50 protein-coding genes, 1 tRNA gene and 1 other RNA gene are annotated in these 57,067 nt (G+C 42.3%); 21 read left to right on the top strand and 31 right to left on the bottom strand.

What is annotated here, in order from left to right:
• Window positions 1–526: 526 nt before the first annotated feature.
• The 8 genes from NRIC_RS18135 to dnaE form a co-directional block, all read right to left on the bottom strand.
• A complete protein-coding gene (locus tag NRIC_RS18135; protein ID WP_146624131.1) occupies window positions 527–2,032 on the bottom strand; it encodes a HAMP domain-containing sensor histidine kinase in 1,506 nt (501 codons plus the stop codon).
• Window positions 2,029–2,715 carry a response regulator transcription factor gene (locus NRIC_RS18130; RefSeq protein ID WP_146624130.1) on the bottom strand — a complete coding sequence of 229 codons (687 nt, stop codon included), beginning with the start codon at window positions 2,713–2,715 and terminating at the stop codon, window positions 2,029–2,031. The genes NRIC_RS18135 and NRIC_RS18130 overlap by 4 nt, the downstream gene beginning before the upstream one ends.
• Before the next feature lie 154 nt (window positions 2,716–2,869).
• Entirely contained in the window at window positions 2,870–4,291 is a 1,422-nt protein-coding gene (gene gnd / locus NRIC_RS18125) for an NADP-dependent phosphogluconate dehydrogenase (RefSeq protein WP_146624129.1), read from the bottom strand.
• Window positions 4,292–4,435: 144 nt separating this feature from the next.
• Window positions 4,436–4,615, bottom strand: a complete 180-nt coding sequence (rpmF, locus tag NRIC_RS18120; protein ID WP_146624128.1) for a 50S ribosomal protein L32 — start codon at window positions 4,613–4,615, stop codon at window positions 4,436–4,438.
• A 59-nt stretch (window positions 4,616–4,674) separates the two neighbouring features.
• Window positions 4,675–5,226 carry a YceD family protein gene (locus NRIC_RS18115; RefSeq protein ID WP_146624132.1) on the bottom strand — a complete coding sequence of 184 codons (552 nt, stop codon included), beginning with the start codon at window positions 5,224–5,226 and terminating at the stop codon, window positions 4,675–4,677.
• Window positions 5,227–5,437: 211 nt separating this feature from the next.
• A complete protein-coding gene (gene pyk, locus NRIC_RS18110; protein WP_146624127.1) occupies window positions 5,438–7,222 on the bottom strand; it encodes a pyruvate kinase in 1,785 nt (594 codons plus the stop codon).
• A 47-nt stretch (window positions 7,223–7,269) separates the two neighbouring features.
• The gene (pfkA, locus tag NRIC_RS18105) at window positions 7,270–8,232 is read right to left on the bottom strand and encodes a 6-phosphofructokinase (protein WP_146624126.1); all 963 of its coding nucleotides are present in this window, start codon (window positions 8,230–8,232) and stop codon (window positions 7,270–7,272) included.
• A 139-nt stretch (window positions 8,233–8,371) separates the two neighbouring features.
• Window positions 8,372–11,656 (bottom strand): DNA polymerase III subunit alpha, encoded by a 3,285-nt coding sequence (gene dnaE / locus NRIC_RS18100; RefSeq protein ID WP_146624125.1) that lies wholly within the window; start codon window positions 11,654–11,656, stop codon window positions 8,372–8,374.
• 105 nt (window positions 11,657–11,761) lie between these two features.
• Between dnaE and NRIC_RS18095 the strand changes: the two genes are divergently transcribed.
• Entirely contained in the window at window positions 11,762–11,956 is a 195-nt protein-coding gene (locus NRIC_RS18095) for a YjzD family protein (protein WP_146624124.1), read from the top strand.
• A gap of 50 nt (window positions 11,957–12,006) precedes the next feature.
• Here NRIC_RS18095 and NRIC_RS18090 read toward each other — a convergent pair whose 3' ends face one another.
• Window positions 12,007–13,209, bottom strand: coding sequence for a multidrug efflux MFS transporter (locus NRIC_RS18090; RefSeq protein WP_146624123.1), 1,203 nt, complete (start codon window positions 13,207–13,209; stop codon window positions 12,007–12,009).
• Between the two features lie 183 nt (window positions 13,210–13,392).
• Here NRIC_RS18090 and NRIC_RS18085 point away from each other — a divergent pair, with 183 nt between their 5' ends.
• Window positions 13,393–14,196 (top strand): Cof-type HAD-IIB family hydrolase, encoded by an 804-nt coding sequence (locus NRIC_RS18085; protein ID WP_146624122.1) that lies wholly within the window; start codon window positions 13,393–13,395, stop codon window positions 14,194–14,196.
• A gap of 147 nt (window positions 14,197–14,343) precedes the next feature.
• Here NRIC_RS18085 and NRIC_RS18080 read toward each other — a convergent pair.
• Together NRIC_RS18080 and NRIC_RS18075 are read right to left on the bottom strand one after the other, a co-directional pair.
• Window positions 14,344–14,431 (bottom strand) — tRNA-Ser (locus tag NRIC_RS18080).
• Window positions 14,432–14,472: 41 nt separating this feature from the next.
• Entirely contained in the window at window positions 14,473–15,045 is a 573-nt protein-coding gene (locus NRIC_RS18075; protein WP_146624121.1) for a TetR/AcrR family transcriptional regulator, read from the bottom strand.
• 385 nt (window positions 15,046–15,430) lie between these two features.
• Here NRIC_RS18075 and NRIC_RS18070 point away from each other — a divergent pair, with 385 nt between their 5' ends.
• Both NRIC_RS18070 and NRIC_RS18065 read left to right on the top strand, forming a co-directional pair.
• The gene (locus NRIC_RS18070) at window positions 15,431–16,183 is read left to right on the top strand and encodes a threonine/serine exporter family protein (RefSeq protein WP_146624120.1); all 753 of its coding nucleotides are present in this window, start codon (window positions 15,431–15,433) and stop codon (window positions 16,181–16,183) included.
• Between the two features lie 13 nt (window positions 16,184–16,196).
• Entirely contained in the window at window positions 16,197–16,643 is a 447-nt protein-coding gene (locus NRIC_RS18065; RefSeq protein WP_146624119.1) for a threonine/serine exporter family protein, read from the top strand.
• Between the two features lie 64 nt (window positions 16,644–16,707).
• On the opposite strand, the gene NRIC_RS18060 is transcribed toward NRIC_RS18065, so the two are convergent.
• Entirely contained in the window at window positions 16,708–18,054 is a 1,347-nt protein-coding gene (locus NRIC_RS18060) for an Nramp family divalent metal transporter (RefSeq protein WP_146624118.1), read from the bottom strand.
• A gap of 178 nt (window positions 18,055–18,232) precedes the next feature.
• On the opposite strand from NRIC_RS18060, the gene NRIC_RS18055 reads away from it, so the two are divergent.
• Window positions 18,233–18,832 carry a TVP38/TMEM64 family protein gene (locus tag NRIC_RS18055; protein WP_146624117.1) on the top strand — a complete coding sequence of 200 codons (600 nt, stop codon included), beginning with the start codon at window positions 18,233–18,235 and terminating at the stop codon, window positions 18,830–18,832.
• A 49-nt stretch (window positions 18,833–18,881) separates the two neighbouring features.
• On the opposite strand, the gene NRIC_RS18050 is transcribed toward NRIC_RS18055, so the two are convergent.
• Window positions 18,882–19,100 (bottom strand): hypothetical protein, encoded by a 219-nt coding sequence (locus NRIC_RS18050; protein WP_146624116.1) that lies wholly within the window; start codon window positions 19,098–19,100, stop codon window positions 18,882–18,884.
• Window positions 19,101–19,444: 344 nt separating this feature from the next.
• Here NRIC_RS18050 and NRIC_RS19380 point away from each other — a divergent pair, with 344 nt between their 5' ends.
• Complete coding sequence (locus NRIC_RS19380; protein ID WP_175580158.1) at window positions 19,445–19,591, top strand: hypothetical protein; 147 nt, start codon at window positions 19,445–19,447, stop codon at window positions 19,589–19,591.
• A 223-nt stretch (window positions 19,592–19,814) separates the two neighbouring features.
• Here the strand turns inward: NRIC_RS19380 and NRIC_RS18045 are convergent, their stop codons facing one another.
• Together NRIC_RS18045 and gdhA are read right to left on the bottom strand one after the other, a co-directional pair.
• Entirely contained in the window at window positions 19,815–21,161 is a 1,347-nt protein-coding gene (locus tag NRIC_RS18045) for a glucose-6-phosphate isomerase (protein ID WP_146624115.1), read from the bottom strand.
• A 177-nt stretch (window positions 21,162–21,338) separates the two neighbouring features.
• The gene (gdhA, locus tag NRIC_RS18040; protein WP_146624114.1) at window positions 21,339–22,682 is read right to left on the bottom strand and encodes an NADP-specific glutamate dehydrogenase; all 1,344 of its coding nucleotides are present in this window, start codon (window positions 22,680–22,682) and stop codon (window positions 21,339–21,341) included.
• 96 nt (window positions 22,683–22,778) lie between these two features.
• Between gdhA and NRIC_RS18035 the strand changes: the two genes are divergently transcribed.
• The gene (locus tag NRIC_RS18035; RefSeq protein ID WP_146624113.1) at window positions 22,779–24,035 is read left to right on the top strand and encodes a BaiN/RdsA family NAD(P)/FAD-dependent oxidoreductase; all 1,257 of its coding nucleotides are present in this window, start codon (window positions 22,779–22,781) and stop codon (window positions 24,033–24,035) included.
• On the opposite strand, the gene ybaK is transcribed toward NRIC_RS18035, so the two are convergent.
• Genes ybaK through NRIC_RS18020 form a run of 3 tightly spaced genes read right to left on the bottom strand, consistent with a single transcriptional unit; the run spans window position 24,020 to window position 26,502 of the window.
• A complete protein-coding gene (gene ybaK / locus NRIC_RS18030) occupies window positions 24,020–24,520 on the bottom strand; it encodes a Cys-tRNA(Pro) deacylase (RefSeq protein ID WP_146624112.1) in 501 nt (166 codons plus the stop codon). The two genes, NRIC_RS18035 and ybaK, sit on opposite strands and share 16 nt — an antisense overlap.
• A gap of 42 nt (window positions 24,521–24,562) precedes the next feature.
• Window positions 24,563–25,312, bottom strand: coding sequence for a type I 3-dehydroquinate dehydratase (gene aroD / locus NRIC_RS18025; protein WP_146624111.1), 750 nt, complete (start codon window positions 25,310–25,312; stop codon window positions 24,563–24,565).
• 2 nt (window positions 25,313–25,314) lie between these two features.
• A complete protein-coding gene (locus tag NRIC_RS18020) occupies window positions 25,315–26,502 on the bottom strand; it encodes a class I SAM-dependent rRNA methyltransferase (protein WP_146624110.1) in 1,188 nt (395 codons plus the stop codon).
• Window positions 26,503–26,693: 191 nt separating this feature from the next.
• Between NRIC_RS18020 and NRIC_RS18015 the strand changes: the two genes are divergently transcribed.
• From NRIC_RS18015 to NRIC_RS18005, 3 genes are all read left to right on the top strand, one after another.
• Complete coding sequence (locus NRIC_RS18015; RefSeq protein WP_146624109.1) at window positions 26,694–28,826, top strand: LTA synthase family protein; 2,133 nt, start codon at window positions 26,694–26,696, stop codon at window positions 28,824–28,826.
• Window positions 28,827–28,948: 122 nt separating this feature from the next.
• Entirely contained in the window at window positions 28,949–29,596 is a 648-nt protein-coding gene (locus tag NRIC_RS18010) for a hypothetical protein (protein ID WP_146624108.1), read from the top strand.
• Window positions 29,597–29,736: 140 nt separating this feature from the next.
• Entirely contained in the window at window positions 29,737–31,179 is a 1,443-nt protein-coding gene (locus NRIC_RS18005; RefSeq protein WP_146624107.1) for an NCS2 family permease, read from the top strand.
• Between the two features lie 27 nt (window positions 31,180–31,206).
• Here the strand turns inward: NRIC_RS18005 and NRIC_RS18000 are convergent, their stop codons facing one another.
• Window positions 31,207–32,661 (bottom strand): ATP-binding protein, encoded by a 1,455-nt coding sequence (locus tag NRIC_RS18000; RefSeq protein ID WP_146624106.1) that lies wholly within the window; start codon window positions 32,659–32,661, stop codon window positions 31,207–31,209.
• Entirely contained in the window at window positions 32,658–33,377 is a 720-nt protein-coding gene (locus NRIC_RS17995; RefSeq protein WP_146624105.1) for a winged helix-turn-helix domain-containing protein, read from the bottom strand. Before NRIC_RS17995 ends, NRIC_RS18000 begins: the two co-directional genes overlap by 4 nt.
• Before the next feature lie 146 nt (window positions 33,378–33,523).
• On the opposite strand from NRIC_RS17995, the gene NRIC_RS17990 reads away from it, so the two are divergent.
• A complete protein-coding gene (locus tag NRIC_RS17990; RefSeq protein ID WP_146624104.1) occupies window positions 33,524–34,291 on the top strand; it encodes a Cof-type HAD-IIB family hydrolase in 768 nt (255 codons plus the stop codon).
• Between the two features lie 70 nt (window positions 34,292–34,361).
• Window positions 34,362–34,729, top strand: a transfer-messenger RNA (tmRNA) gene (gene ssrA, locus NRIC_RS17985).
• Window positions 34,730–34,830: 101 nt separating this feature from the next.
• Here the strand turns inward: ssrA and NRIC_RS17980 are convergent.
• Window positions 34,831–35,022 carry a hypothetical protein gene (locus tag NRIC_RS17980; protein ID WP_146624103.1) on the bottom strand — a complete coding sequence of 64 codons (192 nt, stop codon included), beginning with the start codon at window positions 35,020–35,022 and terminating at the stop codon, window positions 34,831–34,833.
• Window positions 35,023–35,697: 675 nt separating this feature from the next.
• Here NRIC_RS17980 and nox point away from each other — a divergent pair.
• Window positions 35,698–37,032: a H2O-forming NADH oxidase gene (gene nox / locus NRIC_RS17975; protein ID WP_146624102.1), complete on the top strand. Its 1,335-nt coding sequence runs from the start codon at window positions 35,698–35,700 to the stop codon at window positions 37,030–37,032.
• A gap of 72 nt (window positions 37,033–37,104) precedes the next feature.
• On the opposite strand, the gene NRIC_RS17970 is transcribed toward nox, so the two are convergent.
• On the bottom strand, window positions 37,105–38,451 hold the full coding sequence (locus NRIC_RS17970) for a citrate/2-methylcitrate synthase (protein ID WP_146624101.1): 1,347 nt from the start codon (window positions 38,449–38,451) through the stop codon (window positions 37,105–37,107).
• 171 nt (window positions 38,452–38,622) lie between these two features.
• Here NRIC_RS17970 and acnA point away from each other — a divergent pair, with 171 nt between their 5' ends.
• The 4 genes from acnA (at window position 38,623) to NRIC_RS17950 (ending at window position 43,381) form a co-directional block, all read left to right on the top strand.
• Window positions 38,623–41,283: an aconitate hydratase AcnA gene (acnA, locus tag NRIC_RS17965; protein ID WP_146624100.1), complete on the top strand. Its 2,661-nt coding sequence runs from the start codon at window positions 38,623–38,625 to the stop codon at window positions 41,281–41,283.
• Between the two features lie 2 nt (window positions 41,284–41,285).
• Entirely contained in the window at window positions 41,286–42,515 is a 1,230-nt protein-coding gene (gene icd, locus NRIC_RS17960) for an NADP-dependent isocitrate dehydrogenase (RefSeq protein WP_146624099.1), read from the top strand.
• 94 nt (window positions 42,516–42,609) lie between these two features.
• The gene (locus tag NRIC_RS17955; RefSeq protein ID WP_175580157.1) at window positions 42,610–43,179 is read left to right on the top strand and encodes a GNAT family N-acetyltransferase; all 570 of its coding nucleotides are present in this window, start codon (window positions 42,610–42,612) and stop codon (window positions 43,177–43,179) included.
• The gene (locus NRIC_RS17950) at window positions 43,166–43,381 is read left to right on the top strand and encodes a hypothetical protein (RefSeq protein WP_146624097.1); all 216 of its coding nucleotides are present in this window, start codon (window positions 43,166–43,168) and stop codon (window positions 43,379–43,381) included. Before NRIC_RS17955 ends, NRIC_RS17950 begins: the two co-directional genes overlap by 14 nt.
• 25 nt (window positions 43,382–43,406) lie before the next feature.
• Here NRIC_RS17950 and NRIC_RS17945 read toward each other — a convergent pair whose 3' ends face one another.
• Together NRIC_RS17945 and msrC are read right to left on the bottom strand one after the other, a co-directional pair.
• Complete coding sequence (locus NRIC_RS17945; RefSeq protein WP_146624096.1) at window positions 43,407–43,634, bottom strand: hypothetical protein; 228 nt, start codon at window positions 43,632–43,634, stop codon at window positions 43,407–43,409.
• A gap of 112 nt (window positions 43,635–43,746) precedes the next feature.
• Entirely contained in the window at window positions 43,747–44,220 is a 474-nt protein-coding gene (msrC, locus tag NRIC_RS17940; RefSeq protein WP_146624095.1) for a free L-methionine (R)-S-oxide reductase MsrC, read from the bottom strand.
• 275 nt (window positions 44,221–44,495) lie between these two features.
• Here msrC and NRIC_RS17935 point away from each other — a divergent pair, with 275 nt between their 5' ends.
• On the top strand, window positions 44,496–45,890 hold the full coding sequence (locus NRIC_RS17935; RefSeq protein WP_146624094.1) for a peptidoglycan DD-metalloendopeptidase family protein: 1,395 nt from the start codon (window positions 44,496–44,498) through the stop codon (window positions 45,888–45,890).
• A gap of 39 nt (window positions 45,891–45,929) precedes the next feature.
• On the opposite strand, the gene NRIC_RS17930 is transcribed toward NRIC_RS17935, so the two are convergent.
• Together NRIC_RS17930 and NRIC_RS17925 are read right to left on the bottom strand one after the other, a co-directional pair.
• Window positions 45,930–46,403: an SAM-dependent methyltransferase gene (locus NRIC_RS17930; RefSeq protein ID WP_146624093.1), complete on the bottom strand. Its 474-nt coding sequence runs from the start codon at window positions 46,401–46,403 to the stop codon at window positions 45,930–45,932.
• 15 nt (window positions 46,404–46,418) lie between these two features.
• On the bottom strand, window positions 46,419–47,264 hold the full coding sequence (locus NRIC_RS17925) for a MerR family transcriptional regulator (RefSeq protein ID WP_175580156.1): 846 nt from the start codon (window positions 47,262–47,264) through the stop codon (window positions 46,419–46,421).
• 103 nt (window positions 47,265–47,367) lie between these two features.
• On the opposite strand from NRIC_RS17925, the gene NRIC_RS17920 reads away from it, so the two are divergent.
• Both NRIC_RS17920 and NRIC_RS17915 read left to right on the top strand, forming a co-directional pair.
• Entirely contained in the window at window positions 47,368–48,231 is an 864-nt protein-coding gene (locus NRIC_RS17920; RefSeq protein WP_146624092.1) for an SPL family radical SAM protein, read from the top strand.
• A 74-nt stretch (window positions 48,232–48,305) separates the two neighbouring features.
• Window positions 48,306–49,190, top strand: coding sequence for a LysR family transcriptional regulator (locus tag NRIC_RS17915; RefSeq protein WP_146624091.1), 885 nt, complete (start codon window positions 48,306–48,308; stop codon window positions 49,188–49,190).
• 68 nt (window positions 49,191–49,258) lie between these two features.
• Here the strand turns inward: NRIC_RS17915 and NRIC_RS17910 are convergent, their stop codons facing one another.
• Window positions 49,259–50,944: a glycerophosphodiester phosphodiesterase family protein gene (locus tag NRIC_RS17910; RefSeq protein ID WP_175580155.1), complete on the bottom strand. Its 1,686-nt coding sequence runs from the start codon at window positions 50,942–50,944 to the stop codon at window positions 49,259–49,261.
• Window positions 50,945–51,310: 366 nt separating this feature from the next.
• Between NRIC_RS17910 and NRIC_RS17905 the strand changes: the two genes are divergently transcribed.
• The gene (locus tag NRIC_RS17905; protein ID WP_146624089.1) at window positions 51,311–52,411 is read left to right on the top strand and encodes a glycerol dehydrogenase; all 1,101 of its coding nucleotides are present in this window, start codon (window positions 51,311–51,313) and stop codon (window positions 52,409–52,411) included.
• 86 nt (window positions 52,412–52,497) lie between these two features.
• Here NRIC_RS17905 and NRIC_RS17900 read toward each other — a convergent pair whose 3' ends face one another.
• From NRIC_RS17900 to NRIC_RS19375, 4 genes are all read right to left on the bottom strand, one after another.
• Window positions 52,498–53,847 carry a peptidoglycan DD-metalloendopeptidase family protein gene (locus tag NRIC_RS17900; protein ID WP_146624088.1) on the bottom strand — a complete coding sequence of 450 codons (1,350 nt, stop codon included), beginning with the start codon at window positions 53,845–53,847 and terminating at the stop codon, window positions 52,498–52,500.
• A 468-nt stretch (window positions 53,848–54,315) separates the two neighbouring features.
• Complete coding sequence (locus tag NRIC_RS17895; protein ID WP_146624087.1) at window positions 54,316–55,212, bottom strand: diacylglycerol/lipid kinase family protein; 897 nt, start codon at window positions 55,210–55,212, stop codon at window positions 54,316–54,318.
• Window positions 55,213–55,315: 103 nt separating this feature from the next.
• Window positions 55,316–56,518 (bottom strand): M20 family metallopeptidase, encoded by a 1,203-nt coding sequence (locus tag NRIC_RS17890; RefSeq protein WP_146624086.1) that lies wholly within the window; start codon window positions 56,516–56,518, stop codon window positions 55,316–55,318.
• Between the two features lie 259 nt (window positions 56,519–56,777).
• The gene (locus NRIC_RS19375; protein WP_175580154.1) at window positions 56,778–56,918 is read right to left on the bottom strand and encodes a hypothetical protein; all 141 of its coding nucleotides are present in this window, start codon (window positions 56,916–56,918) and stop codon (window positions 56,778–56,780) included.
• Window positions 56,919–57,067: the final 149 nt, after the last annotated feature.

The following is a 57,067-nucleotide window of genomic DNA, read 5'->3' as shown; positions in this document are numbered from 1 at the left end:
TTTGAAACAGTCTTAGACTGTTCAGCTCAATTTAAAAATTGATTCGCTAGCATAGTTGCTTGCTGTATTGTTTGCTTCTATTATTATAGAAGCGCCCTACACATTTGGTTTGTTTTATTCGTTCAGTTTTCAAAGGTCTACGTGGCGTTGCTTTGTTTCAGCAACTCTTAAATCTTATCACTTAGCCGTTTTAATGTCAACAACTTTTTTTCAAGTTTTTTCGGTTTAAAAAAACATGATCATCACTGTTGCTCATCAGCGACTTTATAAAAATACCACAAGTGAAATCATCCGTCAACAATAAAATCAAATTATTTTTCTGAAGGATTGCATCTCGTTGGAACAAATAATAATATAGCAATCTTCCCGCCTTATTGCAACAAAAAAATGCTTATTTTGTCGAATTATTTTTTTAGACGAACAAAACAGATTGTTCAATAAGGAACGTTCGATTTTTTTGGCAAAAATAACACTTTCAATCAAAAGCGCCTATTGGAATCTTCGCATAAAAAGACGACTGACTTTTTTAATCAGTCGTCTTTTTATCGACCATTGGAATGACGATTCTGAAAATCGTCCCTTTCCCAATGGAGCTTTCTACACTAATATGCCCTTTGTAGCTTTCTAACAGCTTATGAGCGATTGATAGCCCGAGCCCATTCCCGCCTTTGGTTCGGGCACGTGCTTTGTCCACTCGATAAAATCGATTGAAGATTTTATCAATATCTTCATCGGGTATTCCTTCTCCAAAATCTTGAATAGCAATTTCAAACTCATTCAATGTTGAGGAGATCGAGACATGAACTTCTTTGCGCTCTGTCGAATACTTCACAGCGTTATCCATGATAATAATCAAGATCTGCTCCAAATGGTTGCGATAAATTTTTAACGCACGTTCTTTTTCTAAATCGTCATCAAGAGTGAACGTAAATTCTGGATACAACAATTTGAAATTATTAAAGACTTGGTACGTCACTTCTTTGGCATTCGATGTTTCATTCCCATAATAAACATCAACCTGTTCAGCACGAGAAAGATCCAGCATTTCCTGTACCAAGCTTTTCATTCTTGTAATTTCCTGTAAACTCGCTTGAATCGATTCTTCTAATATTTCGGGATCATCTTTTCCCCAACGGTTTAATAAACTCAAATGACCCTCGATCACAGCCACAGGTGTACGTAGTTCATGAGAAACATCCTCAACAAACTGTTCCTGTTGTTTGATATACATTCGAATCCGATCGATCACATCATTGAAGATGGCTGCTAAATCGGCCAACTCATCATTTGTAGGAATATCCGGAACATGAACATCGACTTGAGGATCCTGACGAATGATTTCCATTGTATCCCGCAAAATCTTGACCGGTTTCAGGAAGTAAGAAGACAAAAGAAAACCTAAGAAACTGCTTAAAAGCAGTGAGACAATTTCTAAAACAACTAAAGTCAACAATAGCTTGCTGCGCATTTCGTAAAAATTGGATAGTTCATAAAAAACTTGCGCATAGCCAATCTTTTCTCTGGTATCTTTTGAATAGATTGGTTCAACAGCCAAAAATCCACTCTGGTCATCAATCCCGACGATCGTAGGATTTTTGCGTTCACTTTGCACTAATGGCTGGTATTCCTCTTGTGTTTTAAAAATCAATTTCTTATCAAGGTCATAAATACCTAGCGATAACTGCGGTTGTCCCAAATCAGCAATAAAGCTGTCCGTTCGCAGCATATTGCCTTCTAAGGTCATATTCTCATCATAGAGAGTATTTTCGGCATCATCGGACTCTGTCAAGGCGCGATAAACATTCACCAGGGTAAGCTCTTGATTGGCGTTAGATAATCTTGTAGAAACCTCGCCAATGGTCCGTTCTACGTTTGTTCTTTCTTTGGCAACAATCAAATTGATCGATGATTTGTACGTGATCACCGCAAAAATTGTAAAAACAACGAATATAAAGAAAGAACTTGTGAAGGCCCACTTGATTGTAAGAGAGGGCCCCTTCAGTTCTTGTTGTTTGTTGATTAATTTTCTCATGACCGCATAACGTAGCCCGTTCCGCGAACCGTTTGGATATAGCTGTCTTCACCAGGTACATCGATTTTATTACGCAGATAACGGATATACACATCGACTACATTGGTTTCAACTTCTGTCTCATAGCCCCAAACTTTGTTTAAAAGGACGTCACGAGCTAATACGACATTCACATTTTCCATTAATGTCAGTAATAATTCGTATTCACGCTTTGTTAATTCAATAATCTCACTTCCGCGACGAACTACCCGATTTTCCTTTTCAATCGTCAAATCACGGTAAGTGATCGTCGTTTGTTTTGCTACATTTTTATCTCCTTCAATATCGATTCGGCGAAGCAAAGCACGCAAACGCGCTAACAACTCTTCGATAGCAAAAGGTTTTACAATATAATCATCTGCTCCATGATCAAGTCCCGATACACGGTCGATCACAGAGTCTCTAGCAGTCATCATAATGATCGGCGTGTTCTTCACTTGTCTGACACGTCTGCACACTTCCAAACCGTTAAGCTCAGGCAGCATCAAATCAAGCAAAATGGCATCCCAGTCATTTTCTAATGCAGCTTCCAAACCTGTACGTCCATTATAATGAACTTCTGTCTCATAACCTTCGTGTTTTAACTCTAACTCAACAAACCGAGCTAGATTTTTCTCATCTTCAATGATCAGAATATTACTCATTCTCAAATTTCCTTTCCGGATTGGTCTTGATTAAGGCACTATCATCATAGGTCTAAACCTTTTAAAAGGCTATAGCCATTTTATCACGAATCTTCAAATAAAAAAACTAGGGAACCTTAATCTAATGAGAATTCCCTAGTTTTTTAATGACTTTTTATTCTTCGTAATACCAACTGTAATGATAAATGCCTTCTTTATCTAAGCGTTGATACGTATGTGCTCCAAAATAGTCTCGTTGCGCCTGAATCAAATTGGCTGGTAAACGCTCAGCACGATACGAATCGTAATACGTAATAGCAGAAGAAAAGGTTGGCACAGGAATTCCTGCTTGTACAGCAATTGCCACTACTTCACGGACGGCTTGCTGATACTTTTTAGTGATTCCTTGAAAATACTCATCCAGCATTAAGTTCGCTAAGTCTTCATCCTTTTCATAAGCATCTGTGATCTTTTGTAAAAATTGTGCTCGAATGATACACCCTGCTCGCCAAATCTTAGCAATATCGCCAAATGGCAGATTCCAATCGTGTTCCTTAGAAGCAGCACGCAATTGAGCAAAGCCTTGTGCGTAGCTCATAATTTTGCTGAAATAAAGCGCCTCACGAATTTTTTCGATCAATTCTTTTTTATCGCCTTCATAAGAAAACTCTTTAGGTTTTGCCAATACTTTACTTGCCGCTAAACGTTCATCTTTATACGCCGAAATGAAACGAGCAAAAACAGATTCAGTGATCAACGGTAATGGTACTCCTAAATCAAGAGAGCTTTGCGAAGTCCATTTGCCAGTTCCTTTGTTTCCTGCAGCATCCAAAATGACGTCGACGATTGGTTTATCTGTTCCCTCGTCATCTTTTCTGGTCAAAATATCAGCTGTAATCTCAATCAGATAGCTGTCTAGTTCTCCTTTGTTCCATTCAGCAAACACATCAGCCATTTCTTCAACCGACAATCCTAGTAATTGCTTCATCAAGTCATAGGATTCTGCAATCAGCTGCATGTCACCATATTCGATCCCATTATGGACCATTTTCACATAATGACCTGCCCCGTTTGGTCCGATGTAAGTAACACAGGGTTCCCCGTCTTTCGCTTTGGCTGCAATTTGTTCAAAAATAGGTGCTACTAAGTCGTATGCTTCTTTTTGTCCCCCCGGCATCATGGAAGGACCTTCTAAAGCACCCTTTTCTCCGCCAGAAACACCTGTACCAATAAAATTGATTCCTGAATTGGCTAATTCTTCGTTACGACGAATGGTATCTTCAAAAAATGTATTCCCGCCATCAATCAAAACATCACCCTTGTCTAAGTGCGGCAATAATTCCTGAATGGTTGCGTCAGTTGCTGGCCCAGCTTTCACCATTAACATAATACGACGAGGCTTTTCAATTGCAGTAACGAACTCTTCAATCGTAAAAGTAGGTTGGAAATTACGTGTCGGATGTTCATCAACCACTGCTTGTGTTTTTGACCCAGTACGGTTGAATAAAGCAACCTTATATCCTCTACTTTCGATATTCATGGCTAGGTTTTTCCCCATTACTGCCATTCCTACTACACCAAATTGTGCTTTTGACATAATATACCTCCTATAATATTGCGCTATCTTACTCATTATAGCCCAAGGTTGAAAAAATGAAAAAGAAATTGTGCGATTTACAGAAAAAAACCCCAAGACTCCATGGTTAGTCTTGAGGTTTTACTTTTCTATCAATAAAAGTAATTATGCTTCTTTAGACATAACGTCTTTTCCATCGTAATGGCCACAGTTGGCACACACGTGGTGGCTCTTCTTCATTTCGCCACAGTTAGGACATTCGTTCAATCCTTTGATGGTTAATTTGTAATGAGTGCGACGTTTCGCTTTTTTTGCTTTTGATGTTTTTCTAGCTGGTACTGCCATCGGTTCTTACACCTCCTTGTAAAATGAAGTATCTGCTTGAGATACATTTTATTCCAATCTTACTGGTCATCTTCTTCGCTGCTCAGCAGTTCCGATAATTTAGCAAGACGAGGATCAATTGTTTCTGCTTTTTCCCTTTGTGCAAGGTAGTCCTCTTCAGAGACGACTTGCCAATCATTGCCCTTCGGCAGCTCACTGGCTTCCTTCTCCTGCTCGCTTAACACTTGCATTGGAATAGCTAATAGAATGTTGTCTTCTACAGAATCAGTCAAGTCGATCGTGTCATTTTCCAACACTAAGATCTCATCATCGCGTTCTTCTTCCAATGAAGACCATTGCTCTTTTGTCATGAATATTTCATCGACTGAAAGATCAAGAGGGATTTCCACCGGTTCAAGTGAACGAGAAGAAGGGACAGTTAGCGTCGTCTTCAACTGATAGTGCAAAATGTATTCATTTTTTCCGACCGACAGAATCCCTGAAACAGTGACTGGTGCGACTGCCAAAACGTTTGAATCTCGTTTTGTCAATGCGTCATTCAAATCAAACGTCTCAGAAAAATTCAAGGGTTCCTCTTTATACCGACGTAATTCGCCGATTGACCATTTCATCATTCATCACCTCTAAGCAACAAAAGCTATTATACAGGTGGGGAAATTCTTTGTCAATGAAATTTTCTTGACACCTTATAGAAAACCCGATAATTCGAGCTTTCTATAAGCCAGATCAATGAAAAATCCAATTCGACCCGTCTGATCTCTCACCTTTTGGCGATCCATATAAAAAGACGAGTCGCCAGACGACGACCCGTCTATTTTTTCTTTAGATAGCTGTGGTTTCTCCGCGGTATACAATTCCACGACGAGGGTCAACAGTGATCAATTCACCATCTACCACAACGGAACTTGCATCCTTCGCACCAACGATTACTGGAATGTCTTGAGCGATACCGACAACTGCTGCATGAGAAGTTAATCCGCCTTCTTCCACGATCAAGGCAGCAGCTTTCTCGATAGCTGGCATGTATTCTTTGTCAGTTGTTGGCACAACTAATACCATGCCGTCCTTCGCTTTCTTCACAGCTTCTTCTGCAGATGATGCAATCACCGCATTAGCAACAACTGCTTTTTCACCAACACCTTGAGCACTCAAAAGTTTCGAACCAATCAATTGAATTTTCATTACATTGGTCGTTCCGCGTTCTCCAACCGGCACACCTGCAGTGATTAGGATTAGATCGCCTTCTTTGGCGAACCCAAGTTCAACGGCTTTTTTCGTTGCTAAGTCAAACATTTCATCCGTTGTAGTTGGTTTTTCAGCAACTGTTGGATATACACCCCAGTTAAGCATCAACCCGCGTTTGGTTTGTTCATCAAACGTAACTGCTAAAATATCAGCATCTGGACGGTATTTAGAAATCATTTTAGCCGTATACCCAGACTCGGTTGCTGCTACGATTGTTTTCACACCTAAGTTATGAGCTGCACGGGCAACAGATAGACCAATCGTTTCAGTCACATCTGTTTTATCGAATTCATTGATTTGGAAAGTGCCGCCTTCAGCCAAAGCTTTTTCAGCCTCTTGATCGATACGAGCCATCGTTGCTACAGCCTCTACTGGGTAGTCTCCGTTTGCAGATTCACCAGAAAGCATTGTTGCATCTGTTCCGTCAAACACTGCATTGGCAACGTCAGAAGCTTCCGCCCGTGTTGGACGAGGATTGCTTTGCATTGATTCCAACATTTGGGTTGCAGTAATTACAGCTTTCCCAGCGGCGTTACATTTTCTGATGATCGATTTTTGGACCATTGGAACTTCTTCAGCAGGTATTTCCACACCCATGTCTCCACGAGCAACCATGATGCCGTCAGAAACTTTTAGGATTTCATCGATATTGTCAATTCCTTCTTGTGATTCGATCTTAGAAAAGATTTGTACATGGGTCATTTCTTTTTCTTCTAAGATTTCACGAATGTCCAATACGTCTTGTGCTTTACGAACAAAACTTGCTGCAATAAAGTCAATATCATTGTCTAAACCAAAGCGAATATCCTCTGCATCTTTTTCAGTAATACCAGGCAAGCTGATAGAAACACCTGGTGCATTGACACCTTTACGAGAGCCAAGCATACCAGCATTTTTAACGACAACAACTAGTTCACGTGCTGCTTCGTCTTTATCAACGATTTCCATGTCGATCAGTCCATCATCAAAAAGAATGTGGCCGCCTACATGTACGTCATCAAACAATCCAGGGTAGGTTACTGCAATTTTTTCTTTAGAGCCTTTGTATTCAGGGTCCATCGAGATACGAGTTTGGTCTCCAACGTTAAATTGGATGTAGCCTGCACGACCAAAATCAGCATCAGTAGTATCTTGTACTGTTGTACGGATCTCCGCACCTTTTGTATCTAAAAGAATACCGACGTCTTTACCAGTTTTCTTCACAGCTTCACGAACCATCGTCATACGACCTAATTGTTCTTCATGATCCCCGTGAGAGAAGTTAAAACGAAAGACATTCGCACCAGACTCAATCAATTGAGAAATAATTTCCAATGTATTACTTGCTGGTCCTAATGTACTAACGATTTTTGTTTTTTTCATTACAAAACGCTCCTATTCTTTGCTTTTATTATTTTAATGCACTGATACTAAAATGAAATGGTTTGATTCAGTTTGTACAAGGATAGATCTGGTTTGTGTTTGTTGTTTTCTAAGGTATCAATGATGTCCGCAGCCACAACCTTATTATCTAACATACCAATACACAATCCGCCTTTTTCTTCTTGCAATAAATCAACCGCATATGACCCAAATTTGCTTGCCAGCACACGATCGCGCGCACTTGGAGACCCGCCGCGCACAACGTGTCCTAAAACAGAAACACGTGTGTGGAAATCACCGTATTCAGAAAGTTTTTCAGCAAATTCGTTTCCGCCCATAACGCCTTCAGCTAATACGATCAAGCAATGCTTCTTGCCACGGTCACGGCCAGCTTTGATTTTATCAGCGATTTTTGCAATATCAAAGTTGTGCTCAGGAATAACAATTTCATCCGCTCCACCAGCGACTCCGGACCACAAGGCAATATCTCCAGCCCCGCGTCCCATTACTTCGATTACGAACGTACGCACGTGTGAAGTAGCAGTATCACGAATTCTATCGATGGATTCTAAAACGGTATTGATCGCCGTATCAAATCCGATCGTAAAGTCTGTTCCCGGAATATCGTTGTCGATCGTACCCGGAATCCCTACTGCCGGAAAGCCATGTTTCGTCAAGGCCATCGCTCCGTGGTAAGAACCGTCTCCACCGATCACGACTAATCCTTCAATACCGAATTTTTTCAATTGTTCGATCCCTTTTAGCTGACCCTCTTCGGTCGCAAATTCAGGATAGCGAGCAGAATATAAGAAAGTCCCGCCTCGTTGGATTTTATCCCCAACGTCAGCAACATCTAAGCGACGAATATCTCCAGCGACTAACCCGGCAAAACCATAATTGATACCATACACTTCAAGTCCTTCATAAATACCTTTACGAACGACTGCTCGTACAGCAGCATTCATGCCGGGAGCGTCTCCTCCACTTGTTAAAATTCCAATGCGTTTCATTTTCTCACCTCAAAAAATTATTTCAATCAAGCATTGTTCTCAATTCATGGTACATTCTACCATCAAAAAAACGAAAAGTCTTAGAAAAACTATAGGAAATCAACAATCACTTGAAAAAAGTTTTGAAAGTTGCAAGAAATCATCGTATTACGAGGTTTGTATCACCTATTATGTCACGTAAATCCGCTAACAATTCCTCATTAATCCCTATCCAAAGGTCCTTATCCAACACAATTTTTCGACGGTCCTTTTCAAAATAAATCACCACAGGCACATTCCCTGGAGATCTTCGCAGACGTTCTGCGATCTGCATGTGCAATTCCTTGCTGTCAAGCTGCGTGCTGACTCTTAAATACAGTGTTTCTTTTTCCGATGCCAATGCTTCTTCAGCTGCATCTGCTGATTCGATTTCTTCTACTAATAACTGAAGCGTTTGATCATAGCGGCTTCGTTCGACCTTTCCTTTCACCAAATAGACCTTGTCCAAGATCAACTCGTCTCGTTTACGGCGATACAATTGAGGGAACACCGTCAATGATATCTCGCCGCTTTGATCATTGCCCGTCAAAAAGGCCATTTGCTCCCCTTTTTTTGTGCGAATCTCTCGCAGCTCCTTTAAGTAAAAAAGGATTTGGACATTCTCGCCGACAACAACTTCACTAATGGCACGAACACCTTTAGTTTTTAACAGTGCTGGAAAGCTCTCAGTCGGATGTCCCGACACATACAAACCCAGATAACGTTCTTCATGATCCAAGCGTTCTGCCAACGTATAGTCTGTGATCTCTTGTTCCTTCAAACTCATCACATCTAGTAAGGATATGCTTCCACCACTGTACAGCACATTTTGGATTTTCCCCTCCAAACCGTCCTGCAATTTATGTCTATTGGCGTCCAAGTGGTCGAAAGCCCCCACTAGAATCAATGGTTCTACATATTCCTCTTTTAGCCAGCGAGGTTCTATTCGCAGTAAAAAGTTGTCAAGCGATGTATAAGGGCCTTCAACAGATCGCTGGGAAAGAATCTCCGCAACGAAATCTCTGCGGATTCCCTTAATGGCATCTAACCCAAATCGAATCAAATTCTCTTTAATCAAAGTAAAACTGTAACTGCTTTTGTTGATATCCGGAGCCAGCAATCTGACACCAACTTTTTTTGCCTCTGCGATGTACTCGCGCATTTTTTTAGGATCATTTCGCACAGATTGAAGCAATGCTGTGTAGAACGGTCCAGGATAATGAACCTTTAAATAAGCCATTTGGTACCCTACAAATGAATAGGCAAATGCATGGGAACGGTTGAATCCATAATTGGCAAAGCGTTCGATGTAATCATACACACGATTGGCGCTTTCTTTAGAGTATCCTTGCTCCAAAGCACCAGAGACAAAATGATTTCGTTCTTGATCAAGCACTTCCTTTTTCTTCTTACTGATCGCACGTCTTAAAATATCTGCTTGCCCTAAACTGAAACCAGCCATCTTAGCAGCAACCTGCATGATCTGCTCCTGATACACGATAATGCCGTAAGTATTTTCTAATATGGGCTGCAGAGCTGTCTCTGGGTAATTGATAGGCTCTTTCCCTTTTTTTCGAGCAATAAAGTGATCGATATTCTGCATGGGCCCTGGACGATATAGAGCATTTACTGCCGCGATATCTTCAATAGAAGTCGGTCCCAATTTTCTAAGTACATTTCGAATGCCCGCTGATTCAAATTGAAATACACCTGTGGTTTCGCCACGCTGGAAAAGCGCAAGCGTTTGCGGATCGTTCAGTGATATCTGTTTTAAGTCCAATCGTTCTCCTGTCACTCGCTGAATATTTTTCAGCGTCTTGTCAATGATCGACAAATTACGCAAGCCTAAAAAATCCATTTTCAACAATCCAATGGTCTCTACTGCATTCATGGTAAACTGAGTCAACAAAATATCTTCGGAGCCATTTTGAAGAGGCACAATTGAGATCAGTTCTTGGTCGCTAATAACGACCCCAGCCGCGTGGGTAGATACATGACGCGGCAGTCCTTCCAAAATCAATGCCGTATCAAACAATAATTGACTTCGCGGATTTGTATGAACTAACTGCCTTAATGATTCAGACGTTTCAAAGGCTTCTTTCAACGTAATTTTTAATCGGTTGGGGATCGCCTTTGACCAGCGATTGGCCTCACTTTGTGATAACCCAAAAACACGACCTACATCTCGCAAAACCATTTTTGCTGCCATCGTGCCAAAAGTGGCTATTTGAGCAACGTGAAAACGCCCATATTTTTCTTTGACATAGTGAAGGATTTCATTTCGCCGATTGTCAGGGATATCCAAATCAATATCAGGCATGTTGTTGCGCTCAGGATTTAAAAATCGTTCAAAAAGCAGTTCATACTCGATTGGATCAACATCGGTGATTGCTAAAACGTAGGCAACCAATGAGCCCGCTGCGGAGCCCCGACCGGCACCAGTCACGATTTTGTTTCTATGTGCATAATCCATCACATCCCAAACGATCAAAAAATAATCGTCGAAGCCCATCCGATGAATGATCGATAACTCTTTAGTCAAACGATCTTTGTATACTTGAGTCACCGTCGAAACGCGTTCTGAAAGCTTCTGCCAACACAATTTTTCGAGGTGCTGTTGAGCAGAATCCCCTCCTTCAACTGGATAATGCGGCAAAAGTTTTTGGTGTAATGGTAATTCGAATTGGCAATCCATCGCTAATCTTTCAGCATTTTCCAATGCTCGGGTGTATCGGTTGTCTTGGAACCAGCGCTGCTGTTCTTCCTCGGGGGCCAAATAAAGCGCCCCTTGCTTCGCTACAAGTTCTTCTCTTCCGATTTGACTTCCCTCTTGGATATGCTCCATAACTTCGATCACAAAAGCGTCTGCTGCTTGAAGATATTGAACCTGATGCAAAGCTAATAACGAGACATTCTGCTGCTCAAGCTGTCTGCTAAGATGTTCACGTTCGGGTGAACATGCGACGTATACAGGACCAACCTGTTTCATCTCTTTGACCTTTTGAACCATTGACTCTGCTGAGTCATCTGGAGAAGCAGGCAGTACCATAGCTAGATGCGTACTATTGATTTGATACTCTTTAATTGAACAGCGTTGTTCATCTATCATGCGTTTTGACGACAAACGCATCAATTCCTGATAGCCTTCATAATTTTTGGCATATAACAAGACCGCTGCTTCCTCTGCAACTTTTGATTCGTAATCCAGCTCCATTCCGATGATTGGATTGAGTCCATATTTTTTACATGTTTGATAAAATTCAACGGCTCCATATAAAACATGTTCATCCGTGATGGCTACGAACTGATAGCCTCTTTCCTGAGCTTGTCTAACATATTCTTCAATAGTTAAAGTACTTTTTAACAAGGAGTAAGATGTCTTGGTATATAACTGTGGGAATTTCATGAGTTCCTCCTATGAAATCAACTCTTTTCACTAGGTCTTTTCTTTACATTTTAGAAAAAAATGCTAAACTAAACCTAGAATTTGACATGAAAAGAGGTGTTCTTGATGAAATATATTGTTACTTTCTTCTGGGCCTTCGCGATCGGACAAGCCGTTTGCTATCTCGGCGGCGCATTGCAAGGCGGGGTATACGATTTTCAACTGTCGACGATCATTTCACTAGCGATGGGGCTGCTCACGATCTTAATTTCCACCTTTGTACGATCAAAACAAGAGACCTCCAAAAAAACAATGCATTAATAAAAACCAGTTACTTTATTGTAACTGGTTTTTTGTTTAATTCAAACTCATTATATTTTTGTCTTGTTCCTTAGCAGATCCTTAAAATTGAACAGACTTAACCCAAGATTCCCCAGTACACAAACACTGGTTACTAAAAAGACCGCTGAGTACCCCAAGGAATGAGCCACGGTCGAACCAATCATCGGACCTAAGACCTGCCCGAAATTGTTAAACATCTGATTATAGCTGTAAATCCGGCTGACCCCTTCTTTAGGACTGATTTTTCCAATCAAGGTATTAATCGATGGCATAAGTGCGCCTGTCGAAAAGCCTAAAAAGAAACGCAAGATTCCCAACTGCAAAGGTGTTTTTACAAATGCCATCGGTAAAAAACAGAGGAAAGCAAAAAACAGACCAGCTAACAAAACCTTATGATTGCCAATCCGATCCCCAATCTTCCCCAGGGTTGGAGAAGAGACGATCGCAGATATCCCAGCCGCAGAAACAATAAAACCGCTGACCAGTAAAGTATTGCTGCTGTTTTTGTTCAATTCACGAACATATAAGGTTAAAATTGGACTGATACTAGTAATCCCTACCTGCAAAATCAACGTGCTGACAAATAGACCGACCAAGACAGACATATGATCGATTTTTTTCGTCAACTCGCGCATGCTTAACATGTTCTTCTTTTCAATTGGAACAAATGACTCTTGCACCATGGCAACTGTCAATATTGTACATATCAACAATATGAATCCTGTAATAATGAATACATTCTCCAGCCCAAACCATTGCGCCAATATTCCACCTATGGATGGTCCGATCAAATTTCCGGCTACTGCCCCGGTGGACAAGGTTCCCAGAGCCCAGCCGCTTTTCTCTCTAGGAGCTTGGGAAGCAATCATCGCTGTCGCATTAGGGATATACCCTGATAAAACACCGGTCATAAAACGCATAATCAGCAACCAGTATACATTTGGCACGAACGCCAATGAGCCCATTGAAAAAGTCATCCCAGCTGCTGCGCGGATCATCATCAATTTGCGCCCTTTACGGTCCGCAAGATTTCCCCAAATCGGAGAAACAATCGCCGCTGCAAAAGCAGTGACTGAGATCGCTAACCCCGCAAACATTTCGACTTGAGAAGCCGGCGTTCCTAACTGTTCAATATAGACTGGCAAAAAAGGCATGACCAAACTAAAACTTGCTCCGGTAAAAAAACACCCGATCCAAGAAACAAACAAATTCCTTCGCCAATTTACCTTCATTTTCTTCCTTCTTCCACTTTTTATGATTCTTCTCTTTTACTATAGCAGAAAAAAATTAAAAATTTAGCCAAAAAAAAAACGAATTTGATCGCTGATTAAGAGAATGACAAATTGTAAGCGCTCAGGTTGCGTTTTTTACCAGATATGCTAGACTGAAACAAATTGAGAACAAGGATGATTTTCATGAAAAAAATGATAGCAATCGATTTAGATGGAACGACACTAAATCAAGACTCACAAATTACTGATCGTACAGCAAAAACGTTGCAGCGTGCAATAGATGACGGTCACTCTGTGGTAATCGCTACCGGGCGGCCTTACCGAATGAGCGGTAATTTTTATCGTCAATTAAATCTGAATACCCCGATGATCAACTTCAACGGAGCCTTAGTTCATTTGCCAGAGCAAACTTGGGCACAGGAATTGGAAACTTCTTTTAATCGGTCGATCGTTTTCGATTTGATGAATGAAAAGAAAAATCTGAAACTAGACTTTATAGCAGCTGAGAACCGTGACACCTTTTTCATCGATGACTTAAGCTTTTTTGATAGAGCAATGTTTGCCGGTGAGGCAACAAGCGATAATTTGCTGACTGAGAACACCCTGATCAAAGACCCTACATCGATGATCGTTCGCAGCCAGCCGAACAATCTCAAGAGTGTTTCTGAAGAGATCAAACAACAATTCGGCGATACTGTTGAGGTCAATACTTGGGGCGGGCCAAATGCTATTTTAGAAATCGTGGCTAAAGGCATTCAAAAAGCGCATGGATTGGCTCATTTAGTAAAAGTATTCGATACTGACGCTGAAGACATTATTGCATTCGGTGACGAGCACAACGATGTAGAAATGTTGGAATATGCTGGATGGGGTGTTGCGATGGCCAATGGAACAGATCAAGTCCAGTCCGTTGCCAATGACGTTACGGCGAAGCCGAATACTGAAGACGGTATGGCTGATTATTTAGAAAAATATTTAGATCTGTAATTTAGACAATCAGCAAAAACCAAGCTGCTAGAACCTGCAGCTTGGTTTTTTACTCTTTTCGTAGCCAATATGGTAGACAGTCAGTTTTCATCACTTAAAATCCAACAAAAAAAGCGTGGCGAAAACCACGCTCAGGCTTGATATGAAAGGAAGGTACGGGATTTGAACCCGTGCACCACATTACTGTGGCTCGCCGGATTTCGAGTCCGGTGCATTACCACTCTGCCAACCTTCCGCAATCATCATCTTACCCTTTTTCCTAAGATTGTCAAGTCCTTATAATTTTTCTAAAACAGAAATATCGTCACTGTCAAGAATTGCATCGATTGCACGATTAATCAAGTGTACGATATCTTCTTCTGTAGGCTCAATAATACCAGAAGACATCAATGTAGCGATCCCTGTAACAGTGATCCAAGTACCAACGTGCAAGGCATTGATTCGATTCTCATCAAGATTCTTATACTTGTCATGCTCGCGAATCAACTCACGGAAATAGCTGTAAGAGAAATCATGCATTTTTTTGCCGCCGCCATATTCTTGCACGTATAAAGCGGTATATAGATTGCTTTGCTCTTTGGCAAAATAAACATAATTCAGGCCAAGATCGATAATCGTATCTCCTGTACGGACAACAGGAAAGACATCATAGTAAAGATGATTGCAGATTTCATCGAGTAAAGTATTCTTCAAATCCATCATATTCTTGAATTCCAGATAGATGGGTTGTGTACTGATCCCCATTTTTTTAGCGATATTTCTTGCTGTAAAGCCAGAAAAGCCTTCATTTTCAACAACCTCATAAGCAGCCTTCAAAATCTGATCCTTTGTATACACCTTTCTTCTCATGCCATTTTCCTCCCGATTTGTTATTATTTTTGCTGTCATTTTATTTTAATCAAAAACTGATTAGTTTTGCAACCATTAAACATGATGTTATCTAAATTCCGTTCATTTTTTTTAGAATTTTTCGATAGTTTGAGTCAATGACTCCAAATAAGAAGTTGGAAACCGGATTCAAATTTAAGTGAATATCCAAATTCAAAAATTTTTTTTCGAAAAAACGTTATAGATAATTCGGTGGGTTCGTTTCTTTAATTTGCATCCTCTTTTCATCATTTAAGGATGCTTGTTACTTTATTATATATTATAACAGCAATCCCCTCATTTTTCTTGCTTAATTCACTTCTTTTCAATAATATGAGAATGTTAATACATAGAGGACGGTGGGATCTTGAAACAACAGAGTTATGGGCAATTGGTTTTGAGCACTTGTTTGATGGCTGGAAAAATCATGATGGAGGCAGGGTCAGAAGTATATCGAGTCGAGGATACCATGAAACGTATCGCGCAAAATGCAGGTCTTGCAGATGTTCAAATTTACGTTACAGCGACTGGAATGATCGTAGGCTCTCCATCTGAAGAAAACAGCCAAGTGATTCAGATCACGCAACAGTCAATCAATCTTGAAAAGGTTGCCGCAGTTAATCATGCCTCCCGGGCATTCGCCAATGGCGAGCTTTCGCTTTACGACCTCTATCAGCGTTTGAAAAAAATTGATTTAGCTACACCGGACTTTTCTCAACTTTGGAAAATACTGGCCGCCGGTATCGTCAGCAGTACTTTAATGATCATTTACCGAGGTGACTGGGCTGACTTTACAGCGACATTCGTCATTGGTATGCTGGGCTTTTCTGTCCACTCATTGTTCGGCAAGCGACTAGGCCTGAAATTTCTCAATGATTTCCTCGCTTCTCTTCTGGTAGGCTGTTTGGCCATTCTATCGGTTAAACTCTCATTCGCACAAGATGTGAACAATATCATTGTGGGTTCCATAATGCCGCTGGTGCCAGGGTTAGCGATCACGAATTCCTTTAGAGACATCATGGCTGGACACCTTTTGAGTGGTGTGGCACGTGCAACGGAGGCTATTTTCATCGCTGGTTCCATCGGTGGAGGCATCATTGTAGCGTTTAATCTATTTTAAAGGAGGGTGTTTGGTGACGATTCTTATCAATTTCTTTTTTAGTATGTTTAGCACGATTACCTTTAGTATTATCACCAATATTCCTCGCAAAGCGTTTCTCACCTGCGGTTTGACAGGAGCACTTGGCTGGATGACCTTTTGGATTTGCCAAACGTACTTTAACCAGAGTGCCGGGTTTGCGAATTTTCTGGCAACCTTAGTGATCGGTATGATTAGTATTTTCTTTTCACGGAAAAAACATATGCCGGTCATCATTTTTAATGTACCAAGTCTGGTTCCTTTGGTTCCTGGAGGACCCGCCTATATGGCCGTTCGCGAAATGATGAACCAAAACTTCGATGCTTCAATGAAAAATATTGCTACTGTCTTGGTGACCTCTGGAGCGATCGCCTTAGGCTTCATGTTCACAAACGTAATCGAGCGTGTGATCAAACGCACCTTAGCTAACTGGGCAAGATAAAAAAACGATGAACGTTAAGCACACTGCGCTAGAGTGTGGATCACGTGTTCATCGTCTTTTTGTTTTAGCCTTTCAATGTACTATAGATCAGAAAAGCATTTAACAGCGTCAATACTATCGTGATCCCCCATGCTAGGTACTTTTCCCATTTTGCATTGACAAATCTGCCCATAATTTCCTCGTTGCTTGTAAACAAAGTCAGAGGGATGATCGACACTGGTAAGGCAATGCTCAAAAAGACTTGTGTATACAGCAACAGGTCTTCTACAGCATTCTCATTTCCGCCATAAAGCACAACACAGATAATTACAGGCACGACTGCCAGCAATCTCGTAACCACTCTCCGCATCCAAAGAGGCATCTTCAAACGGATAAATCCTTCCATCACGATTTGACCTGACAAGGTCCCAGTAATAGTTGAATTTTGACCAGAAGCTAATAAAGCAACGGCAAATAGTGTACTTAAAACAGGACTAGCGATCCCGCCAACGATCGAAGGGTCTTGCAAAGCATCGTACAGATCAACGAATTTACCAAGATCGCTGTTGCTGCCGTAAAACAGGGCTCCGCCCAGAACCAGCAACAAACAATTAATGATAAACGCTACAGTCAATTGCAGATTTGAATCCCACGTTGTATAGCGGACGGCCTCTGCTATTTCCTTTTCATTCTTCCGGTCAAAAGCTCGTGATTGCGAAATGGAGGAATGCAGATATAGGTTATGAGGCATTACCGTTGCCCCAACGATTCCTAAGGCGAGTAAAAGCATAGAACGGTCTGCAGCGATTTGTGTATCTGGAATAAATCCGCGAATGACTTCCCCAAAATGAGGGTCCGCTAAGGCAACCTCATAACCGAAAACGCAAAAAATCACCGTTATCAGCAATGCGACAATCACTTCGATTTTACGAAATCCTAGTTTAGTCAGCAACAGCAGCAATAAGACATCAAAGGTCGTCAGTAAGACCCCAAAAAGCAACGGCAGCCCGAACAGAAGCTGTAAAGCGATCGCTCCACCGATCACTTCGGCAATATCTGTCGCCATAATCGCCAACTCATTAATGATCCATAGAACAAACCCGCCAGATTTAGTGGTCTGGTCTCTTGTGATTTGAGCGAGATCTTTTCCAGTAACGATGCCAAGTTTGGCAGCCATGCTTTGCAAGAGCATCGCAACGAGACTCGAAAGCAAAACGATCGATAACAGGCTGTATTTGTATTCAGCCCCTCCCGCGATCGATGTGATCCAGTTGCCGGGATCCATATATCCAACAGCTACCAAAGCCCCAGGCCCACTATAAGCCAAAAGTTTTTTTAGAAAGCTCCCATCTTTAGGAACCTCAACCGTTGCATTGATTTCTTCTAGACTTGCGCCTGTTGATTCATGAATGATCCCTTTCTCCTTATTCAAATAATCACCTCCTATTTAACATTCCTTGATACCAACAGCATATCTGAATCTAAAAAAAGTGTAAAATATTAAAGTTTTGGCTTTTCGTTAAAATCCGTCGCAAGTCCTATGCAAAAACAAATGAATTGCATTATACTTCTACTTAACGATAGGATGAGTCAAAAGGAGATGATTTTTGATGAGCGTTTCGCAATCGAAAAAATTGATCAATGCTGTTTCTTTCACGGGAATTGCCTTTTCTATAGCTTTGTCGATCTATTTTTATCGTTTAGGTGTCTTTCAAGACATGGCCTCGCTTCGCCATCTCGTTGGAAACTCAACGATCGCTGGCCCACTCGTTTTCATTTTGATCCAAATGATTCAAGTCATCATCCCGATCTTGCCTGGCGGAATCAGTTTGGCTGCGGGGGTTTTGATTTTTGGACCTTATTGGGGTTTCCTATATAATTATCTCGGAATTTGCTTAGGCTCGATTATCTTGTTTCTATTAGGAAGACATTATGGAAAACCTTTCATTTCTCATTTGGTCAGCGAAAAGGTTTATCGCAAATATAGTCATTGGCTAGAAAATGATCGCCGCTTTGAAAAAATGTTCTCTTTGGCGATATTCCTGCCAATTGCTCCAGATGATGCGCTTTGTTTGATGGCTAGTTTAACCAATATATCTTTCAAAAAGTATACAGCGATCATCTTATTAGCAAAACCCGCATCCATTTTCTTATACAGCTTCGCGCTCCTCCATGGAGGGCAACTATTAAGCAGCCTATTGACTCACTAGACTAGTGAGTCTTTTTTTGTTCAAAAAAAAGACCAGCTCAGGCTGATCTTTATGCAGGATATTCAATTGTTGCATTGCAATAAATGTCTTCATATTTTACGAGCAAGCGATTTTGGCGCTCGATTACAGCGATACGGTCAACAGATTCACATTGAACCACATTGATCAACGCGGTGTTTGTGTACAATTGTTCAACAACACCGATTACCTCTTTTTCTAAGCCGATCGCTTTGCATTGGTATGCTTCACCGATTTCAATATTCTCCATTTCAAAACTCCTTTCCCCTGTTTTTATAATAACATATGATCATTTCCTTGAAAACGATTTTTTGACATTTTTTTCAATATTTTGGGTAGTACATAAAGAGCGATGAATAAATGAAAAAACGATATATATAATCACCTGTGTTATATTTTAATCATTCGTAAATCTCCTGCTTGCTAAAATGCTATTTTTTTCATTTTATACGGATTCCTGATAATATCGCTCAATCATTCACAAAAATCATATGTTTTATATAAAATATGTTATTTTAATTCAGCATTATTTAGTTTGTTTTTCCACTAAATAATGCTATAGTTAAATAGGAGAGCTGGAAGGGGGGGGAGAAAATGACGTTCCTAAAAGAAAATAGGTACTATCGAATTGCTTTTGATTTTGTGAATAATCAATTTTTAGCAATCGATGCGGCAGATGAAAATAAATTTGCTTTTGGCATTACCATTGAACAAGCGATCGACACTTTAGTCCGTCAATGATAAGGAGTTCCTTCAGCAATGTATAACTTACAAAAATAACCACCTCTTGCTTTTTATTCAGCCAGAGGTGGTTATTTGATATTTACGGTATTTTTTTAAAAAAGCACTTTCCCAGTTCACACTCCCCTATTTCATTCTAAAATAGAGCGATATCTACGATCGACAAGCCTTTATTTATTAAATTTCAAAAAGAAAAGCGCCCAAAAAAGAGCGCTTGTTCGTTTTACAGACGTTCATTCAATTCTTTTGCCAAGTCCTCAAAGCCAGGTTTTCCAAGCAAGGCAAACATGTTTTTCTTGTAAGCTTCTACACCTGGTTGGTCAAATGGATTCACACCTAACAAGTAACCAGAAATTCCTACAGCAATCTCAAAGAAATACATCGTGTAACCTAGTGTATAAGCATCCATTGTAGGAATATTCAATACTAAGTTTGGCACGCCGCCATCCGTATGTGCAAGCAAGGTTCCTTCGAAGGCTTTGGTGTTTACAAAATCGATATCTTTGCCTTCCAGATAGCCTAACCCATCCAAGTCAGATTCTTGACTAGGGATTGATACAGATTTGCGAGGACTGTTCACCTTCACGATTGTTTCGAAAATATTACGACGGCCTTCTTGGATGTATTGTCCGAAGGAATGCAAATCAGTCGAGAAGTTGGCGCTTGATGGGTAGATTCCTTTCAAGTCTTTTCCTTCTGACTCTCCGTACAATTGTTTCCACCATTCGTTAAAGTATTGCAGCCCAGGTTCATAATTAACTAATATTTCAGTTACTTTTCCTTTACGATAAAGTAAGTTTCTCAAAGCTGCATATTGATAGGCTTCATTTTCATCCAGATTTTCGCTAGAATAGGCCTCGCGCGCATCAGCAGCACCTTGCATCAATGCATCGATATCTGCTCCACTGGCTGCGATCGGCAATAGACCCACTGCGGTTAAAACAGAGAAACGGCCGCCCACATCATCCGGAATCACGAAGGTTTCCCAGCCAGCTGCATCTGCTTCCGTTTTGACTGCGCCACGCGCTTTGTCAGTAGTTGCATAAATGCGTTTGTTGGCTTCTTCTTCCCCGTATTTTTTAACTAATAATTCTTTGAATACACGAAAAGCGATTGCTGGTTCAGTGGTGGTTCCTGACTTAGAAATCACATTGACTGAGAAGTCGCGGTCTCCGATCACTTCGATCAAATCAGCGAGATAACTTGAGCTGATTGAGTTTCCTGCAAAGAAAACTTGAGGTGCTTTGCGATCGTCTTTACCTAATACGTTAAAGAATGAGTGATGCAAGAATTCGATCGCTGCACGTGCTCCTAAGTAAGAACCGCCAATTCCGATTACAACCAATACTTCTGAATCAGATTGGATTTTTTCTGCGGCTTTTTTAATTCGTGCAAACTCTTCTTTGTCATAGTCAGCTGGAAGATCGATCCAACCTAAAAAGTCTTTTCCTGCACCAGTACCCGCACGTAGTTCCTTGTGAGCTACAGCTACTTGGCTTTTGATATACTCCATTTCATGGTCGTTGACGAATGGAGCTACTTTCGAATAATCGAAATGAATGTGTCCCATGTTTGTTCCTCCTAAGTTGGCGTAAAGGTAATAATCTTCTCAGCAAAAGAGTTCGCTCCACAGTTCGAGTAACCAACCGTGCAAGCTGCTCTAAAGCTGAAAAAATCATTTCGTACACGTAATACTTTACGTTTCTTTTGCTTTTTTTTCAAGCTTGAACCTTTATTTTTTTAAAGATTATACCAATCCTTGAGCAAGCATCGCTTTAGCAACTTTTTCAAATCCGGCAATATTTGCACCTGCGGCAAAATTGTCTTTTTCTGCATATTTTTCGGCAGTGTCACGACAAGTTTCGTAGATGTTCAACATGATTTCGTCTAATCGCTGATCCACTTCTTCTTTTGTCCAAGACAACCGCTGAGAGTTTTGACTCATTTCCAAGGCAGAAACAGCCACACCGCCAGCATTAGCCGCTTTCCCCGGACCGTAGTAAATGCCTTTTTCATGATAGACCTTCACGGCCGCCATCGTACTTGGCATATTTGCCCCTTCAGCAACGATCTTGACACCATTCGCAGCCAAGCGTTGCGCTTTGACTTCATCGATCTCATTTTGCGTCGCACATGGTAAAGCGATATCCGCAGCCTTTTCAAGATCCCATACGGAGCCCTCATAATATTCTGCTTCTGGACGCTCCTTCACGTATTCTGTCAAACGCGCCCGACGAACCTCTTTGAGCTCCTTCAATAGAGCCAGATCAATGCCGGCTTTATCATAAATGTATCCATTTGAATCAGAGCAGGTAATGGCTGTACCACCAAGTTGATGGACTTTTTCAATAGCATAGATAGCCACATTTCCGCTGCCGGAAACCAATACCTTTTTGCCTTCGAAAGAATCTCCTTTGTCCTGCAGCAAATGTTTTACAAAGTAAACCGCTCCGTAGCCAGTGGCCTCCGTTCGTCCAAGGCTGCCATTGAAGTTAACTGGTTTTCCGGTCAATACCCCTGCATCATACTCACGCAGACGTTTGTATTGCCCAAATAAATATCCGATTTCACGGCCGCCAACGCCGATATCGCCTGCCGGTACATCCAGATTAGGTCCAATATGTTTAGACAATTCGGTCATGAAGCTTTGGCAAAAGCGCATGATCTCTGCGTCGCTCTTTCCTTTAGGATCAAAATCTGAGCCGCCTTTTCCGCCCCCGATCGGCAGACCTGTCAAGCTGTTTTTGAAGATTTGCTCAAAGCCTAAAAATTTCAATATACTCAAATTTACACTCGGATGGAAACGCAAGCCGCCTTTATAAGGTCCGATCGCTGAATTGAACTGAACCCGATAACCACGATTCACCTGCCACTTCCCTGCATCATCCTGCCAAGGCACTCGGAATTGGATCATGCGCTCTGGTTCAGTGATAATCCCTAAAATATTGTTTTCGACGTATTCAGGATGTTCCTCTAAAAAGGGAACGATCGTTGGCAGGAATTCCTCCACCGCTTGTAAAAATTCGCTTTGATTAGGGTCTTTTTCCTCCAGATACTTTTGAATCTCTGCTACATACTGCTTTGCTTCCATAAAAGTCCTCCCTCACATTTGGTACTCATAGTTTACATCATTTTCTAATAGAAGTGTAATAAAATTCGTGATAAACTTGCCCACGAGGTGAATAAAATGAAAAGACAGTTCGACGTCATCGTTATTGGCGGAGGGCCTGCCGGGATCATGTCGGCAATTTCTGCAGCCACTCTTGGAACGAAAGTAGCACTTTTTGAAAAAAACAAACGGTTAGGAAAAAAGCTGTTGATGACCGGCGGCGGCCGATGCAATGTGACAAACAATCAACCGGTAGACGACTTGATCGCTCATATTCCCGGAAATGGACGTTTCCTTTACAGTACATTTTCTCAGTGGGACAACCAAGATATCATGGCTTTTTTCCAAGAGCGTAATATTGCTTTAAAGGAAGAAGACCATGGCAGGATTTTCCCTGTCTCTGATAAATCGAAGACGATTGTCTCGGCTTTAGAAGATGAGCTCGTGGCACTTGGGGTGGACCTCAACTTTCAAACTCCTGTTGCAAAATTAATCCATAATGGAGAACAGCTGATGGGTGTTCGAACGGAAGAAGAAGACGTTTCTGCAAAAAGCATCATTATCGCCACAGGAGGATTAACCTACCCTTCCACTGGAGCCACGGGTGACGGCTACCAGTTTGCCAAAACAGTGGGGCATCATATTACACCTCTCTATCCAACAGAATCTCCTATCAATCTTGACGAAGACTTCATCAAGGATAAGACACTCCAAGGCTTATCTTTGCGTGATGTGCGTCTATCTGTAATGGATGAAAAGAATAAGGAAGTGACCGCCCATGAAATGGATCTACTGTTTACTCATTTTGGTTTATCCGGCCCAGCCGCACTGAGGTGTTCTGGATTTGTCAATCAGCTTTTGAAGACTCAACAGCGAGTCAGCTTAAAGTTGGATTGCTTTCCTTCACTTTCTAAGGAAGAATTATTAAAGGATCTGCTGGAGCGGATAGAAAACTCGAGCAAGTCGCTTAAGAATAGTCTATCCACACTGTTGCCGGAGCGTCTTTTAACTTACTTCTTAAATCAGCTTAATCTTGGCAGAGTATCTGCAGCTCAAGTTAAAAAACAGCAGCTGCTTGATTTGATCGGCTTATGCAAAAACTGGAACTTAGTAGCTAAAAGCACCTTTGGACTCGAACGCTCCTTTGTGACTGGTGGAGGGATTGATTTAAAAGAAATTGACCCAAAAACCATGAGCAGCAAAAAAAACACCGGCTTGTTCTTTGCCGGTGAGGTTATGGATATCCATGGGTACACTGGCGGCTTCAATATTACCGCCGCTTTGTGCACCGGGCATGTGGCTGGGACCCATGCCGCTTATCACGCATTTTCCTGATCTTGTGTAATTGGAGCAAACTGTCCTCTCGTCAGCTTAGCAATCGCGAGAGGATCAAGCTCCATTTGCAGTCCTCTTTTTCCCGCAGAAACCGCGATCGTTTGCTGTTCTTTAGCTGATTCATCTAAAAAAGTCGGAAATAGTTTTTTCATTCCGATTGGTGAGCAGCCACCGCGAATATAGCCGGTCATTTCCTCCAGCTGACGCATCGGCAGCATCTCGACTTTTTTGTTTTGACTAGCTTTAGCAATTTTCTTCAGATCCAATTCGTGGTCGCTGGGAATCACTGCCACGATCGGTCCCGTTTTGTTTCCAACAGCTACCAATGTTTTGAATATTTTAGAAGCATCCATGCCTACTTGTTCGCCAACATGTGCAGCACCAAGATTTTCTTCACTCCATTGATATTCATGTTCCTGATACGCGATTTTTTGCTGCTCGACCAGTCGAATCGCATTGGTTTTCTGCTTTTTCTTTTTTGCCATGTAAGTCATCTCACCTTACCTGTCCGAATTTTGCTGTCGTTCCTAACTGAACTCATCTAAAAAACGTTTCAATGTTTCAACTTCGATCTGATCTTCTTCGGAGGCTAAACCGGAAAGATAGCCGTAAGTCATGCAAGAACCGTCTAAATAACCCGCTACTCGGGAAAGCTTTCCTAATCTCCCCTTCGACACCGTGATCGTTGGTAAAGTCACAAATGTTTGAGCTCTCAACGTCATTTCCAACAAACGAATGACATCTGCTTCATTTTCTGGAGTGACTACGATTTTAGCGATATCTGCTCCAAAGTGTTCCATCATGTTCAAGCGGAACAATAAAACGGCATCATTGGGCGTTTCTGAAAAATGATGATCCGATAAAATCACTTTTACATCCAGAGCCTGAACCCAATGGATAAAAGTCGTACTCAGCTGATCGACCAGTCCTAGATCAATGTCCAATAGATCGATCGCTCTAGAGGTCACTGCAAATTCATTTAAACGACGATATTCTTTCAGTGAAAGATCGATCGTTCCTCCCTGCCTTTGTGTGCGCAAATTGAAGATTACCGGTGTGTTGCGGACTTCATCTCTTAACGCCAAAAGCGTCACCAGCAGCTGCTCATCGTCGCCCAACTCATCATAGTAATCGGCGCGCCATTCGATTACATCGGCGATTTTTTTCGCTTTTTCCGCTTGGTCTAAGATTTCTTCTCTCGTACCGCCAACCAAGGGAACACAAATTTTCGGTTTTCCAGCATCAAAACGTACATTTCTAACTTGAACATCCATCATCTTCACTCGTCTCCATTATTCTTTTTTTTGACATCATAAAACAAGACCTTTAAATAGTTGCTCTCTGCTAGCTGATCAACTGCTGCAAAATCAGGCGGCAAACGGTATTCTTCTACTAGCTGATAAGTCGTGTCTTTCTCTTTTAAACTCGCTTCAACCACTTGTTTAAACTTTTGGATCGGAAAATTGGCTGCATTGGTCGAGACAATCAGCTTACCGCTTCTATTGAGAAGCTCAACGCCTTGTTCAATCAAACGCCCATAATCTTTCAAGACTGAAAAAGTTTTCTTTTTGTTTCGTGCAAAGCTTGGCGGATCGAGAATGATCACATCGTACGTCAAGCCTTTTCTAGCTGCGTATCGGAAATACTCAAACGTATCCATGACAACGATTTTTTGATTGTCTAAGGGAATCCCATTGACCTCAAACTGTTCTGCTGTCTTCGGCAGACTGCGCTGTGCCAGATCTACACTTGTGGTCTCGCTGGCTCCGCCGATAGCAGCAGCTACAGAAAAGGCCCCAGTATAGCTGAACATGTTTAGAACCTTCTGCCCGGCTGCCAGTCCTTCGATCAATCGATTTCGAACCTCTCTTTGATCCAAGAAAATTCCGGTCATGTATCCTTCATCAAGATAAACGGCATAGTTTACTCCATTCTCCTGAATGATGAACGGTTCTGCCGGCTTCTCTCCACTGAGCCATCGACTCTCTTGCCGTTCACTCTTAAACCGGATTTTTTCTACCATCCCTTTATGAGGACAAACTTGATTCAAAGCAGTGATGATGGCTTCACTCAAGTCATAAATCGTCTCGTTATACCAAGAAAGAACGAGAAAGCCGTCGTAGTAATCGATGGTCAAACCACCAATTCCATCCCCTTCGCCATTGAATAACCGAAACGCTGTAGTAGCAGCATCATTAAAATAGGCTCTCCGTCTTTGCAACGCTTGCTGGAAGCGTTCCGTTAAGAACTGAACATCGATGATTCTCTGTTCTCTATCTAAGATCCAGCCGATTCCTTTATTTTGCTTGCCCAAATACCCGGCGGCTACATATTTCTTCTGCTGATCTACGAAGGTGATCCACTTTTTTGGGAAAGTTGTCAGTTCTATCATTAAGTCATCCATCACAAGGAGAGGATTTCCTGATCGTATTCGTTTTACTGCGTTTTTTCGTAATTCAATTTCCATAAATGTCCCTGCTTTCTGTTCTTTAATAGTATATCAAAAAAAATTCCAAAAAAGCGCTTATAAAGTTTTTTTTAAACATCAAAATCTGTTTGGAGATTCAGTTGACGTAGGTATTTCCAGCTAGTAAAATGGAGAGCATGAATCACTAGGGATTTTTATATACTTCTTTAGTACAGAAAGGAAGTCTTTCATTGACTAAACTAAAAGTTCCCGCGATTTTGAATAAACGCTTAGGTTTTTTCGCCTTGCTGACGTTCTTATTGTGGGCAAAAAGCATTTTTGCTTATTTTTTTGAATTTAATTTAGGGATTGAACGTCCATTCCAATATTTTTTCTTGTTCATTAACCCAATCGCTTCAACCATGTTCCTGCTGTCGATTGCTTTGTACGTTCGACGACCTAGGGCAGCCTATCGAACGATGCTGCTGATCTTTGCTCTGGCTAGTATTTTGTTGTTCTCGAATGTGGTTTATTATCGCGAGTTCACGGATTTCATCACTGTCAATACTTTGTTAGGAGCAGGAAAAGTTGCTAGCGGACTTGGAGAAAGTGCGATTCGGCTGTTTCGTCCATACGATCTGCTTTTTGTGATCGATTTGGTGGTTTTACCGATTCTTCTTTGGAAAAAAGTGATTAAAGAAGAGGAACGTCCAGTACGTGCTCGTATGGCATTAGCAGTTACAGCGTTGTCTGTGTTGATTTTCTCAGGAAACTTATTTTTAGCCGAAACCGATCGTTCTGGTTTGTTAACCCGGACTTTCTCACGAGATTATCTAGTAAAATACTTGGGGCTAAACGTTTTTACAGCTTACGACGGGATTCAAACTTATAAAACAAATCAAGTCCGTGCGGAAGCGAGTCCAAATGATTTGAAGGATGTTGAAGACTACGTCCAAGGCCACTATGCCGCGCCCAACGATGAGCTTTACGGTCTGGCCAAAGGGAAAAATGTAATTTACATTCATTTAGAGAGTTTCCAACAGTTTTTGATCGACTACAAGCTGACCGATGAGAATGGTCAAGAACATGAAGTCACACCGTTTATCAATAGTCTTTACCATAACAACAGCACTTTCAGCTTTGACAACTTTTTCCATCAGGTAAAAGCGGGAAAGACATCCGACGCTGAGACTTTATTGGAAAATTCGTTGTTCGGTTTGAACCAAGGTTCTCTGTTTACCCAATTAGGCGGCAAGAATACCTTCCAGGCTGCTCCCGATATTTTAAAGCAAGAGGCCGGCTACAGCAGTGCTGCTTTCCACGGGAACTCAGGAAACTTCTGGAATCGAACAGAAACCTATAAGCGATTTGGTTATGACCATTTCTTCGATGCTTCTTATTATGATGTCAATGAAGATAATTCGTTCCAATACGGATTGCATGACAAACCATTTTTTGAACAATCAATTCAGTATTTAGAACATTTACAGCAGCCGTTCTATTCGAAATTTATTGCGGTCTCTAATCACTATCCATATAGTGAATTTAAAAATGATGAAGCAGGTTTCCCAATGGCAGCTACCAATGATGAGACAATTAATGGGTACTTTGCAACAGCCAACTACTTAGACAAAGCTGTTGAGGAATTCTTCAATTACTTGAAAGCCAGCGGACTGTATGAGAATTCAATGATCGTGATGTACGGGGATCATTATGGAATCTCAACTTCCCGCAATCCAGATTTGGCTCCTTTATTGGGTCAATCAAAAGAAACGTGGAGTAATTTTGACAATGCTCAAATGCAGCGCGTGCCATACATGATCCATCTGCCTGGACAAGACAAAGGCGGAATCAACCATACTTATGGCGGTGAAGTAGACAGCTTGCCTACACTTCTGCATCTACTGGGGATCGACTCCAGCAAATACATTCAACTGGGACAAGATTTATTATCTCCGGAAAACGATCAATTGGTAGCTTTCCGCAGCGGTGACTATATGACACCGGATTATACGTATTACGGCGGCAGCCTTTACGACAACAGCACAGGCCTAGTCATTCCGACACCTGATGCAAGTTTGCAAGCAAAGGCGGACGAATGGAAGCAAGCAGTTAATGAGCAGTTGAGTACTTCTGATAATGTAAATAATGGTGATTTGCTGCGTTTCTATACTGCGAGCGGATTGGAACCAATAGACCCTGCTGACTTCGATTATAAAAATGCTCTGCAGCGTTTGCAAAAGGCAGAGACGAAGCTCGGTGACAAATCAACCAGTTTGTATAGTCAGCATGGCAATAAATCAACCGTTGATCTGTATAAGACACAGACTTATCAACAGTATCAGGAACCTGTACAACCAACAGAACAACCTGCACCAGAATAACTACTTAGACCTTCAGTCTTTTGGCTGAAGGTCTTTTTCGGTTAAAAAAATCTTCGGCTTTTCGTTGAGAATTCATACTTCTTTCAAATTACCGCTTTATACTGGCTTATGAGGTGGAAGAAATGCATTCTCTTCAGAAGTCACTGATAGCTTTTAAAATCAATAAATCTCGCTTTTTACTTAACTATATTTATATTCTGATTTCCATGTTTTTGCTGACATCATGGGGACTGCTTTATTTGCTTTTATCACAACTGGTAGAGCAGACGAACGTCAGCGATGTCCAATTGTTTACCAGTAAAGAGGTCGGTGAGATCCAAAACTATTACTTGGATCATCTAGGTATCTGCTGTTTGCTGATCGGTATTGTTGGCTTTGTTCTCTATTTCATTTTTCAGAGGCAGCATGCGCCAAAACCATTTGGTGAATCGACAGCGGCTTTCATTATCCACCTTTTCTGCACGATCGGACTATCAATTCTGACATTGCTGGTGCTGTTTGTTTTTTTTGAACCCCTTTACGAAAGACTGCTGCAAAATGTGTATCAGTATAGTTTGGATCAATTCGAAAATGTGCCAAACTTTGTGTTGAGCAATGGAAACAGCGGGTTTGCGTATTCCTTGCGTTGGCCGTTTAGCTTGAATTTTTCCTCTGCTACGATGTTATCCTTGTTCTTAAATGCCTTGGCTCGAGCAGGCAGTTTTCTTTTTGCCATCCTTCTTGTCTTCAACTTGATTATTCTCTTTCTTCTAAAACAGTTTAAAAGATAACAATGTTCCTAAAACACGAACATTGTTATCTTTTTTTGTTTGAATGATTCTAATTTTGATTGATTATCCACTTCTCTTCCCCTATAATCTTGAAGTATTCTATTTTTAGCGATTATTATAATGAGGAGTGTACATTCGAAATGGACAATTTTTTTAAACTGAAGGAACAGAATACGTCAGTCTCGACAGAGGTCATGGCAGGCGTTACGACGTTTTTTGCAATGAGCTACATCCTGTTTGTCAATCCAACGATTTTGTCAGCCTCTGGTATGCCATTCCAAGCAGTTTTTCTAGCGACCATCATTGCTTCCGTTATCGGAACATTGGTGATGGGGTTGTTTGCCAATGTCCCTTATGCGCAGGCACCAGGGATGGGGTTGAATGCTTTCTTCACTTATACTGTTGTATTTGGACTAGGGTATTCTTGGCAGCAAGCACTAGCAATGGTCTTTATTTGTGGAATGATCAATATTTTAATCACGATCACTAAAATTCGCCGATTGATTATTCATGCGATTCCTGAGAGCATGCAGCATGCGATTGGAGGCGGGATTGGGATTTTTGTTGCGTATGTAGGGATAAAGAACGCCAACTTATTGGCTTTTACAGCAGATGGCCCTACGATCACCAGCAGCATGGTAGAAAAAGGACAAGCTACCAGTGTTTCAATGAATAGCGGTATCGTTCCTGCATTGGCGAATTTCAACAATGCACCGATCCTTTTGGCAGTGATCGGTTTAGTTTTAACGACTGTTTTAGTAGTAAAAAATGTTCGCGGAGCGATTTTGATCGGTATCGTTGCAACGACACTGATTGGCATCCCAATGGGCGTGGTCCAATTGGGTGCGATCGATTTTCAAAGCAATTCGTTAGGCAGTTCCGTCGGAGAATTGAAAACGACCTTTGGCGCTGCCTTTGGTCCTCAAGGAATGGGCTCGTTGTTTTCTGATTCTTCGAAATTGCCGCAGGTTTTAATGACGATCTTAGCCTTTAGTTTATCAGATACCTTCGATACGATCGGTACCTTTATTGGGACTGGTCGTCGGACAGGGATTTTCTCTAAAGAAGATGAGTTGGCTTTAGAAGCGGCGGATTCTAAAGGATTTAAGACAAAAATGGATCGTGCGTTGTTCGCTGATGCGATCGCTACGTCCATCGGTGCTGTCTTTGGGACTTCAAACACGACTACCTATGTGGAATCTGCGGCTGGGATCGGAGCAGGCGGACGAACTGGCTTGACTTCCGTTGTAGTGGCAGCATTATTCGCATTGAGCAGCCTGTTCTCCCCTCTAATTGCCATCGTTCCTGCTCAGGCTACTGCGCCAGCGTTGATCTTGGTTGGTGTAATGATGATGGCTTCCTTTGCAGACATCAACTGGTTGGACCTAGAAGAAGCTGTTCCAGCGTTTTTTGCAAGTATTTTCATGGGCTTGTGTTACAGTATCTCTTACGGCATCGCTGCTGGATTTATCTTCTTTGCCATCGTCAAAATGGCGAAAGGCAAAGGTGCTGAAATCTCACCTGTGTTATGGGTCGTCAATTTATTATTTATTTTGAACTTTATCATTTTAGCTATTCTATAAACAAAAACGGAGCAGATCTTGATCGATCTACTCCGTTTTTTCGATGTCTTTGTCTGGAAATACGATCGTAAAGGTAGTTCCTTCATTTATCTGGCTGTCCACTTGAATCTTGCCTTTGTGCAATCGGACTAATTCTTGAACGATCGAAAGGCCCAATCCGGACTCGCCGTATTTGGTATTTTTTCTCGATGGATCGACCTTGTAGTAGCGATCCCAAATATTCTTGGTTTGTTCCTCGGTCATGCCAATGCCTGTATCAGAGATTTTGATTGCTGTACCATCTTCCTGCTTGCTGAGTTCTACAGAGACCGTACCGTCTGTAGTAAACTGAATCGCATTTTGCAAAACGTTGACCATGATCTGTACAAAACGGTCATAATCCGCATACACCGGAACAGATTCCTCAGTGAGCAGAACCAATTCATCTCCGGCAGCCTCGGCTTTTCCGGCCAATTGTGTCAATAAGGTCTTAAAAACGTCTGTAGCATTAAATTTCTGGACAACGATGCTGATCTGATTGGTACGAATCTTTTCATAATCCAAGTTTTCGTTTACCAAACGAATTAGCCGAGCCGTTTCATTTTGCATCAGGCTGATTGCCTTTTTCTTTTGATCTTCCGGAATCGCGTTGTATTGCATTCCCTCTAACAGCCCATTAATCGTGGTCAGTGGTGTACGCATCTCGTGAGCAGCATTTGCCATAAATTGTCGGCGGCGTTCCTCTTGTCTTTCGATCTCCTCTTGGGACTCCTTCAGCGAGACTGCCATGCTGTTAAAATCGTTGGCCAAATCGTCAAATTCATCCTTATCCTTACTAGGTATCACCACATCAAAATTGCCGCTGGCGATCTTCTTAGTGGCTGAACGCATGCGGTTGATGCGTTTTACCTGAGTCACAGCGAAATAATAGCTGACAAAGGTCGCTACTACAGAGGCAACAATAAATCCCTTGAACAGGTCGCTGGTCACCAGCTTTACACTGGAATCGACATTTTTTGCCGGTTGCGTCACAATCAACACTCCGTAAAAATCACTATTTATAAAAAAAGGGGCCATCGCATAGGATGTACTTCTTGGCTGTCCATAAATATCCTTTGATTTCGTAACCTTTTGTTCTTGTCCTTGCTTTAGAGCTTCCCATTGTTTTTTAGTGATCAGGTTCTGCTCGGCGATTCGCAGATCGCTTGGGTATTCGATCATTTGATCCTTGCTCACAAACACAAATTTGACGTTTTGCGGCTGAAGCATCCCCTCGGTCAGAGTGATCGCTTGAAGAAAGTTTAAGTCATTCGAAATATGCGGATTGACTTCACTAAGTTTCTTCGTGGTCTCTTCGATCGAATCGGTAAATCCGATCAATTGATTGTAGTTGTTTTCCTCCATACTGCGGCGGGTAAACTGAGTAAATGAAATGCCAAGTGTCAATAAAATCAACAAGATCAATCCAGCAAAGGCAAGGAGTTGTTGATAGAGGTATTTCATTTGCCTACTCCGGAATCATCGAATTTGTAGCCAACACCCCAAACTGTTTGGATCACCTGGGGCCCAACCTTTTCGATTTTTTGGCGCAGCTTTTTGATATGAGCGTCCACAGTTCGTTCATCGCCAAAATATTGATAGTCCCACACCATTTCCAGCAGCTGCTCTCGAGTGAAGACTTGGCGAGGTTTTTTAGCCATCGTGTACAGCAGGTCAAACTCTTTGGGTGTCAATCCGTCGATTGGCTGTTCATCTAAATAAGCCTCGCGGGTTTTAAGATTCATTTTGAAATGCTCTGTTTGAATGTCATATTCCCCCGGCTTCTCTGTTTGGTCCTGTTGCTCCATGGCCAGTTCACTGCGGCGATGAAGTGCCTTAATCCTCGCGATCAAGGTCAATGGTGAGAAAGGCTTCGTCACATAGTCGTCTGCACCCATTTCCAGGCCAATCACTTGATCACTCTCGGAATCTCTGGCGGTCAGCATAATAATCGGCACGGTGTTGGATATCTTTCGAATCTCACGGCCCACTTCCATTCCATCCATACTAGGCAGATTCAAATCCAATGTGATCATATCCCACTTTTCAGGCTCTGCCTTAAATGCATCCAAGCCTTCTTTTCCGTCGTATTTAAAGGTCGCTTCCCAGCCTTCATTTAAAAAAAACATTTGCATCATTTCTGAAACTGATTCATTGTCTTCAATCATTAATATATTCATTCATACGTCCTCCGATCGCACATTTCTCAACTCTTAGTATACTCTAATTCAGCTTTTTCAACCATTACCTTACAATTATCTTCAATAAGTATTTGTTTTTTCTTCAATTATTGCTAAGATAAGAAAAAAGACAAAGGAGTTGACATATGTATCAAGCAATCACCTTTTTTGATCTGGACGGAACCCTGTTGGATGAACATTCACAGGTAACGCCTGACATTTCTGAGGCCATGCTTCAATTAAGAAAAAATAAGATCCTGCCGATCATTGCGACAGGCCGCAGCGAGGCAGAAATTCAAGAGATTAAGCAGGCTGCCAATATTGATTCGTCTGTAACCATGAATGGAATGCTGGCGAAGGTTGGACAGACAATTGTTCAATCAAAAAAAATCGATCCCCTGCTTTGCAAACGGTTGATGGGCTTTGCCAAGCATCAAGAAGAGGAAGTCGCCTTTTTGTCCGAGGACAATGTTTATATTTCAGGATTGAGCGAGTATGTAAAACAATCCTATGCTCATTTTAATCTTCAGATACCGGATGTTCATTCTTCCGCTTACGAAGAAGACCCAACCAATATGATGCTGGTCTTGTCTGATAAAAACGACCATCAATACCAGAAGGCCTTTCCTGAACTTACCTTTTATCGAAACGGACCGTTTTGCATAGATGTGGTCAATGCCGGTGTTACCAAAGGACACGGCGTCAACGCCATCAAAGAATTTCTAGGGTATCAGGATATTCCCACCTTCGCTTTTGGCGACGGGATCAACGATTTAGGCTTATTTGACTCCTGTGATACCAAGATCGCTATGGGAAATGGATTGCCTGAAGTATTAGAGTGTGCAGATTACGTGACTGCTAAAAATACCGAAAATGGAATCATCAAAGCCTTAATGAAATTCAACTTGCTTTAAAAAAACATACATCTTTACTTTTTGATTGTTGCAGTGGTATACTATCTATTGCAACAATTTCTTGTATCATGGGGCCGTTACGGATTCGACAGGCATCGTTTGAGCTTGAATTGCGCTTCGTAGGTTACGTCTACGCTAAAACGTTACAGTTAAATATAACTGCTAAAGAAAACAACTATTCTTACGCTTTAGCTGCCTAAAAACAGTTAGCGTAGATCCTCCCGGTATCGCCCATGTGCTCGGGTAAGGGTCCTATTCTAAGTGGGATACGCTCAACCTTTCCGTCTGCAAGGTTGAGAAGAGCTCATCAGACTAGCAACATCAGTCGCCTGTCACTCGGCAGCTGATCACGCGAAACTTCAATCGAGTTGACTATGAGCGTAGATTTTTAAGTGGCAAGATGTTTGGACGCGGGTTCGACTCCCGCCGGCTCCATTCTGTACAAAAGGAGACGAACAAGGTGAGATCTCACCTTGTTCGTCTCCTTTTTAGTTTAAGAGTATTCCTTGATTTTAAAAGTAAAGGGACATAGTTGGCAGTTATTCCAAAAGCTCCGCTGCTTCCTGCTCTTGGTCCACAAAAACAAATTTCAGGTGATCGGGGTATACGTAAACAATTAAACGTTCTTTTTGAATGTCGGTCGTAGGGTAAAGCTGTTCTGTTGTTACTTTGTCACGATAGAGCTCTTTCAAAGCGATTTCTAACCCTGCATTGATAAATGGATTAAGCATACTTCTCCCTTCCTTTCCAGCGTCCAATCTTATCTTTATTATACGTGGAAAGTTAAAAAATAGCTTGTGATCTCAAAAAAAATTGTGTTTTTAATAAAATAGGATGAATGGTTCGATGCGTGATTGAAATCTACAAAATTCTAAGCGACTCGTTCATTTTCTTCATTAAGCCCCGTCACCTTTTGTTTCTCTGCGCATTGATCATAGTTGACCAAACGTCAATAATAAATTTCAATTCTATCGTTTTTATGTGATTTTGCGAAAAAAACCTTCAGCTTATAAACGACAGGTGTTTTTTTAAAGGGGAATTATCAATTATTTCCATAATCTTGTATAAATTTTTAACACTCTCAATCAATGTCTAGACATTCTCAATTACCTGAATTTTATTTCACAGTTTTCAGAAATCATCGTTGAATCTACAATATTTGAAAATCTTTAGAATTATTCTTAATATGGTTTTGTTTTTCTGCTATAATCGTATCTGAGAGCGATACCATGCTTAACAACTAGGAAAGCGAGGCGAATTTTCCATCGGATCTTAATTTGTCGTTAGTTCTTTTAAGTCAAAGGAGGCGCATCAAACGTTTAACGGGAGTTAGTATTTAGATTTGTGAAGTGCTAATCAATGAAATGAATTTAAAAACTTTTTTATCGAAAGAGAGGAATTTTTATATGCCAAAAACAGTGATTATCGGAGCAAACCACGCAGGGATTGCTGCAGCAAATACGTTATTAGATACTTACAAAGACCAAGAAGTCGTGATGATCGATCGGAACTCAAATTTGAGTTACTTAGGATGCGGGACTGCGCTTTGGGTAGGTCGTCAGATTGATTCTTATGAAGGACTTTTCTATACAAGAAAAGAGGATTTCGAAGCAAAAGGTGCAAAGATCATGATGGAAACGACCGTTGAACGTGTGGACTTTGCCAATAAAGAAGTCCATGCAGTTACAAAAGACGGCGAACGCTTTGTGGAATCTTATGATAAAGTAATTCTAGCAACTGGTTCAGTTCCTATTTCTCCAAAAGTTCCTGGCAAAGACCTCAAGAATATCCATTTCTTGAAGCGATTCCAGGATGGTCAATCGGTTGATGGCATTTTGTCTGATGATTCAGTCAAAAGTGTTGCAGTGATCGGGGCAGGATATATCGGTGTGGAAATTGCTGAAGCCGCGAAACGACGCGGAAAGGAAGTCTTGCTTTTTGATGCAGCAGCACGTTCATTGCCAAACTATTACGACAAATGGTTTACAGATGATATGGACAAAGTGTTGGCAGATCATGGGATTGAACTTCACTTCAATGAACTAGCGCGCGAATACAAAGGGACGGATAAAGTCGAAGCTATTGTGACGGACAAAGGAGAATACCCTGTTGACCTAGTCATCAATGCAATCGGATTCTTGCCAAACAATGAATTAGGCAAAGAACATTTGGAATTATTTGCTAACGGTGCTTATGTCGTGGATCGTCATCAGCAAACAAGTGATTCCTCTGTCTACGCAGTAGGCGACTGTGCGACGATTTACTCAAATGCGCTGCAAAATACAACGTATATTGCTTTGGCGACTAACGCTGTTCGCTCAGGGATCGTAGCTGCTCATAACATTGGCGGAACCGCGCTAGAGTCAACAGGCGTTCAAGGTTCAAACGGAATTTCGATCTTTGGGTATAACATGGTTTCGACGGGGGTTTCTGTGGAGACCGCTGAGAAAAATGGCATGCGAGTGAAATACACTGAGTTTGAAGACCTGCAAAAACCAGGATTTATGAAAGAAAATGACAAAGTGAAAATCCGAATTGTTTACGAAGAAGACTCTCGCAGAGTGGTGGGAGCGCAATTGGCTTCGACGACCGCGGAAATTGCTATGGGCATCCATATGTTCTCACTGGCGATCGAAGAACAAGTAACGATCGACAAAATGAAACTATTGGATATCTTCTTCTTACCGCACTTCAACCAGCCATACAACTACATCACGATGGCGGCACTAAGCGCTGAGTAAGACAACAAACGACCAATTTTGCGATTGGTCGTTTTTCTTATCTCTCGAACAAAAAAACTAGTGCGCGCAGCACTAGTTCCGATCTTCTAAATTTGTATAATCTACTTCCTCGGAGACCTCCATGTAGGCTGGTCGAATGATTTTCTGGACATTCACTAATTCTTCGATCCGATGGGCAGACCAGCCGACGATCCGAGCGATCGCAAACATTGGTGTATACAATTCCTGCGGCAAGTCCAGCATGTTGTAAACGAAGCCGCTGAAGAAATCGATATTGGCACTAACTCCTTTGTAAAGCTTGCGATGCTTTTTGATCACTTCTGGTGCAAGTCGTTCTACTTTGCGATACAATTCGAAATCGGCCTCGGCACAAGAACCCTTTTCGCTCGCTAATTTCTCAACGTAGCGCTTGAAGATCTCTGCCCGCGGATCGGACTCTGCATAGATTGCGTGCCCCATTCCGTAAATCAACCCTTGGCGATCAAAGGCTTCTTTATTCAGAATTCGTTCCAAATAATCCTCGATCTGCTTTTCATCATTGATATCTGTCAGGTTCTCCTTCAGATCATCCATCATTTGAGTAACTTTGATATTGGCACCGCCATGCTTTGGTCCCTTGAGCGAACCCAGAGCAGCTGCGATCGTGGAATACGTATCTGTACCACTTGAAGTTACGACTCGCGTTGTGAAAGTCGAGTTATTCCCTCCCCCATGCTCCATGTGCAGAACAAGTGCCATATCCAATGTTTGGGCTTCTTGGAAGGTGTATTTCTTGTCTGGACGAAGCATCGTCAGGATCGTTTCTGCAGTACTCAAAGATGGAGATGGCAAGTGGATATACATGCTCTCGCCCTTCGCATAATGGTTGTAAGCATGATAGGAGTAGACGGCGATCATTGGAAAGGTGCTGATCAGGGACAGAGATTGAGACAAGACATTTTCAATACTAATATCATCTGCTTTTGGATCATAACAACCTAATGTCAAAATGCTTCGTGATAACATATTCATAATGTTATGCGAAGGCGCCTTCATGATAACATCTCTCACAAAATTCGTGGGAAGTGTTCGTCTTTGCGCCAACGTCTCCATAAATTCTCCTAGCTGCTTTTGATTTGGCAGCGATCCAAATAATAACAGATAACTGACTTCCTCAAAACCCAGTCGGCCCTCCGACACAAAGCCCCTGACTAACTCATTGATATCGATCCCTCGATAACGCAATTCCCCACTGCGTGATATTAAATCGTCAGCCAAAACCTTTTGCGGATGGATTGTCGAAATATTCGTTAGACCAGCCAGGACGCCTTTCCCATTTAAATCCCGCAAGCCTTTGTTCACATTATGCTTTATGTATAGGGCAGAATCCAAGTAATCTTCTTGCCGACAAATCTCAGCCATTTTGTTTAAATCTAGCATATTCGTATCCTCCAATCTATTTCTATGTTGTATTACCGGCTCATTTTTCATTATAACACCATTATTTTAAAATGAAATACTTTTAATAATTTGATTTACAATCTTTTTCTTTCCTCGTATAATAAAGCCAATCGGATTTTGATTGATAACATACTATGGAGGGATCGTAGATTGGATTGGAAAAAAGAGATCATCGTCAATGACGAACAATACATATTTTTTGATATAAAGCATATTTTGTCTTCCTATCAAAAAGATGTTGCTGACTACCCATACAGCATTCGAGTATTGCTAGAAAGCTTGGCTCGCCATCAGGAATACGACGCATTGGAAGCATTGGTCAATTATCAGCCGCAAGCACCGGAAGGGGTCATTCCCTTTCGCCCGTCTCGTGTGATCCTGCAGGATTTTACTGGAGTTCCTGCCGTGGTGGATCTGGCTGCCATGAGGGATGCCGTTGTCGCATTAGGCGGGAAGCCTGAGGATATTAACCCTGAGATTCCGGTTACTCTTGTGGTGGATCATTCGGTCCAAGTCGATTGTGCCGGCACGAAGGAAAGCTTGGCTTTCAACACCGAAAAAGAATTTGAGCGAAACCAAGAACGGTATCAGTTCCTAAAATGGGCTCAGCAAGCCTTTGAAAACTTTGAAGTGGTACCGCCGGAAACCGGGATCATTCATCAAGTCAACCTGGAATTTTTATCTGACGTAATTCTGTCGCAGGAAAAAAATGGCGAGCAACTGTTGTTCCCAGATTCGCTTGAAGGAACGGACTCTCATACTACGATGATCAACGGCCTCGGCGTATTAGGCTGGGGAGTCGGCGGAATCGAAGCCGAAGCGGCGATCTTGGGAGAGGCTTCCTACTTCCCGACACCCGAAGTGATTGGCGTTGAATTAATCGGTACATTGGCTACAGAAACCACAGCAACCGATCTTGCGCTGCATTTGACCCAGTTGCTGAGAAATGAAAAAGTTGTCGGAAAATTTGTTGAATATTTTGGAAAAGGCTACCGCAGTTTAAGTCTTTCTGATCGCGCGACGATCGCTAATATGGCACCAGAATACGGCGCAACTTGCGGATTTTGTCCGATCGATGAAGAAACGCTGAACTATTTACGTCTGACTGGGCGTTCCGAATCACAAATCCAATTAGTGGAAGCATATACGAAACAAAACCAGCTTTTCTATGATGAAACAGAGACACCGACGTATACTCGTGTGATTCGATTAGACTTGTCAGAAGTTAAGCCTTCTCTAGCTGGACCAAAGCGGCCGCAAGACCGTATTCCGTTAGATCAGGTTAAAACAAACTTTGAAGCCTCCTTGACGAAACCGAGCGGACCACAAGGCTTCGGACTATCTAATGAAGAGATCGGCAAAACAGGCAAGGTCTCCGAGGAGCTTGAGCTGGCTACTGGTGATTTGGCCTTGGCTGCAATCACCAGCTGTACCAATACCAGTAACCCTTCGGTGATGGTGGCAGCCGGTCTATTAGCGAAAAAGGCTGTAGCACTTGGCCTGAAGGTGGCTCCGACGATCAAAACATCGCTAGCTCCCGGCTCTAAAATCGTCACGAACTATTTAGAAAATGGCAACCTGCTGGAGCCGCTTGCTGCACTTGGCTTTGACATCGTCGGGTATGGCTGTACAACTTGTATCGGCAATTCCGGACCGTTGGATCAACAGGTGGAAGAAGCGATTCAAGAAAATGATTTGGTGGTATCGGCAGTGCTTTCTGGCAATCGTAATTTTGAAGGCCGGATCCATCCACTGATCAAAGCGAATTATTTGGCTTCGCCTCCTCTTGTGGTGGCTTATGCTTTAGCTGGGACGATCACTAAGGATCTCACTGTTGAGCCGATCGCGGTAGTTTCCGGCAAAGAAGTTTTCTTAAAGGATCTTTGGCCGACGCCTGAAGAAGTTGAACAGTACATTGAAACCTACCTAAACCCTGAGGACTTCCAACAAGCGTATGAAGGGGTTTACCAATCTAATGAACGCTGGAATGCGATCGAAACTTCCGAGGGAGCCACTTATGAGTGGGATGACCAGTCGACGTATATCGCCAACCCGCCATTTTTCGAAAAGCTGTCCAAAACGTTAGACACTCCGCCTTCACTAACCAACTTGAAGGTTTTGGCAAAATTCGGCGACACCGTCACGACGGACCATATCTCTCCAGCAGGAAATATTTCTTTGCAATCCCCTGCTGGACAGTATTTGAAACAACGTGGATTGGATTACAAGGACTTCAATTCCTTCGGCTCTCGTCGGGGAAATCATGAGGTCATGATGCGCGGAACCTTTGGCAATATTCGGATCCAAAACCAATTGACTCCTGAAACCACTGGCGGCTATACCATTTATTGGCCTACAGAAGAACAAATGAGCATTTACGATGCTGCGATGCTGTATCAACAAGAAGCCATTGGCACGATCATCTTGACAGGAAAAGACTATGGCATGGGCTCTTCACGTGATTGGGCTGCAAAAGGAACTTCCTTGTTAGGAGTAAAAGCTGTCTTAGCCGAAAGCTATGAACGGATTCATCGCAGCAACTTAGTGATGATGGGTATCGTTCCACTGGAGTACATGGAAGGACAATCGGCCGAGACTCTTGGATTCACCGGAAAAGAAGCATTCTCGATCGACCTGCCAGATAATCCTGCGATCAATCAGCTGGTAAATGTGCAGGCGATAAAACAAGACGGCACCACCCTCGACTTCCAGGCTAAATTGAGGTTCGATGCACAAGCCGATATCGATTATTGGAAAAACCAAGGAATTCTTCCATTGGTGATCCGCAAAAAAATGACGGAGGAAGCTTAACGATGAGCAATCAAGAATATCCAACGATCCCCTTTATTGAAGGAGATGGTATCGGTCCAGAAATCTGGGAAGCAACGAAAAAGGTAGTCGATACGGCTGTCTCGACTTGTTACCGGGACTCGAAAAAAATCAACTGGATCGAAGTGTTAGCCGGTGAAAAAGCGTTTAAACAAACGGGTGATTGGTTGCCGGAAGAAACTGTGGCAGCCATCCAAGAACACAAATTGGCGATCAAAGGACCGTTGACCACCCCGATCGGTGAAGGCTTTCGCTCCTTGAACGTAACCCTACGCCAAACTTTAGACCTCTACGCTTGCGTTCGACCTGTTCGCTACTTTGACGGTGTCCCGTCTCCCTTGAAAGAGCCTGAAAAAACTGATATGACCATCTTCCGTGAAAATACCGAGGATGTTTATGCTGGAATCGAATTTGCAGCTCAGTCGGCAGAGGTCAAGCAGCTGCTTGATTTTCTGACTTCACAGCTGTCTGTCGATAAAGTTCGGTTCCCGGAAACCAGCGCGATCGGGATCAAGCCGATCTCGGAGGAAGGCAGCCAGCGTTTGATTCGTTCAGCGATGGACTATGCGATTGAGCATCAGCTAACGAGACTGACCATCATCCATAAAGGAAACATCATGAAATTCACAGAAGGAGGCTTCAAGAACTGGGGCTATCATATGATTGAGGCGGAATACCCGCAGGCATTCACAATGAATCAATATAAGCAGATTCAAGCAGAGCAAGGCAAAGCGGCAGCCGATCAGTCATTAGATAACGCCAAGAAGGCGAAGAAAGTCATCGTGGACGACGTGATCGCTGATAATTTCCTACAGCAGATTTTGCTGCATCCAGAAAATTATCAGGTCGTTGCAACAACGAACTTGAACGGCGATTATATTTCTGATGCATTGGCGGCTCAGGTCGGCGGGATCGGTATTTCCCCTGGCGCAAATATCAATTACCAAACAGGGCATGCCATTTTTGAGGCCACTCATGGGACGGCACCGGACATTGCAGGCGAAGGCCTGGCCAATCCGTGCTCCTTACTGCTTTCGGCTACGATGCTGTTGGACTATCTAGGTTGGTACGAAGCCAGCCAGAAGATCGTACAAGCCATTGAGCAAGCGATCAAGGACCAAAAGGTCACTCATGATTTTGCCCAAGCTTTGAATATTCAAGCCTTGACTACCTCCGATTTTGGAGAGGTTCTTTGTTCATTTATTCAACAATAATAAGAACCGGTCTATTTGAAAAGATAGACCGGTTTTGCTTTTATGCATTGATTGATTATAATAAGCATCAAATACTATAGGGAGGTGTATGTTTATGACTTCGATTTATCTGGTTTTACCATCGATCGATCATGAAAAGCAAGCCAGTGAAATGAAGCAGGAGTTCTTTGATCACCACGAGCCTAAGATCGACGGAGGCAACCGGTTCGATGAAATGGACTATCGCGCTTGGTTAGATCATCTAGCTCTCTGCCGGACTTCAGAAATAGAAAAAACCGGCTGGGTCTCAGCAACAACCTTTTTTGCGGTGCGGGAAGCCGATCAAAAGATAATCGGGCTGGTTGATCTGCGTCACCACATCCAACACCCAATTTTGCAAGAGTATGGCGGTCATATCGGGTATGCTGTCAGACCAAGCGAACGAAGAAAAGGCTACGCGAAACAAATGCTCGAACTTGTTTTGCAGGAGGCCAAAAAGATTGGCTTAACAAAAGTAATGGTGAGCTGCCTTGAAGATAATCCAGGTTCCGAAAAAACCATTTTGGCCAATCAAGGGAAACTGAGAGAAAAGAAGCGCCATTCAAACGAGAAAAACATCCATATTTATTGGATCGACTTGAATAGTATCAAAACGAATGAGGAGAGTCGGTATGAATTATTATGAATCGATAGGAGATCTGCTGTTGGACTTGCATGCAGATTTGCAGGATATTGGTGATGAAATCATCTGGGTCTATTACGATCAAGAGGAAAAAGTTATTGATTATCGCTACAAAGCCTCCCCGGATGAGAAAAGGCCCGTACCTTTACAGCAGCAAACGATTAGAGAAATGAATGCTTCGGAATTATTTAAATCTTTGCAATAAAAAAGGCCTAATCGGCCTTTTTTATTTAACTGAAAAAGCATTCTGAGGACACGATTCCAGCGACTTCACTATATTTAATCATGACTTTTCCATCCGCAGCATTGATTTTGTCGGCATCAAGTCCATAGAACCGCTCTACATTTACGATACAGCCCTCGTCTTCTTTCTTTACAACTTCTCCAATGATCGGACGTGCAAAATCGGTTTTACGGCATTCGTAGTTTTTTCCAATAACAATCGCTTCTTTTCTCATTTAACCACCTCATTGTTCGTTTTAACTACATTATAATTGTATCATTAACTTCATTAATGTGCCATATTAAACGCAAAAAGCGATTAAATATGAGGTGTAATTTTATAATTTGCTAAACGTTTTCTAATAAAAGCGTAACATATTGCTCTAAATAGAACTGATCAATGTGATCGTACATCCCGACTTCGGAGCTGTCTAGATCCAATACTCCGATCAGCTGTTCCCCCTTTTTCATTGGTACGACGATCTCTGACATCGCAGTTGAATCACAAGCGATATAGTTTGCATGTTCTGTCACATTCTTGACGATCAAGGTCTGATTTTTTTCTGCCGCCTCCCCACAGACCCCTTTTCCCATCGGAATATGGATACAGGAGACATTGCCTTGAAAAGGCCCTAAGATCAACTCCCCGTCTTTATAAAGATAATAGCCAGCAAAAACAGTCTCCTGCAGGGTTTGATTCAGCAATGCTGACGAATTTGCCAGATTGGCGATCAGGTCGGTCTCCCCTTCCAACAACGCCTTTTGTTGTTCAAGCATCAGTTGATATGCTGCTTCTTTTTCTTCTTGATTGTTCCAAACCATCGAAAATTCCTCCTTTGTTCCACAATTTTACCGTATGTTTTTTAAACCTGCCATTCATTTATAAGCAAGAGCTATATAAATGCTCAACATTCCGATAAAAAAACTTTTAAAAGATTTTCTAGTGTCTTAAATAGGCTTTCTCACAAGTATAATATTTCATTAAGATTACAAACTATACGGTTAGATAAAAATTGAGCAATTCCCCCCTTTTCTTTGAAGAATTCAGCTATAATCAAATCGTTAGAATTTATTTATATTCGTAAGTGAGGAAAACTATGATCAAATTAAGAAAATACACAGCATTGACTTTATGTGCGTTCATCTTGGCCGGACCAGTCGTTGCCAGTGCCGATGAATACGATCAAAAAATCGCTGAAAAGGACCAAAAGATCGAAAGTCTTCAAGAGACTGAAAAGTCTGCAGAAGCCGAGAAAGCTCTTTTGGAAACGGAAGTGGCCAATGTAGAAGCGCAAGTGGAACGGATTCTTCAAGAGAAAGCCGAAGAAGAACAGAAGCTGAGCGAGTTGACTGCTAAAATTCAAGATCTTCAGGCGAAAATCGAGAAACGTGATCAAAAACTAAAAGAACAAGCACGAAATGTTCAAACCAATCACGATGCGGTTACCGTCATGAATGCTGTGATGGAATCAAACTCGATCGGTGAAGCAGTTAAGAAGACCGTTGCCGTTTCGACGATTCTGACTGCCAACAAGAACACGATGGAGCAGCAAACACGAGACAAAGAAGAATTGCAAAAGCTTGAAAAAGAAGCCGAAGCTCGTCTGGTCGTAATCAACGAGAAAACAGCTGAACTAAAAAGCAAGCAAGACAAATTGGTTCAAACGAAATTGGATCAGCAAGTCAAAATCAACGAGATCCAAGCAAGCATTGCAACCGAACAAGCGGAAAAAGACAAATTCCAAAAACAAAAAGAAGAGGCTGAGAAAAAACGTCAAGAAGCCTTGAAAGCACTAGAGGAACAACGCAAGAAAGAAGCCGAAGCTCGCGAAAAAGCACAAGCGGAAGCGGAAAAGCAAGCGAAGGCAGCTGCAGAAGCCGCTCAAAAGGCTGCCGATGAAGCAGCGGCTCAGCAAGCAGCAGCTCAAACCGCACAAGAAAAATCAGAAGCTGAGATGGCGGCGTTGGAAGCACAGCGCCAGCAGCAACAAGCAGAACAGCAAGCTCAACAAGCTGGTAGTGTTACTGATCCAAGTGCATCAGGTGTCCCTTCAACCAATCCAGGAGCAGGCACACCGGCTACCAACAGCAGCGGTTGGGGTTCTCCACTTTCAATTGGTTTAGTCGTGACTAGCCCATTCGGTCCTCGTGTAGATCCGACTGGATTATCTGGTACACAGCATGATGGAATAGACTTTGCCGGATCAGCAGGCACACCGATCCATGCAGCTAAATCAGGGACCGTGATTGAAGCGCAATACCATTGGTCTGCTGGAAACTATGTCATCATCAAACATTCAGATGGCTACTATTCATACTATATGCATATGAATGCAGCTCCAAGTGTAGGGGCTGGACAACAAGTCAGTCAAGGACAAGTCCTTGGAGGAATGGGAACAACTGGCAACTCAACGGGCGTTCACTTGCACTTCGGTGTATCCACTGGCGTTTGGTCTGGATTCGTAAATCCAGCGCCATTACTAGGAATCTAAACAACGATAAGAGGCTGTGACGGTGTCACAGCCTCTTTTTTAACTTGGAAAATTGAATTCTGCACTCCAATCAAACGCTCCGGAAGCCTCATAGCTTTGCGGCCAATGCCTGCACCATTCCGGTGTATGATAAGTCTCGATAATATCGCTGCTCGGTGTATAAGGCTTTAAATCCAAGACTGGACTGCCGGATTCAGCATCGATATAGATGACTTCAATGGTTCCTGCTACTTCGTCAATCGCAAGAATCTCAGCGATAGAGACTGCGATCGGATTCGGGCGAACAGGCCCTCTCGTCGCGAAAACACCTAGTTCTTCTGGTCCATGAACATACGGTTTTTCTTGAATGACTTGCTTTCTCAACTCAGGTATATCCAGCTGATCAAACCAATACAACACTTTGACATGGCTGAAATCTTTTAACCCCTTCAACCCTTCCTTCACTTCAGGAATCAGTGTAATAACTGCTTTATCCCCTTCTTGTCTAACTGTACCAATCGATGTTACTTTCATATTATCCCCTCCTGATTAGAGGATAATCCCTGACGTTGTGTGAGGGTCAACCACTGATTTCAACGGAATTTGAATTTCTGTAAAATAATCCTCTGGATCCTCTGTTTCTTCTGGTCCCACAAAGGATACTTGTCGTGTTGTCGTGCTCATTTCATATTCTGGGTGATTTTCTAGCCAGCTGGCAAACGCATGGTAGGCCTCTGGTAGTTGATGGTAGTTTCCCTCCACTTGAATTGATCCCACCAATGGCAGCTCAGGAAATTCTCGAACCTGCAAAGGCTGTTGGACAGATATCAGATGTTCGATGGCGTAGACGACTTCAATATCAATGCTGCCCTCTTCATATTTCTGATCGTGAAAAATCGTGGCATTGTTAGGAACTTGCGGGCTGATTTGGATCTCTTGCTTCGCTAGCAAGGCATGAAACGTTTCCCACATGCTTCCCTCGTGGTAAAAAGTCGGAATCGTTCCTCGTAACGAAACCCCGAAAAAGGCTGGAACCGTTTTGACTTCTATGCAGTATTCCCTTGGCAGATCAATCTGCAATATTCTGCGCTCGATCATCTCGAGCCGCTGCTGATCCTTCTCGATCTCTGTCTGAATTTCTTTTGATTTCTCGATTAATTCACGTTTGAAATCTTCAGGACCTTCCGTCAGAATCCGCTTGATTTCTTTCAAGGAAAATGTTAATTCCTTTAACATCAAAATGCGTTCCAACTGTTCGAGTTGATGGGCTTCGTAATACCGATAGCCAGACTCATCATCGATTTTTTTTGGATGCAGCAAGCCGATCTCGTCATAATGGCGCAGCATGCGAATGGACACATGAGCCAATTTTGAAAACTCTCCAATTTTTAACATATTTCTCCTCCATTGCATATTATATACTGACTTTTCCTTGTTGTCAGATAGATTTTATGAGATAATCAACAAGACGAACAGACGTTCCCAAAGGAGGACCGCCATGCATTATGCCCCGTATAAAACCATCCTGTCTCCCAAAAACAATATGAACCTCTATCGCGGGTGCACCTACGGCTGTATTTATTGCGACAGCCGCAGCGACTGTTATCAATTAAATCATGTATTTGAAGATATCGAGGTCAAAGAAAATGCCGTCGCGATCTTGGAGGATCAACTGAAACGCAAGCGCAAGCCGGCAATGGTGACTACTGGAGCAATGACTGATCCCTACCTTCATACCGAGGAACGACTACAATTGACCCGTCAAGCCCTTGCTTTGATTAAAAAATACCGTTTTGGAATCGCAATCCAAACCAAGTCCAGCCGTATTTTGCGAGATCTGGATCTATTGCAGGAGATTCACCATCAAACAAAAGCCGTTGTTCAGATGACTTTGACGACCTATGATGAAAAACTCTGTAAGCTGATCGAGCCGAATGTCGCGACGACACTTGAACGCTTTGAAACCTTAAAAGTTTTTCAAAAGGCCGGGATTCCCACCGTCGTTTGGCTCTCGCCCATTTTGCCGTTTATCAACGATACAGAAGAAAACTTGCTGGGGATCTTAGATTATTGTATACAGGCTGGGGTGAAAGGAATCCTCTGTTTTAGTTTTGGAGTCACCTTGCGTGCCGGAAACCGCGACTATTTCTATCGCAAGCTGGACCAGCACTTCCCAGGAGTCAAAGAAAAGTATATCCGGGCTTACGGAAACCAATATGTCTGCAACAGTCTCAACCATTCGAAGCTAATGGCTTTATTTATCAAAACGTGCCAAGCCAATCATATCATGTACCGAACAGAGGAGATTTTCAGATTTTTACATACTTATGAAGGGCAGGAAGAACAGCTTTCGCTATTTTAATCTAAAATCATCTAAAAAATAGATGATTTTTTTTTGTATAATTGATAAAATCTATTTATGAATGAGGTGTGATCATGAATTTACGTCAATTAGAATATTTTCTTGCGCTCGCGGAAACCGAACATATGACCAAAGCAGCCAAGCAATTACAAACATCGCAACCAAATATCAGCCATGCGATGTCCACACTGGAACAAGAACTCGGTGTTTCTCTGTTTAAGAAAAATGGACGAAATATTTTCTTAACGAAGAATGGCCGTCTGTTTTATAGCTATGTAGCCCCTTCCTTGCAAGAAATTTACAAGGGTCAAAAAGTGTTGAACAGTTTGGCCAATCCGGTTCCTGGAGAGATCCACTTTGGATTTATCTACACGGTCGGGTCAAAATTAGCTCCAGGAATCATCAAACGGTTTAAAAACCAAGAGGTCCATCAAAACGTGCAATTTGAATTTTATCAAGGAAATTCAAAACAGATCGTGGAGATGCTGAAGGAGGGGATCATCGATGTCGGTGTGTGTTCAAAGGTCAAGAATGATCCGGAGATCCAATTCTCTGTTTTTGCCAAAGAGGAACTGGTCGTTGTCGTACCGGATGACCATCCGCTGGCTGAAAAGGATGCTGTGTTTTTAGAGGAGACCATCAAATATCCCGTTATCTATTATACGAAAGAAAGTGGACTGCGACCCCATCTGGACAGCATCATGAATGATCTTGATATTCATCCAAAGATCGAGTACGAGCTGGATGAAGACCATAGTGTATTGGGATTTGTCGAAAGTGATTTCGGCATCGCCTTTATGCCAAGTATCCCTTCGATCTCGTCTTACGGAGTCAAAAAACTGCGAATCCTAGATCGCCTCCCTGAAAGATATCTTTATTTGGCCACTAAGCGCGAAAATCTGCATACTCCGATTATTCGCGATTTTTGGGATTTTTGCCGCAACGAATTTGAGTCATAGAAGAAGGAAAACAGAACAAATCAAAAAGCAGCGATCTGATTAAAAACAGACCGCTGCTCTTTAATTTGTCAGAAGGATTTAGGGCTGGTTTTGGCTGTGATAAAATCAACGCCCAGCGCTTCTGCCTTCCCCCATTCTCGTTTTGGAACAGTCCAGGCATTCACCTGCAGCCCTTGCGATTGTGCTGCAGCTACCAGATCGACCTTAGACTGAATATTTTCATAACGCACATCTAAACCTGCATTGCTGCCCAAACGATGGACATCAGCGATAATTTGCTCATCAAGCTCCTCGCTTAGAAGCTGTACGCGAATATTCGGCAGTCGCCGCTTGACTTCTTGCAGCTGCAGATAGTTAAAGGAGATCACAGTGCCGCTATCCGCGAATCCGTATTGACCAATTAGATTCGTCAAACGATCAAAATCGTCAGCCGTTACATTTTGGGCTTTGATATCGATTAGCGGGATCGCCTGTTTGTTCTGCATGATCATCAGAAATTCTTCCAATGTCGGAACGATCAAATGGTTTGGACTATAGCTGCCAACATTGGTTCCGGAATCAATTCGCAGGCTTCTGATCTGGGCCAGCGTCATCTGGCTGACTGCCCCTGAACCATTGGTCATCCGATCCACATAGTCATCGTGCAAAACCACCCAGTGCTTATCGCTGGTCAATTGAACATCCGTTTCAACACCCCAAGTATTCGCCTGCTCAAAAGCAGGAATAGAGTTCTCGGGTGCGACTTTGCTATTGCCGCGATGGACCACATAGCGAACATCGTCAATTTTTTCACTATAAGCCAAGTTCTCAGCAGAAATATAGCCTTTGTTTGTTTTGAAGATCTTCTGTTCATCATTGTAGACCACGCCCACAATTCGAACCATCGAATTGCGCTGCAATTGATTGGCTCCTTGATTCAACTGACGATTTTTATAGAGGGTCGAATCCTGAAGTACCCGCAAGCGTTTTGGCGAGGTCAGATTGATCTCAGCAGAATCACCAAGACTATGTGCGGTCAATCCGTTTTGACCCGTAAAAAATGCTTCCGTTTTGTAGGCTCCATTTTGAAATTTGAAATCCTCGTAATCAACCCGAACTTTATAGTTCGCTGCATCTTGTCGCACTGCCTGGTATTTTTTTGTGTCGCTTTTATCATCCTTTGTCCATACGGGAACCTCCAGCTTCTCCACATCAGAAGGGCTGTCGACCTCAATCAGAACATCGAACTGTCCTTTATCCGTTCTCGACGTATCCAATGTTGTCTGAATACGAGGCCGAGCCACAACAAATTCTCCAAATTCGATCTCTTCAAAGCTTCCATCGCTATGAGTGACGGCTATATGTAACTGATAGCGTCCTGCTCGTTTGTAGTCACTGATGGAAATATCAGCTTGCCAGGTCTGGTTCACTGGCTGAAATACAGCCGCATAGGTGTGACTGCCAGCATTTTCCTCATCCACCGAAACCAGATAATCGATTTTCTCAATATCCTTAGCATAAGAAAAATCAGCCATCGCCCGATACGTCGTTTGTTTTTTCTCCAAGTCGATAAGGCGAAAAACAGGTCGAATATTCAAGTACTCTTCAGGATTTGCCTTTTCATGGTAGAACTGATTGTCCAAGGTCTCAGAAAATTGACCGTTTATCCAGCTCGCATCCTCTGCCACCCATTTTAATTTTTTAGAAACGGAATACGCCGGGAATTTCCTTTGAGAATATGGCGTGCCTTGGGTGAGATCAAAAGTTGATTCCACTGTACTCTCCTCAATGGCATTCGCGGTCTCTCCAACCACGATCAAAAAAACAAGTCCAAATAGTAAAAAAAGCAAATTCAATTTATTAAAATAATCTAATTTGTTCATATGTGCAAGTATAAGTATAAAATCTTCATTTGTCTACATTTCCACTATTAAAAATAAGCGAATTTGACCATTGTTTTAAATTATTTTTTGTCAAACAAACGTTGGAACAAAGCTAAACGAAAAGAAGATCACAGAATTACTGTCAAAAAAAAGAAGCTGAGATTCTTTCTAAATGATGAAAATTTACTAAGCATCTTTTTTGAAATTGGTTTCATTCTGTGCAACACTAGAAGCTACTACTTATTGGAGGTTCATACTATGGAAAGAATTTTTGCAAGTCCGTCTCGTTACATTCAAGGCAAAGGCATGTTGAAATACGGCATAAAGTACATTAAAGCCTTAGGAAAAACCGCCTTGTTGATCACCGATGAAGAGGTATGGGAAATCGTTGGTGAGGAATTATTTGACCGCATGAAAGAAAATGACATGGAGCCCGTAGAAGAAATCTTTGGCGGCGAAGCCTCAGAAGATGAAATTGATCGAATCACAAAAAAAGCAAAAGAAAAAGACATTGAAGTGATCGTCGCTTTAGGCGGCGGAAAGGCCATCGATACAGGAAAAGCTGTTGCGGATGAGTTTGATCTGCCTCTTGCAGTCCTGCCAACAGTCGCTTCGACTGATGCGCCGACATCTGCCTTATCGGTAATCTACTCACCAGAAGGAAGCTTTGAAGGCTATCGTTTTTACGACAAAAATCCAGACTTGGTTCTCGTAGATACCGAAGTGATCGTCAATGCCCCGCCTGAATTATTAGCAGACGGGATCGCTGATGCGTTAGCTACCTTTGTAGAAGCACGTGCGGTAGCCCAAAAACGTGGAAAAACAATGGCCGGCGGAGCTCAAACAGCAGCAGGGATGGCGATCGCCGAAAAGGCAGAAGAGGTGTTGTTTGAAAATGCCTTAAAAGCGATGGAAGCCAATAAAGCCCACGTAGTCACCGAAGCCTTCGAACAAATCGTTGAAGCCAATACTCTACTTAGCGGATTGGGATTTGAGAGTGCTGGACTTGCAGCAGCGCATGCGATCCACAATGGGTTTACTGTACTGGAAGGCGAAATTCATGACTTGTCTCATGGTCGGAAGGTAGCCTACGGGACGCTGACCCAGCTGATGCTGGAAAATGCTGATTCAGAAGAGCTGAACAATTATATCGAATTGTATCAGCTGCTTGATCTGCCGACAACGTTAGAGGATCTGCATCTAAAGGATGCATCCTACGAAGAGTTGCTGAAAGTCGGTGAACAAGCAACTATTGAAGAGGAAACGATTCATGAGATGACTTTGGACGTTACACCCGAAGATGTTGCCGCTGCCTTAAAAGCGGTGGACACCTATGTGACCACTTATTTCCCTAAATAGGCACTGATCCACTCGATCATTCGGGTGGATTTTTCATTCACAAAAACGATCAGGCTATTCCCTCATGTGAGGATAGCCTGATCGTTTTATTCATCGAACAATACCGGATAAGGGTCAATCAAATCAGACTGAGAAAAATCAGAACTGGATGACAATTCCAAGTGCAGATGCGGTCCTGTACTATTGCCAGTCGAACCAACAAAGCCGATCAAATCTCCCTGTTGAACTTTTTCGCCTGCTTTTACAGAATACTCGCTTTGATGGGCATATAAAGTCGAATACCCATCCGGATGATCGATCACTACATAATTGCCCCACGAGGAATGATACTCTGCTTTTTTGACCGTGCCTTCCTTGCTGGCATAAATCGGTTCTCCCTGTGGTGCAGCCATATCTATACCTCGGTGGAATTCTCTGCCGCGCGGTCCAAAATGGCTGCTGATATCATACTGAGCCATAGGGATCGCATAGCCGCTGACGTTCACATCAAGGTCGGTCCCTTCTTTATCGTACTCGGTCAACTCATAAGTTTCGATCAATCCATTTAGCTTTTGATTGTACTGTGTGTCTGTTGCGTACTTGCCAGTTAAAAACTTAGTTGCGTCTTCGTAAGACTCTGTATTGCTTTTCCAGGCGCCGCTGTAAAACTCAGGATTGCCTGCAATGCCTTCTTTAATCAGCTCTGCATAGTCCTCTAAACTCTCTTGATAGGAATCGTACACGCGAAACCCATCATTGATGGTGATCATGTTCCCACCACCAGTGTCTTCTTGTGTACTAAAAGATACACTTTTTCCTTTGTATGCCCCCTTAATACCAAAAAGATTGTAATAGGGTGCCTGTGACAGACTGCTGCTGCCATTGCCTGACTCTAGTAATGCTTGAGCAATAATGACTGACGCATACAGATCATTTTCTTGACCCACTTTTCTTGCCGAGTTGCCAATTTTGCGAATGAAGCTCTCTGCAGTCTCATTTTTTTCAAAATGAATGGAGCCATCTTTAGCCTCGGTTTCCTCTTCACTACTAATTATCGGTACAGAAGGTGCCACGTAACTAGGCTGTTGGGTTTGCGGCTGCCCTGGAGGCACTGGTGTCGGTGCTGGCTTTTCAGGTTGAGGATCTGGCGTTGGCGGCTGCTCAGTTTCTTTGGGCGGTTCTGGCGCTGGTGGTTCTTCTCCGCTTTCTTCAGATGGTGGTTCTGGCGCTGGTTCCTGACTTTCACCGCTCTCGTCTTCGCCGTCTGATTCATTTTCCTCAATCGGATCTGTTGGTGAAGGAACGTTGTTTGTTTGACTTTCTTCTGTTGGCTCTGCTATGCTTTTTACTGTCTTGATCGTCGGGTCTGCTTCACTAGCAAACGATGCAGTTGGCAAAAAGACTCCGAATTGAGCAGTCAAAACCATAGCCGCGATCAGTTTCATACTTTTTTTCATTGACATCTCCTATTTCCGTTCTTTAGATATGAAGACTGCTTGCTATTTTTTAACCTAGATCCGTAAGCATCAATCAGATTAAAATCCTCTCAGATGGATGATCTTAAAAAAATAGATAGCAGATAACTTTTTACCATGATAATTATACTAGAAAATAAGCAATTTTTTACAGTAATACGCTTTTTTTCTCATCATTTTATTCTTTTTACGGCCTATATATTAGTATTTTTGATATTTTTATGTATGTTCACTAAGTTTTTAAGAATATTTTTAATATTTTTAATCAAAATCATCAAAAAGTTATAAATGGCCGAGTTTTTCACAAAAGGAAGTAACAAATTTATTCATTTTGTTGAGTTTACACAAGTGTATACATGAGGTTTTGAATAGAAAAAAGACTTGCTGCTTCTTTTGCAGGCAAGTCTTTTTAGTGTAATATCTTTTTATGTTGTTATTTTAAGTGGCCGATCACGAGGGATCCCCTGTATACACCGTTAAATGTCCCGGAAGAACGCTGACCTCGACAGGCAACGAGTCGCCTTCATCCCCATCCACATTTGTGGACAAATGAGTGTCTTCCAACAAATCGACAGTGATAGTCTTCGCCGTCTGGTATCCGACATTTTTAGTGGATCGATCTACGCCCTTTAACAAAGTAGGCACTGTTTTTACAGTTTCGATAAACCGGGAATCTTTGAGGTAGATGAGATGCAGTCGGCCATCATCTATTTGGGCTTCTGGAAGCAGCTGTTCAAATCCGCCGATTGAGTTGGTCAAGCCGATTAAAATCGTGCTGCTTTTGATTTCCAGCTGATTACCATCCGCCGTTACGCTGAACGAAAACGCCTGATTTTCCGATAATTGTTTAAAACCGGAGACAAAATAGGCCAATTTTCCAAGCTTCGTCTTTTCCTCTGGATCGACATCCTTAATCCCTTCTGGAATCGCGCCGATTGCTACCACATTTGAAAAAAAGCGACCATTTATTTTGCCAAGATCCAACTTGCTGGTGCGCTCAAAATCAAAAGAATCAATGGCTTTCTCCACGTTTAGCGGGACATTGAGTGCGCGGGCCAAATCGTTGACTGTACCCATCGGAAAGAACCCGAAATAGGGACGATGTTCCTGCTCCGCCAGTCCATTAATGACTTCATTCACGGTTCCATCGCCGCCCATAACGAAAACGCTATGGTAATGATCGGAGGCTGCCTCCTTTGCGAATTCTTCAGCATCGCCAGCTTTTTCCGTTTGTTGAATATCCACCTCATCAAAATAGCGGCTTAATTTTTCTTTTGCCTGTACCTGATAATCCAGTGCTTTTTCCTCGCCAGAACTGGGATTGATAATTAATCGAGCTTTCTTCATAATTTTCCTCCATTCTCTTTCAACCAGTGACAAAAAGAGCACTGGATGCATTTCTCTTCTTCTATCATATACGAAAGGAAGTAAAACGCCGCGAAATAAGCTTTTAAATGAATGACATTTCCTGGACGTCAAAATACTCCAAAATCAATGCAAGGTAAAAGCGAATAGAATCCAGCAAATCAGAGATTTCCACAAATTCATTTACCTTATGGTTGTTCGTAGGATCACCCGGTCCATAGATGATCAACGGTGGAAACGTGCCGTCACTTTTTTTCATTACACAAGCATCCGTACCGAAAAAAGTACCAGCTGCCTTTACTTCTTTTGAAAAAACGGCTTTGCTGGCCTCAAAAGCGGCCAAGCAGAGCGGGTCATCTAAGGCTGTTTCGGTTGACGGATGGTTGAACCGAACACGATAAGTCAGATTAAACGTGTCCTCTTCTGTTTCAAGCTCCTTGATGATTTTTTCAATAGCGGCTGTAATCTCATCATGATCCACCCCTGGTGTCGTCCGAATATCGATCGTGCTCTTGCAATTCACTGGCAGTGCATTGCTGATCTCGCCAGCATGCATGGTCGTGATATTCAGCGTTGGCTTTCCTAGAAGCGGATGCTCAGCTACACCAAAATCATAATGACGGAATTTCTCGATAAATTTGATCGTGTTCAACAGTGCATTTACACCCTGCCAGGAAACACCCGGATGAGCAGAGATTCCTTTTGACTCCAGTTCGACCCAATACGTCCCCATTTGAGTCACGTACACCTCCTTGTTGCTGGCTTCAGCAATCAGGATACCGGAAATATCGTCTACACCATGTTCGTCCATAAAGGCAAGTGCCCCGTCTAATTCCGTTTCCTCTCCAGCCGTTCCGAGAAAGGATAAAGTGCCATTTAAAACAATCCCAGCTTTTTGCAAATAACACATAGACAATACCAAAGCTGCAACGCCGCCCTTCATATCGCAAGTTCCGCGTCCATACATTCGACCCTTTCGAATCTCTGCTTCAAAAGGATCGGACAACCAGCCTTCACTTAGAGGAGGTACGGTGTCAAAATGCCCACAAAGCATCAAATGTCGTCTTGTTCCGGTGCCGACTGCTGCTCGAAGATTGCCTCGGTTGTTCCCTAGATCATCAATAAACGCTGGAATGTCGTATTCTTCAAATTTTTCTGCAACAGCGACTGCCACATCGCGTTCGTTAAAATCCGGAGGAAAACTTTGAATACCCACCAGCTGTTTTACCAGCGCTAAGACCTCTTCTTCATCAATATACGACAAACATTTCTCTAATAATCGAGTCATCTCTGCTCATGTCCTTTCTCTTCTTAGATTAAAGTATAGTATGATTCTTGGTGCAATACTATGTATTCTTTTGATTACAACCCTTTTGCAGCGGTGGTTTCTGCAATCAGTAATTTCAGGTATACTTAACACTAACTTTGAACGGGAGGTTAAGAGATGACTTATACGATTGGCGAATTTGCCAAGCTGACTAATTTTTCAATCGACACACTCAGGAAATACAGTGAAATTAGCTTGCATATATCTCTTTTCCTACACCTCAAAAATAATCCAAAATCATTGCTAGGTAAGAGCGAATGGAGCCCAGCAAATCAGTGATTTCCACATATTTATTTACTTTGTGGTTATTCGTGAAACCATCTGGTACATAGGCGATCAGCGGCTGAAAGCTCTCAGACATTCCTAAATCACAAATCTAATCATAACCACCCGTGAAAACGGGTGGTTTGCTCTTCGGCTGGAAGCCTCTCTTACCGGCCACGGCCTAAAAGGCCTTCTGAAAGCTTCCCCCCGCACCACTTTTACTCGCTGATTCTAAAAGAATCTCAC

Source organism: Enterococcus florum (assembly GCF_004309355.1).
In the GTDB taxonomy this organism is placed as follows: Bacteria; Bacillota; Bacilli; order Lactobacillales; family Enterococcaceae; genus Enterococcus_A; species Enterococcus_A florum.
The sequence above is the reverse complement of the archived record's forward strand: the minus strand, read 5'-3'. Positions and strand labels throughout refer to the sequence as shown.

Coding starts and splice junctions, on each gene's coding strand:
- NRIC_RS18055 (WP_146624117.1), top strand. CDS start 18,233: ATGAGCGTTTCGCAATCGAAAAAATTGATCAATGCTGTTTCTTTCACG.
- NRIC_RS18115 (WP_146624132.1), bottom strand. CDS start 5,226: ATGAAATGGTCAATCGGCGAATTACGTCGGTATAAAGAGGAACCCTTG.
- NRIC_RS18010 (WP_146624108.1), top strand. CDS start 28,949: ATGCATTCTCTTCAGAAGTCACTGATAGCTTTTAAAATCAATAAATCT.
- NRIC_RS18090 (WP_146624123.1), bottom strand. CDS start 13,209: ATGAAGGTAAATTGGCGAAGGAATTTGTTTGTTTCTTGGATCGGGTGT.
- gdhA (WP_146624114.1), bottom strand. CDS start 22,682: ATGGAAGCAAAGCAGTATGTAGCAGAGATTCAAAAGTATCTGGAGGAA.
- NRIC_RS18000 (WP_146624106.1), bottom strand. CDS start 32,661: ATGAAATACCTCTATCAACAACTCCTTGCCTTTGCTGGATTGATCTTG.
- pfkA (WP_146624126.1), bottom strand. CDS start 8,232: ATGAAACGCATTGGAATTTTAACAAGTGGAGGAGACGCTCCCGGCATG.
- NRIC_RS18050 (WP_146624116.1), bottom strand. CDS start 19,100: ATGGAGAATATTGAAATCGGTGAAGCATACCAATGCAAAGCGATCGGC.
- NRIC_RS18085 (WP_146624122.1), top strand. CDS start 13,393: ATGAAAAAAATGATAGCAATCGATTTAGATGGAACGACACTAAATCAA.
- NRIC_RS17980 (WP_146624103.1), bottom strand. CDS start 35,022: ATGCTTAATCCATTTATCAATGCAGGGTTAGAAATCGCTTTGAAAGAG.
- NRIC_RS18045 (WP_146624115.1), bottom strand. CDS start 21,161: ATGGGACACATTCATTTCGATTATTCGAAAGTAGCTCCATTCGTCAAC.
- NRIC_RS19380 (WP_175580158.1), top strand. CDS start 19,445: ATGACGTTCCTAAAAGAAAATAGGTACTATCGAATTGCTTTTGATTTT.
- NRIC_RS17925 (WP_175580156.1), bottom strand. CDS start 47,264: ATGTTAAAAATTGGAGAGTTTTCAAAATTGGCTCATGTGTCCATTCGC.
- NRIC_RS18075 (WP_146624121.1), bottom strand. CDS start 15,045: ATGAGAAGAAAGGTGTATACAAAGGATCAGATTTTGAAGGCTGCTTAT.
- NRIC_RS18095 (WP_146624124.1), top strand. CDS start 11,762: ATGAAATATATTGTTACTTTCTTCTGGGCCTTCGCGATCGGACAAGCC.
- NRIC_RS17935 (WP_146624094.1), top strand. CDS start 44,496: ATGATCAAATTAAGAAAATACACAGCATTGACTTTATGTGCGTTCATC.
- NRIC_RS18035 (WP_146624113.1), top strand. CDS start 22,779: ATGAAAAGACAGTTCGACGTCATCGTTATTGGCGGAGGGCCTGCCGGG.
- NRIC_RS17890 (WP_146624086.1), bottom strand. CDS start 56,518: ATGACTCGATTATTAGAGAAATGTTTGTCGTATATTGATGAAGAAGAG.
- ybaK (WP_146624112.1), bottom strand. CDS start 24,520: ATGGCAAAAAAGAAAAAGCAGAAAACCAATGCGATTCGACTGGTCGAG.
- NRIC_RS17895 (WP_146624087.1), bottom strand. CDS start 55,212: ATGAAGAAAGCTCGATTAATTATCAATCCCAGTTCTGGCGAGGAAAAA.
- nox (WP_146624102.1), top strand. CDS start 35,698: ATGCCAAAAACAGTGATTATCGGAGCAAACCACGCAGGGATTGCTGCA.
- NRIC_RS18020 (WP_146624110.1), bottom strand. CDS start 26,502: ATGGAAATTGAATTACGAAAAAACGCAGTAAAACGAATACGATCAGGA.
- NRIC_RS17915 (WP_146624091.1), top strand. CDS start 48,306: ATGAATTTACGTCAATTAGAATATTTTCTTGCGCTCGCGGAAACCGAA.
- NRIC_RS17945 (WP_146624096.1), bottom strand. CDS start 43,634: ATGAGAAAAGAAGCGATTGTTATTGGAAAAAACTACGAATGCCGTAAA.
- NRIC_RS17900 (WP_146624088.1), bottom strand. CDS start 53,847: ATGAAAAAAAGTATGAAACTGATCGCGGCTATGGTTTTGACTGCTCAA.
- NRIC_RS17950 (WP_146624097.1), top strand. CDS start 43,166: ATGAATTATTATGAATCGATAGGAGATCTGCTGTTGGACTTGCATGCA.
- icd (WP_146624099.1), top strand. CDS start 41,286: ATGAGCAATCAAGAATATCCAACGATCCCCTTTATTGAAGGAGATGGT.
- NRIC_RS18135 (WP_146624131.1), bottom strand. CDS start 2,032: ATGAGAAAATTAATCAACAAACAACAAGAACTGAAGGGGCCCTCTCTT.
- pyk (WP_146624127.1), bottom strand. CDS start 7,222: ATGAAAAAAACAAAAATCGTTAGTACATTAGGACCAGCAAGTAATACA.
- gnd (WP_146624129.1), bottom strand. CDS start 4,291: ATGTCAAAAGCACAATTTGGTGTAGTAGGAATGGCAGTAATGGGGAAA.
- NRIC_RS17920 (WP_146624092.1), top strand. CDS start 47,368: ATGCATTATGCCCCGTATAAAACCATCCTGTCTCCCAAAAACAATATG.
- NRIC_RS19375 (WP_175580154.1), bottom strand. CDS start 56,918: ATGTCTGAGAGCTTTCAGCCGCTGATCGCCTATGTACCAGATGGTTTC.
- NRIC_RS18130 (WP_146624130.1), bottom strand. CDS start 2,715: ATGAGTAATATTCTGATCATTGAAGATGAGAAAAATCTAGCTCGGTTT.
- NRIC_RS17930 (WP_146624093.1), bottom strand. CDS start 46,403: ATGAAAGTAACATCGATTGGTACAGTTAGACAAGAAGGGGATAAAGCA.
- aroD (WP_146624111.1), bottom strand. CDS start 25,312: ATGATGGATGTTCAAGTTAGAAATGTACGTTTTGATGCTGGAAAACCG.
- msrC (WP_146624095.1), bottom strand. CDS start 44,220: ATGGTTTGGAACAATCAAGAAGAAAAAGAAGCAGCATATCAACTGATG.
- NRIC_RS18005 (WP_146624107.1), top strand. CDS start 29,737: ATGGACAATTTTTTTAAACTGAAGGAACAGAATACGTCAGTCTCGACA.
- NRIC_RS17955 (WP_175580157.1), top strand. CDS start 42,610: ATGACTTCGATTTATCTGGTTTTACCATCGATCGATCATGAAAAGCAA.
- NRIC_RS17995 (WP_146624105.1), bottom strand. CDS start 33,377: ATGAATATATTAATGATTGAAGACAATGAATCAGTTTCAGAAATGATG.
- rpmF (WP_146624128.1), bottom strand. CDS start 4,615: ATGGCAGTACCAGCTAGAAAAACATCAAAAGCAAAAAAAGCGAAACGT.
- NRIC_RS17970 (WP_146624101.1), bottom strand. CDS start 38,451: ATGCTAGATTTAAACAAAATGGCTGAGATTTGTCGGCAAGAAGATTAC.
- dnaE (WP_146624125.1), bottom strand. CDS start 11,656: ATGAAATTCCCACAGTTATATACCAAGACATCTTACTCCTTGTTAAAA.
- NRIC_RS17990 (WP_146624104.1), top strand. CDS start 33,524: ATGTATCAAGCAATCACCTTTTTTGATCTGGACGGAACCCTGTTGGAT.
- NRIC_RS17905 (WP_146624089.1), top strand. CDS start 51,311: ATGGAAAGAATTTTTGCAAGTCCGTCTCGTTACATTCAAGGCAAAGGC.